At 46.2% G+C, this 57,671-nt stretch carries 50 protein-coding genes and 1 pseudogene (1 of these 51 running past the window's edge); 33 read left to right on the top strand and 18 right to left on the bottom strand.

Translation table 11 applies throughout. The annotated features are described in order from the left end of the window. The 4 genes from secB to R7044_RS21695 all read left to right on the top strand — a co-directional run. Window positions 1-113, top strand: partial view of a protein-export chaperone SecB gene (gene secB / locus R7044_RS21710; protein WP_005386410.1) — the end only. Its footprint begins 352 nt before the window's first position; only the last 113 of its 465 coding nucleotides appear in the window; the start codon falls outside the window, past its left edge; it ends in the stop codon at window positions 111-113. Between the two features lie 195 nt (window positions 114-308). Continuing rightward, window positions 309-1,346, top strand: coding sequence for an NAD(P)H-dependent glycerol-3-phosphate dehydrogenase (gene gpsA / locus R7044_RS21705; RefSeq protein ID WP_005381474.1), 1,038 nt, complete (start codon window positions 309-311; stop codon window positions 1,344-1,346). 78 nt (window positions 1,347-1,424) lie between these two features. Next, window positions 1,425-2,246: a serine O-acetyltransferase gene (cysE, locus tag R7044_RS21700; RefSeq protein WP_005381475.1), complete on the top strand. Its 822-nt coding sequence runs from the start codon at window positions 1,425-1,427 to the stop codon at window positions 2,244-2,246. A gap of 27 nt (window positions 2,247-2,273) precedes the next feature. Beyond that, on the top strand, window positions 2,274-3,419 hold the full coding sequence (locus R7044_RS21695) for a murein hydrolase activator EnvC family protein (RefSeq protein WP_213871905.1): 1,146 nt from the start codon (window positions 2,274-2,276) through the stop codon (window positions 3,417-3,419). Between the two features lie 73 nt (window positions 3,420-3,492). Here R7044_RS21695 and R7044_RS21690 read toward each other — a convergent pair whose 3' ends face one another. The 4 genes from R7044_RS21690 to epmA form a co-directional block, all read right to left on the bottom strand. Further along, entirely contained in the window at window positions 3,493-4,449 is a 957-nt protein-coding gene (locus R7044_RS21690; protein WP_213871906.1) for a DHH family phosphoesterase, read from the bottom strand. Between the two features lie 144 nt (window positions 4,450-4,593). Then, window positions 4,594-5,229 carry a TetR/AcrR family transcriptional regulator gene (locus R7044_RS21685; protein ID WP_225455803.1) on the bottom strand — a complete coding sequence of 212 codons (636 nt, stop codon included), beginning with the start codon at window positions 5,227-5,229 and terminating at the stop codon, window positions 4,594-4,596. A gap of 21 nt (window positions 5,230-5,250) precedes the next feature. Beyond that, the gene (locus R7044_RS21680; protein ID WP_005381482.1) at window positions 5,251-5,625 is read right to left on the bottom strand and encodes a VanZ family protein; all 375 of its coding nucleotides are present in this window, start codon (window positions 5,623-5,625) and stop codon (window positions 5,251-5,253) included. Window positions 5,626-5,634: 9 nt separating this feature from the next. Further along, entirely contained in the window at window positions 5,635-6,606 is a 972-nt protein-coding gene (gene epmA, locus R7044_RS21675) for an elongation factor P--(R)-beta-lysine ligase (RefSeq protein ID WP_005381485.1), read from the bottom strand. A gap of 435 nt (window positions 6,607-7,041) precedes the next feature. On the opposite strand from epmA, the gene frdA reads away from it, so the two are divergent. Genes frdA through frdD form a run of 4 tightly spaced genes read left to right on the top strand, consistent with a single transcriptional unit; the run spans window position 7,042 to window position 10,374 of the window. Further along, complete coding sequence (gene frdA, locus R7044_RS21670) at window positions 7,042-8,841, top strand: fumarate reductase (quinol) flavoprotein subunit (RefSeq protein WP_017821831.1); 1,800 nt, start codon at window positions 7,042-7,044, stop codon at window positions 8,839-8,841. Continuing rightward, window positions 8,841-9,599, top strand: coding sequence for a succinate dehydrogenase/fumarate reductase iron-sulfur subunit (locus R7044_RS21665; RefSeq protein ID WP_005381489.1), 759 nt, complete (start codon window positions 8,841-8,843; stop codon window positions 9,597-9,599). The genes frdA and R7044_RS21665 overlap by 1 nt, the downstream gene beginning before the upstream one ends. Window positions 9,600-9,601: 2 nt before the next feature. Next, window positions 9,602-9,985 carry a fumarate reductase subunit FrdC gene (gene frdC / locus R7044_RS21660; protein WP_005381491.1) on the top strand — a complete coding sequence of 128 codons (384 nt, stop codon included), beginning with the start codon at window positions 9,602-9,604 and terminating at the stop codon, window positions 9,983-9,985. 11 nt (window positions 9,986-9,996) lie between these two features. Continuing rightward, complete coding sequence (gene frdD / locus R7044_RS21655) at window positions 9,997-10,374, top strand: fumarate reductase subunit FrdD (RefSeq protein WP_005381493.1); 378 nt, start codon at window positions 9,997-9,999, stop codon at window positions 10,372-10,374. Between the two features lie 102 nt (window positions 10,375-10,476). On the opposite strand, the gene R7044_RS21650 is transcribed toward frdD, so the two are convergent. Both R7044_RS21650 and efp read right to left on the bottom strand, forming a co-directional pair. Beyond that, window positions 10,477-11,880, bottom strand: coding sequence for an SPFH domain-containing protein (locus tag R7044_RS21650; protein ID WP_042523712.1), 1,404 nt, complete (start codon window positions 11,878-11,880; stop codon window positions 10,477-10,479). A 266-nt stretch (window positions 11,881-12,146) separates the two neighbouring features. Further along, on the bottom strand, window positions 12,147-12,713 hold the full coding sequence (efp, locus tag R7044_RS21645) for an elongation factor P (protein WP_005381500.1): 567 nt from the start codon (window positions 12,711-12,713) through the stop codon (window positions 12,147-12,149). Between the two features lie 32 nt (window positions 12,714-12,745). On the opposite strand from efp, the gene epmB reads away from it, so the two are divergent. Both epmB and R7044_RS21635 read left to right on the top strand, forming a co-directional pair. Then, window positions 12,746-13,768, top strand: a complete 1,023-nt coding sequence (epmB, locus tag R7044_RS21640; protein ID WP_225455802.1) for an EF-P beta-lysylation protein EpmB — start codon at window positions 12,746-12,748, stop codon at window positions 13,766-13,768. A 95-nt stretch (window positions 13,769-13,863) separates the two neighbouring features. Next, window positions 13,864-14,361, top strand: coding sequence for an MgtC/SapB family protein (locus tag R7044_RS21635; protein ID WP_005381504.1), 498 nt, complete (start codon window positions 13,864-13,866; stop codon window positions 14,359-14,361). 100 nt (window positions 14,362-14,461) lie between these two features. On the opposite strand, the gene R7044_RS21630 is transcribed toward R7044_RS21635, so the two are convergent. The 3 genes from R7044_RS21630 to R7044_RS21620 all read right to left on the bottom strand — a co-directional run bounded on the left by R7044_RS21630 (window position 14,462) and on the right by R7044_RS21620 (window position 17,354). Then, entirely contained in the window at window positions 14,462-15,025 is a 564-nt protein-coding gene (locus tag R7044_RS21630) for a VC2662 family protein (protein ID WP_005381507.1), read from the bottom strand. A 314-nt stretch (window positions 15,026-15,339) separates the two neighbouring features. Further along, window positions 15,340-16,986 (bottom strand): chaperonin GroEL, encoded by a 1,647-nt coding sequence (groL, locus tag R7044_RS21625; RefSeq protein WP_053303028.1) that lies wholly within the window; start codon window positions 16,984-16,986, stop codon window positions 15,340-15,342. A 77-nt stretch (window positions 16,987-17,063) separates the two neighbouring features. Next, window positions 17,064-17,354 carry a co-chaperone GroES gene (locus tag R7044_RS21620; RefSeq protein WP_005381516.1) on the bottom strand — a complete coding sequence of 97 codons (291 nt, stop codon included), beginning with the start codon at window positions 17,352-17,354 and terminating at the stop codon, window positions 17,064-17,066. A gap of 240 nt (window positions 17,355-17,594) precedes the next feature. Here R7044_RS21620 and R7044_RS21615 point away from each other — a divergent pair, with 240 nt between their 5' ends. Then, window positions 17,595-18,977 (top strand): MATE family efflux transporter, encoded by a 1,383-nt coding sequence (locus R7044_RS21615; protein WP_225455801.1) that lies wholly within the window; start codon window positions 17,595-17,597, stop codon window positions 18,975-18,977. 90 nt (window positions 18,978-19,067) lie between these two features. Here R7044_RS21615 and pfkA read toward each other — a convergent pair whose 3' ends face one another. From pfkA to R7044_RS21600, 3 genes are all read right to left on the bottom strand, one after another. After that, window positions 19,068-20,030 carry a 6-phosphofructokinase gene (gene pfkA, locus R7044_RS21610; RefSeq protein ID WP_005381521.1) on the bottom strand — a complete coding sequence of 321 codons (963 nt, stop codon included), beginning with the start codon at window positions 20,028-20,030 and terminating at the stop codon, window positions 19,068-19,070. A 283-nt stretch (window positions 20,031-20,313) separates the two neighbouring features. Next, a complete protein-coding gene (gene fieF, locus R7044_RS21605; RefSeq protein WP_025768809.1) occupies window positions 20,314-21,222 on the bottom strand; it encodes a CDF family cation-efflux transporter FieF in 909 nt (302 codons plus the stop codon). A gap of 111 nt (window positions 21,223-21,333) precedes the next feature. After that, window positions 21,334-21,846, bottom strand: a complete 513-nt coding sequence (locus R7044_RS21600; RefSeq protein WP_005386388.1) for a CpxP family protein — start codon at window positions 21,844-21,846, stop codon at window positions 21,334-21,336. Window positions 21,847-22,036: 190 nt separating this feature from the next. Here R7044_RS21600 and R7044_RS21595 point away from each other — a divergent pair, with 190 nt between their 5' ends. From R7044_RS21595 to trmL, 4 genes are all read left to right on the top strand, one after another. Continuing rightward, window positions 22,037-22,726 (top strand): response regulator, encoded by a 690-nt coding sequence (locus R7044_RS21595; protein WP_005382384.1) that lies wholly within the window; start codon window positions 22,037-22,039, stop codon window positions 22,724-22,726. Continuing rightward, window positions 22,726-24,120, top strand: coding sequence for an envelope stress sensor histidine kinase CpxA (gene cpxA / locus R7044_RS21590; protein WP_054579327.1), 1,395 nt, complete (start codon window positions 22,726-22,728; stop codon window positions 24,118-24,120). The genes R7044_RS21595 and cpxA overlap by 1 nt, the downstream gene beginning before the upstream one ends. 174 nt (window positions 24,121-24,294) lie before the next feature. Further along, window positions 24,295-24,903 carry a superoxide dismutase gene (locus R7044_RS21585; protein WP_005382382.1) on the top strand — a complete coding sequence of 203 codons (609 nt, stop codon included), beginning with the start codon at window positions 24,295-24,297 and terminating at the stop codon, window positions 24,901-24,903. A 136-nt stretch (window positions 24,904-25,039) separates the two neighbouring features. Further along, complete coding sequence (gene trmL / locus R7044_RS21580) at window positions 25,040-25,519, top strand: tRNA (uridine(34)/cytosine(34)/5-carboxymethylaminomethyluridine(34)-2'-O)-methyltransferase TrmL (protein WP_005382381.1); 480 nt, start codon at window positions 25,040-25,042, stop codon at window positions 25,517-25,519. A gap of 70 nt (window positions 25,520-25,589) precedes the next feature. Here the strand turns inward: trmL and R7044_RS21575 are convergent, their stop codons facing one another. Beyond that, window positions 25,590-26,108, bottom strand: a complete 519-nt coding sequence (locus R7044_RS21575; RefSeq protein ID WP_005386383.1) for an FxsA family protein — start codon at window positions 26,106-26,108, stop codon at window positions 25,590-25,592. A gap of 431 nt (window positions 26,109-26,539) precedes the next feature. Between R7044_RS21575 and aspA the strand changes: the two genes are divergently transcribed. The 4 genes from aspA to R7044_RS21555 all read left to right on the top strand — a co-directional run bounded on the left by aspA (window position 26,540) and on the right by R7044_RS21555 (window position 32,294). Then, a complete protein-coding gene (gene aspA / locus R7044_RS21570) occupies window positions 26,540-27,991 on the top strand; it encodes an aspartate ammonia-lyase (protein ID WP_005382379.1) in 1,452 nt (483 codons plus the stop codon). Between the two features lie 176 nt (window positions 27,992-28,167). Then, window positions 28,168-29,475 carry an anaerobic C4-dicarboxylate transporter gene (locus tag R7044_RS21565; protein ID WP_005382378.1) on the top strand — a complete coding sequence of 436 codons (1,308 nt, stop codon included), beginning with the start codon at window positions 28,168-28,170 and terminating at the stop codon, window positions 29,473-29,475. Window positions 29,476-29,636: 161 nt separating this feature from the next. Further along, the gene (locus R7044_RS21560) at window positions 29,637-31,469 is read left to right on the top strand and encodes a protein-disulfide reductase DsbD (RefSeq protein ID WP_225455800.1); all 1,833 of its coding nucleotides are present in this window, start codon (window positions 29,637-29,639) and stop codon (window positions 31,467-31,469) included. 195 nt (window positions 31,470-31,664) lie between these two features. After that, window positions 31,665-32,294 carry a response regulator gene (locus R7044_RS21555; RefSeq protein ID WP_005382375.1) on the top strand — a complete coding sequence of 210 codons (630 nt, stop codon included), beginning with the start codon at window positions 31,665-31,667 and terminating at the stop codon, window positions 32,292-32,294. On the opposite strand, the gene R7044_RS21550 is transcribed toward R7044_RS21555, so the two are convergent. Further along, window positions 32,291-34,042: a potassium/proton antiporter gene (locus R7044_RS21550; RefSeq protein ID WP_054577280.1), complete on the bottom strand. Its 1,752-nt coding sequence runs from the start codon at window positions 34,040-34,042 to the stop codon at window positions 32,291-32,293. The two genes, R7044_RS21555 and R7044_RS21550, sit on opposite strands and share 4 nt — an antisense overlap. A gap of 520 nt (window positions 34,043-34,562) precedes the next feature. Between R7044_RS21550 and R7044_RS21545 the strand changes: the two genes are divergently transcribed. The 5 genes from R7044_RS21545 to R7044_RS21525 all read left to right on the top strand — a co-directional run bounded on the left by R7044_RS21545 (window position 34,563) and on the right by R7044_RS21525 (window position 39,137). Next, entirely contained in the window at window positions 34,563-34,826 is a 264-nt protein-coding gene (locus R7044_RS21545; protein ID WP_005382373.1) for a DUF4212 domain-containing protein, read from the top strand. A gap of 12 nt (window positions 34,827-34,838) precedes the next feature. Next, window positions 34,839-36,566: a sodium:solute symporter family protein gene (locus R7044_RS21540; protein WP_005382372.1), complete on the top strand. Its 1,728-nt coding sequence runs from the start codon at window positions 34,839-34,841 to the stop codon at window positions 36,564-36,566. A 108-nt stretch (window positions 36,567-36,674) separates the two neighbouring features. Beyond that, window positions 36,675-37,157: a hypothetical protein gene (locus R7044_RS21535; protein WP_005382371.1), complete on the top strand. Its 483-nt coding sequence runs from the start codon at window positions 36,675-36,677 to the stop codon at window positions 37,155-37,157. A 199-nt stretch (window positions 37,158-37,356) separates the two neighbouring features. Further along, window positions 37,357-37,734: a hypothetical protein gene (locus R7044_RS21530; RefSeq protein ID WP_005382370.1), complete on the top strand. Its 378-nt coding sequence runs from the start codon at window positions 37,357-37,359 to the stop codon at window positions 37,732-37,734. A 17-nt stretch (window positions 37,735-37,751) separates the two neighbouring features. Beyond that, complete coding sequence (locus tag R7044_RS21525; RefSeq protein ID WP_005386369.1) at window positions 37,752-39,137, top strand: class II fumarate hydratase; 1,386 nt, start codon at window positions 37,752-37,754, stop codon at window positions 39,135-39,137. A gap of 90 nt (window positions 39,138-39,227) precedes the next feature. Here the strand turns inward: R7044_RS21525 and R7044_RS21520 are convergent, their stop codons facing one another. After that, the gene (locus R7044_RS21520) at window positions 39,228-42,659 is read right to left on the bottom strand and encodes a PAS-domain containing protein (RefSeq protein WP_031781037.1); all 3,432 of its coding nucleotides are present in this window, start codon (window positions 42,657-42,659) and stop codon (window positions 39,228-39,230) included. A gap of 135 nt (window positions 42,660-42,794) precedes the next feature. Next, the gene (locus tag R7044_RS21515) at window positions 42,795-43,982 is read right to left on the bottom strand and encodes a 3-phenylpropionate MFS transporter (RefSeq protein ID WP_042523701.1); all 1,188 of its coding nucleotides are present in this window, start codon (window positions 43,980-43,982) and stop codon (window positions 42,795-42,797) included. Between the two features lie 233 nt (window positions 43,983-44,215). Here R7044_RS21515 and R7044_RS21510 point away from each other — a divergent pair, with 233 nt between their 5' ends. The 9 genes from R7044_RS21510 (at window position 44,216) to fis (ending at window position 54,011) form a co-directional block, all read left to right on the top strand. Then, the gene (locus R7044_RS21510) at window positions 44,216-46,042 is read left to right on the top strand and encodes a DUF294 nucleotidyltransferase-like domain-containing protein (protein ID WP_206958406.1); all 1,827 of its coding nucleotides are present in this window, start codon (window positions 44,216-44,218) and stop codon (window positions 46,040-46,042) included. A 33-nt stretch (window positions 46,043-46,075) separates the two neighbouring features. Continuing rightward, on the top strand, window positions 46,076-46,705 hold the full coding sequence (locus tag R7044_RS21505) for a 3'-5' exonuclease (protein WP_042523697.1): 630 nt from the start codon (window positions 46,076-46,078) through the stop codon (window positions 46,703-46,705). Between the two features lie 238 nt (window positions 46,706-46,943). Beyond that, complete coding sequence (acs, locus tag R7044_RS21500) at window positions 46,944-48,896, top strand: acetate--CoA ligase (RefSeq protein WP_225455799.1); 1,953 nt, start codon at window positions 46,944-46,946, stop codon at window positions 48,894-48,896. Between the two features lie 303 nt (window positions 48,897-49,199). Next, window positions 49,200-49,649, top strand: a complete 450-nt coding sequence (gene aroQ / locus R7044_RS21495; RefSeq protein WP_005382360.1) for a type II 3-dehydroquinate dehydratase — start codon at window positions 49,200-49,202, stop codon at window positions 49,647-49,649. Between the two features lie 61 nt (window positions 49,650-49,710). Further along, entirely contained in the window at window positions 49,711-50,172 is a 462-nt protein-coding gene (gene accB / locus R7044_RS21490; protein ID WP_005386355.1) for an acetyl-CoA carboxylase biotin carboxyl carrier protein, read from the top strand. 14 nt (window positions 50,173-50,186) lie between these two features. Further along, window positions 50,187-51,530, top strand: a complete 1,344-nt coding sequence (gene accC, locus R7044_RS21485) for an acetyl-CoA carboxylase biotin carboxylase subunit (RefSeq protein ID WP_005382509.1) — start codon at window positions 50,187-50,189, stop codon at window positions 51,528-51,530. A 165-nt stretch (window positions 51,531-51,695) separates the two neighbouring features. Then, window positions 51,696-52,583 (top strand): 50S ribosomal protein L11 methyltransferase, encoded by an 888-nt coding sequence (gene prmA, locus R7044_RS21480; RefSeq protein ID WP_005382507.1) that lies wholly within the window; start codon window positions 51,696-51,698, stop codon window positions 52,581-52,583. 139 nt (window positions 52,584-52,722) lie between these two features. Next, window positions 52,723-53,691, top strand: a complete 969-nt coding sequence (dusB, locus tag R7044_RS21475; protein ID WP_005382505.1) for a tRNA dihydrouridine synthase DusB — start codon at window positions 52,723-52,725, stop codon at window positions 53,689-53,691. Window positions 53,692-53,714: 23 nt separating this feature from the next. After that, the gene (gene fis, locus R7044_RS21470) at window positions 53,715-54,011 is read left to right on the top strand and encodes a DNA-binding transcriptional regulator Fis (RefSeq protein ID WP_000462885.1); all 297 of its coding nucleotides are present in this window, start codon (window positions 53,715-53,717) and stop codon (window positions 54,009-54,011) included. 74 nt (window positions 54,012-54,085) lie between these two features. Here fis and R7044_RS21465 read toward each other — a convergent pair. Then, window positions 54,086-55,230, bottom strand: a pseudogene (locus R7044_RS21465) (MFS transporter). Continuing rightward, entirely contained in the window at window positions 55,227-56,798 is a 1,572-nt protein-coding gene (locus tag R7044_RS21460; protein WP_225455798.1) for an ABC-F family ATP-binding cassette domain-containing protein, read from the bottom strand. The pseudogene R7044_RS21465 and the gene R7044_RS21460 overlap by 4 nt, the downstream one beginning before the upstream one ends. Between the last annotated feature and the right edge of the window lie 873 nt (window positions 56,799-57,671).

The following is a 57,671-nucleotide window of genomic DNA, read 5'->3' as shown; positions in this document are numbered from 1 at the left end:
GCCTAGTCGTTAAAGGTACGTTCCCTCAACTGAACCTAGCGCCAGTAAACTTTGACGCGCTATTCATGAACTACCTACAACAGCAAGCTCAACAAGGCGAAGCTGAAGCGTAATTCACGTTTTATAAGTGACGAATAGCCACAGTGCTGACGTCACCGAATCAAATAAAATGCACAGAGCGTCTACCATCCGATGCAATGTGCATTTTTTATTTCTGACAAAAGTTCCTAGTTCCTAATCGCCAGAAGGCGTAAAATTTGACGATTAGGAACTAGATTCTACTAGTAGCAAGACAATTAGGCGGTAGCATGACACAAGCAAATACAAACAATGCTTACGGTAAAGACATCGCAATGACTGTGATTGGCGCAGGCTCATACGGCACCTCTTTGGCAATCTCACTCGCTCGTAACGGCGCGAACGTTGTCCTTTGGGGACACGAGCCAGAGCACATGGCTCGCCTAGAAGCAGACCGAGCTAACCATGCCTTCTTACCAGGTGTTGATTTCCCTGAAAGCTTGATCATTGAATCGGATTTAGAAAAAGCCGTTCAAGCAAGCCGAGATTTGTTGGTTGTGGTTCCAAGCCATGTCTTTGGCATCGTGCTAAACAGCTGTAAACCATTCTTGCGCGAAGACTCTCGCATCTGTTGGGCAACCAAAGGGCTTGAACCTGAAACGGGGCGCCTACTGAAAGACGTTGCTTATGACATTATCGGTGAAAACTACTCACTAGCAGTATTGTCTGGCCCAACGTTTGCGAAAGAGCTCGCAATGGGTATGCCGACTGCAATCTCTGTTGCGTCTCCAGATTCTGAATTTGTTGCGGATCTACAAGAAAAAATCCACTGTAGCAAAACCTTCCGCGTATACGCCAATAGTGACTTTATTGGTATGCAATTGGGCGGCGCTGTGAAAAACGTTATTGCGATTGGTGCGGGTATGTCTGATGGTATCGGTTTTGGCGCCAATGCTCGTACCGCATTAATTACTCGTGGCTTGGCTGAAATGAGTCGCCTTGGTGCTGCGCTGGGTGCACAGCCAGAAACCTTTATGGGCATGGCGGGTTTAGGCGATCTTGTCCTGACATGTACCGATAACCAATCACGTAACCGACGCTTTGGCTTGGCATTAGGCCAAGGTAAAGACGTTGATACGGCTCAAGAAGAAATTGGTCAAGTGGTTGAAGGTTACCGCAATACAAAAGAAGTATGGCTACTTTCTCAACGTATGGGTGTTGAGATGCCGATAGTTGATCAAATTTATCAAGTATTGTATCAAGGAAAAGATGCGCGCTTAGCAGCGCAAGATTTACTTGCTCGTGACAAAAAAGCCGAAGGAAAGTAGCAATCTACCGCCCTTTGCAGCTCATCTGAGAAAAATTGAAGTTGTCGGGTCACGGAAGAACCACTCTGGATATTGAGAATGAAACACTGCGAAAAACAAAAAGTCTGGAACAAAATTGTCTCAGAAGCCCGTGAAATGTCAGAACAAGAGCCTATGCTGGCAAGCTTCTATCATGCCACCATTATCAAGCATGAAAGTTTGTGTGCCGCTCTGAGTTATATTCTGGCTAACAAATTGAACACCGCTTCCATGCCAGCGATGGCTGTGCGTGAAGTGGTTGAAGAAGCCTTTGCGGCTGATCCAACCATCACTGACGGCGCGGCTTGTGATATTTGTGCCACGGTCAATCGCGACCCTGCTGTTTCAATGTACTCAATGCCATTGCTGTACCTAAAAGGCTATCACGCACTGCAAGGCTACCGAGTAGCAAACTGGCTGTGGAAGCAAGGTCGTCACGCTCTTGCGACTTACCTACAAAATCAGATTTCGGTAGCATGTCAGGTCGATATCCACCCTGCAGCGCGCATTGGTAGTGGTATCATGCTCGACCATGCAACAGGCATCGTGATTGGTGAAACTGCCGTGGTCGAAAACGACGTGTCTATACTGCAAGATGTCACCCTTGGTGGTACTGGTAAAGAATGCGGTGATCGTCACCCGAAAATTCGCGAGGGTGTGATGATCGGAGCTGGTGCAAAGATTCTTGGCAATATCGAAGTTGGTGAAGGCGCGAAAATCGGATCTTGCTCTGTGGTATTGCAAGCCGTGCCTCCTCACACAACGGTGGCTGGCGTGCCTGCAAAAATCGTCGGACGTCCAAAAACGGACAAACCTTCTCTCGATATGGATCAAGGCTTTAACGGTAAATCGCAAAGCTTTATCCATGGGGATGGTATTTAATCGTCAACAAACCTTTTTGACAACAACGTGGTAGGTAACTCTCAAGTGCGAAAACAAAATCACCCTGTTCTACGCTCGGCTATTTTATTAACTTGTGCTTTATCCGCCACTTATCCCACTACCTCCTCTGCTGTAAGCCAGCAAGAGCTCAAAGGCGTATCCAGTGAGATAAGCCGTCAGCGCAAATCGCTCTCTTCCCAAGAAAAGCAGCTCAATGAGTTACAGAAATCACTAAAAGATCAAGAGCTTGGTATTTCTAAGCTTGAGCGTGAAATACGACAAACCAAGTCTAACCTCGCACAAGCAGACAAAAACATAGAAAACCTGGAAGAGAAAATTGCCTTGCAAGAAGCACAGCGTCAAGAGCAAGAAGAAGAACTCAAACAGCTGCTGCAAACGTATTACGTAACCGAGCGAGCGAAGGCCAATGGTCACTTGTTAAATCAAGGTGTGGAAGAAGACCGCATGAGCCAATACTTCCAGCATTTAGCTAAAGCACGTGCTGAAGTGATTGATGCGATCACCAAAATAACCCAAGAATTAGCGCACAACAAAAACCAGCTCGAGCTAGAAAAAGAGCAAATCGAGACTCTGCTCAAGCAGCAATCCGAAAAACGTACAGCGCTAGCGAGTACACAATCCAAGCGTAAGCAAACCCTGAATAAAATTCAGAGCAGTATCAAGAATGACAAACGCTACTTAGCCGAGCTGCAACGCAACGAAACCCGTTTAAAAGCAGAGATCGCCAAAGCAGCGAAGCGTAATGCGGTGCCAATGGACGGACTCGGCAAACAGCGCGGTAAGTTGCCTTGGCCACTCAAAGGCAGTGTGTTACACAACTTTGGTACGCGACAAACTGGGCAGGTAAACTGGAAGGGTATGGTGTTGTCTGCCAACTATGGTCAACAAGTGAAAGCCGTTTATCCTGGTACTGTCGTATTTGCTGAGTATCTGCGCGGATACGGTTTAGTGGTACTGCTCGACCACGGAAAAGGTGACATGACCCTCTATGGTTACAACCAAGCGTTGACGAAAAAAGAAGGCGATCGAGTCACCGCCGGCGAAGTGATTGCTCTCGCGGGTGATACGGGTGGTCAAGACAGGCCATCGCTGTACTTTGAAATTCGTCGTAATAGTGAAGCGCAGAATCCGAAATCTTGGTTAAAACGCTGATTATCTGACTCATCGACTTATAATAAAAAAGGAGCCACTCGGCTCCTTTTTTGCATTCATATTTTGGAAAATGCTATGCGTAGTAGGTTTCTACCGCATCAATAAAAGCATGCACATCATCTTTGCTTAACGCGTTGATTCCTGCCGCCGCCTCTCGCCCCCCACCTGTCGGGAACTGACCACACACGGCCACGGCACCTTGTTTATTGTTTAACGGGGCACGAAGTGAAACCGTATAAGTCCCATCTGCATTTTCAGTAAGTACCGCATGCGCAGAGTCAGGGTTTTGGTTTGCCAGCGAGTTGCCATAAACACCACTGATTCGGCGTGATGCCGCCGTGTTTGGTAACTCAAACAACTTCAGCTTACCACTCTCATGCATGGCAGGCACTGCGAGAGCCGCCTCCATGTCTTGTTGGTAAGCCGATTGCAATTGGTAGTATGGCGAGGCCTTATCTTCAATAGCTTCAAATGGCGACGTGTACTTCAGCAAAGCTCGGTACAGCTCCGCAGGATGAAAGTGTAAATCTTCGACCTTCGATCCGTAGCCGTTGTAGTTAATTAAAGTACCCAGCTCTTTTAGCTGCGCTTTCTGTTGCTGCGACAAGCCCGCGTTATTCGCTAACTCATCGGCTTTAGCAATCATGTTATCGCCATAAGCCGCCGTAATCGCCCAGTCATAAAAACGCCCATCAAGCAACTTATCGACAATCAACGCCGTGCACATGTTGGCATCGAGATCGATGTGCGCATCCAAATTACCATGCTGAGGAATGTCACCCGCTTTGTGATGGTCGGCGTAAAAGACGTGAGCGCCTTGAGCCAAAGCTTGCTCTAGACCTGCCATGTTCTTTTCCATCGAAATGTCTAACACAGTCAGCTCATCACCCGCTTGCACGTCTACTTTTTCCACCAGCTTGATGTCGCGCTTTACACCAGTTATTAACTGGGCATCGACAGGATCAGCCAAACGTAATTGCAGAAGAGCAATGATGCCATCAGCATCACCATTAAAAATGTCGTAATTCATGGGGCGATAGTTCCTTTATCGAGAATCTTATCCCTGCAAGGGTTTTTAGCGTATGGGACTATTGTGCGTGGCATATTTGACAAGTCAACTCGAGCCACGACTCGAAAATGAGAGTGACTCTCGAAATATTAAGCAGTTTGACGTTTAACTGTGTAGATTGCTAACCGCATCTTCTAATAACAGTAGCTGCTCTAAGCCCTGTTCAGTTGCTAATGGCTTAACGACATTAAGCATCTGCAACATCCCTTGCTTCACCATTTGCTCGGTAATGTTGGTTTTTGAAGCCATCGCGGATTGATACGCCAACCAACTACACGCAATCAAGTGCAATGTACATACCAATGACTTCAACTGTTGTTGATCGACATTCAACAGCTTCATCGTTACGAACTCTTGCATAATAGCAATGAGGTTCGCTTGCAGCTTCTCTTGCACATCGATGTACTGTTCGTGTAGCTGTTCATCTCGTGACAAGATTTCTGGTAAGTTTGCGTAGAAAAAGCGGTATTTCCACATCAAGGTAAAAATAGAGTCTAGGTAGCTCTTCAGCATAGTCAGGCTCTCTTGCGAACCTTGAACAGGGGTAAATCTTTCTAAAAGTTCTGCTGAATAAAGCGCAAAGATCTCACGAACGATTTCTTGCTTATTGCGGAAGTGGTAATACAGATTACCAGGGCTAATTTCGATGTGATCGGCAATGTGATTGGTGGTGATGTTGCGCTCACCATGTTGGTTGAACAACTCCAGTGCCGCGTAGACGATTTTGTCGCGCGTTTTCATTGTTATCGTGTTCCCTCTTCATTAACGAATCGAGTATAGCGACTTCACCAACCTAGGTCGATAGAGGCTCCAAATACGGTAACATAACAGACCAGTTAAGATGCCAGTTGAGTTGGCGACAAGGTCTAACCAAGAAGTTTGTCGCCCTACATACCCTTGCAACCACTCAATAACGGCGCTGAATAGCAAAATACCAATCGCCACCGCCCAACGTTGACGCCAACGCCACACGCAAAAGCAACCTAAAAACGCAAAGCCGCTATACGCCATAGCGTGCTGCATTTTGTCGAGATACGCAATATTGCCCCAGTCTTGCAGTTCACCTGAACTCAGAGATAAAAAAGCGATCAATATGGCGTAGCTAAAGATGACGAAACGTGCAGCCGTCAGGTTCATTGGACGTCCTTATGCAATTGGAAATGGAAAGGCCGTCACTTGATCAATGTGGTCACAGCCTAGCGCTAGCATGATCAAACGATCGATACCCAACGCGACCCCAGCACAATCTGGCAACCCTGCTTCCAGTGCAGAGATCAGATGATAATCGATCGGCTGTGGTTTTAAACCCATTTCGATACGCTTTGCGTTATCTTGTTCAAAGCGCGCTAATTGCTCTTTCGGGTTATCCAGTTCATGAAATCCGTTCGCCAGCTCTATCCCCTTAAAGTACACTTCAAAACGATCCGCGACGCGATGATCTTGAGGATTGATTTTCGCAAGCGCCGCCTGTGATGCAGGGAAGTCGTACACAAAAGCCGGCACGTCCTGACCAATTTTGTTTTCTACTCCCACGCTAAATAGTAGTTGCAGCAGCGTATCGCGATCTTCTTCTGGCTCAGCAATGTCACTCAAACCCAGCTTGCTTGCCGCCGCTTTCAGCTCAGTCATCGAGCCTTCCAGTGGACACACACCCAACACATCAATGAAGGCTTGCTGATACGTCATGCGCTGCGCTGCGCCACACTTCAATACCAGCTGCAACAGGTCATCCATTTCATCCATCAATTTATGATGGTCAAAGCCAACGCGATACCACTCCAACATCGTGAATTCAGGGTTGTGGTAGCGACCATTCTCTTCATTACGAAATGCTTTGTTGATTTGATAAATACAACCGCTGCCCGCAGCCAAAAGGCGCTTCATATGGAATTCTGGGCTGGTCATAAAAAACAGCTTACTGCCATCGGCATAGCCTGGGCCAACAAACTCGGTTTGGAAAGTATGCAAATGGATGTCAGTCACGGTTGCGTGACTCATGGCTGGCGTATCGACTTCCATCACCTGTCGGTCAGCGAAGAATTGTCGAATCGACGCGATTAACGTCGCACGTTGACGAAGTTGGTCAATGGAAGCAGTAGGTTGCCAGTTGGTTTGCATAACAAGTCTCTCAAACTTTAATTCAGCGAGGAAAGTCTCATTCTACATGCTTTTTACTCTTCAAGAAGAGAGGAATATCCCTTCTTCTTTTTACTAATGTGCTCGCAAATTTGAGGCAAGCATTACTCGTGCCGCAGAACAAAAAACACTCAGTTAAAATCCTATTATCCATGCGGTTAATGTCACGCAACACGGGTTTAACATCCCTAATGTTAATGCTTGAGGACCAAAACCTCGATGCCGTGATAGCAGTCACATAACCTATAAATTCTATGCCCTTAAGTGCATTACCGAAGCAAAAGCCCAATTACATCAATTTTTCTGCCATGTGGCTCATCTACACTAACCCTACTACTTTTGGGGAGTTCTTTTTAAAGAGCGCCTCGTAATGACAATAACAAGCGGATTTCCGCAATCACACACTGGAGGATAACTGTGCAAATTATCACCACAGATATCGCAGTCATCGGCGCAGGCGGCGCTGGTCTTCGTACTGCTATTGCAGCGGCTGAAGCAAACCCAGACTTAGAAGTCGCTCTGATTTCTAAAGTTTATCCAATGCGCTCCCACACGGTCGCTGCAGAGGGTGGCTCAGCAGCAGTTATCAAGGATGAAGATAGCTTAGACAACCACTTCAACGACACTGTTGGCGGTGGTGACTGGCTATGTGAACAGGATGTTGTTGAATACTTTGTAGAGAACGCGACTCGCGAAATGATCCAAATGGAGCAATGGGGTTGCCCATGGAGTCGTAAAGAGAACGGTGAAGTCAACGTACGCCGCTTTGGTGGTATGAAGGTTGAACGTACTTGGTTCGCTGCAGACAAAACTGGCTTCCACATGCTTCATACGCTATTCCAGACATCAATGAAGTACAGCAACATCAAACGTTTTGATGAGTACTTTGTGGTGGATCTGCTTGTTGATGAAGGCGAAGTTCAAGGTCTGATTGCTATTCACATGTCTGAAGGCGAGCTTGTTACTATCAAAGCAAAATCTGTTGTTCTAGCAACAGGTGGCGCGGGCCGTGTTTACCACTGTAACACCAACGGCGGTATCGTAACGGGCGATGGTATGGCAATGGCTTACCGTCACGGCGTTCCTCTACGTGATATGGAATTCGTTCAATACCACCCAACAGGTCTTCCTGGTACAGGTATCCTGATGACGGAAGGTTGTCGTGGTGAAGGCGGTATCATCGTTAACAAGAATGGCTACCGTTACCTACAAGATTACGGTATGGGCCCTGAAACTCCAGTTGGCCAACCGAAGAACAAATACATGGAACTGGGTCCTCGTGACAAAGTTTCTCAAGCTTTCTGGCACGAACAACAGAAAGGCAACACCATCAAACACCCACTGGGTGACGTGGTGCACCTAGACCTTCGCCACCTTGGTGAAGAGTACCTACAAGAACGTCTGCCGTTCATCTGTGAGCTAGCAAAAGCTTATGTAAACGTGGACCCTGCAAAAGAGCCAATTCCAATTCGTCCAACCGTTCACTACACCATGGGTGGTATTGAAACGGACGGCAGTTGTGAAACTCGCATTAAAGGCCTATTCGCGGTGGGTGAATGTGCGTCTGTTGGTCTTCACGGTGCAAACCGTCTAGGTTCTAACTCACTGGCTGAGTTCGTGGTATTTGGCCGCGTAGCAGGTGAAAACGCCGTGAAACGTGCGGCAGAATTCAAAGGCTGGAACGACGCGGCAATTGACGCGCAAGTAAAAGCGGTTGAAGAACGCATCGCTAACCTAATGAACCAAGAAGGCGACGAAAACTGGGCAGAAATCCGCACAGAAATGGGCCACACCATGGAAGCGGGTTGTGGTATCTACCGCCAAGAAGATTTGATGCAAGCGACTATCGACAAGATCACTGAGTTGAAAGAACGCTACAAACGCATCAGCATCAAAGACAAAGGTAAAGTGTTCAACACTGACCTTCTGTACGCCATTGAAGTAGGCTACGGCCTAGAAGTCGCAGAAGCGATGGTTCACTCTGCGATTCTACGTAAAGAATCTCGCGGTGCGCACCAACGTCTAGACGACGGTTGTACAGAACGTGATGACGTGAACTTCCTAAAACACTCACTTGCTTTCTACAAGCCAGAGTCAGCACCAAGTATCGATTACAGCAATGTGACCATCACTAAGTCACAACCAAAAGCTCGTCTATACGGTGAAGCAGCAGAAAAAGCCGCGGCTGAAGAGAAGAACGCAGAGGAGCAAGCATAATGTCAGCAAATCGCATTCAAAAAGTAGACATCCTGCGTTACGACCCAGAAAAAGATGCAGAACCATACAAGCAAACATTCGAAGTCCCATTCGATGAAACCATGTCTGTACTTGACGCACTTGGTTACATCAAAGACCACCTAGACAAAGATCTGTCTTACCGTTGGTCTTGCCGTATGGCGATCTGTGGCTCTTGCGGCATCATGGTGAACAACGTACCGAAACTTGCTTGTAAGAGCTTCCTACGTGACTACCCAGACGGTGTGACTATCGAGCCTCTAGCGAACTTCCCAATCGAGAAAGACTTGATTGTTGATATGACGCCATTCATCGAGCGCCTAGAAGCAATCAAACCATACATCATTGGTAACGATCGTAAACCAGAAGACGGTACGAACTTGCAAACGCCAGAACAGATGGCGAAATACAAACAGTTTGCTGGCTGTATCAACTGTGGTCTGTGCTATGCAGCATGTCCTCAGTTTGGTCTTAACCCAGAGTTCATCGGTCCTGCTGCACTAACGCTAGCCCACCGCTACAACCTAGACAGTCGTGACAACGGTAAAGATGAGCGCATGAAGCTTATCAACGGTGAAAACGGTGCTTGGGGTTGTACGTTTGTTGGTTACTGTTCTGAAGTTTGTCCGAAGAACGTTGACCCAGCAGCGGCAGTAAACCAAGGCAAAGTGGAGTCTTCTATGGACTTCGTGATTGCTATGTTGAAACCTGATGGTTCACCAAAGAAAGTGGAGGCATAAGGATGAGCAATCGTAAACCTTACGTTCGTGAAGTAAAACGCACTTGGTGGAAGAACCATCCTTTCTACCGCTTCTACATGCTACGTGAAGCGACGGTGCTTCCGTTAATTCTATTCACTCTGTTCCTAACTTTCGGTTTAGGTTGCTTGGTGAAAGGTCCTGAAGCATGGCAAGGTTGGTTAGCGTTCATGGCGAACCCAATCGTAGTCGCAATCAACATTGTTGCACTACTCGGTAGCCTATTCCACGCTCAAACTTTCTTCAGCATGATGCCACAAGTAATGCCAATTCGTTTGAAAGGCAAACCAGTGGACAAGAAGATCATCGTATTGACTCAGTGGGCCGCGGTTGCGTTCATCTCACTGATCGTTCTCATCGTGGTGTAAGGAGCTGAGCAATGAAACCGAATTATAGTGTAAACACATCACCAAAACGTTCTGATGAGCCAATCTGGTGGGGTCTGTTTGGCGCAGGCGGTACTTGGTTCGCGATGATCACGCCAATCACTGTTCTTGTGCTAGGTATCTTGGTACCACTAGGCGTGATTGACGCAGAAGCGATGAGCTACGAGCGTGTCTCTGCATTCGCAACCAGCATCATCGGTGCGCTATTCATCATTGGCACGCTAGCATTGCCAATGTGGCACGCAATGCACCGTGTACACCACGGCATGCACGACCTTAAGTTCCACACTGGTGTGATTGGTAAAATTGCATGCTATGCATTTGCAGGCCTCATCACTGCACTAGCAGTTATCTTTATCTTCATGATTTAAGAGACTAACCAAAAAAAGAAAAAGCTGGCTAAATGCCAGCTTTTTATTGCTTTGGGTTACCTATGATCTTTTTGCTTTTTAAGCTTTTGACCACCCATGATCTTATTGCTGTGCGACCTTCTTTGTCTGGTCCATAAGACCCAGAGCACCAAAGCCAGTAATCACATCTAGGTTTGTTTTCAAGCCCGTTTCGTCACTTCCACCAATGTAATTTTGTGGCATCTGAACTTGGAAGTTTTGCAAATTGTTGTACAGCGAGTTCGCTACGTCTCGATTCAATTCTGCCAAGTAAACTTCACGGTTTGCTCCTAACGCCGCATACTTACCTTTTAGGACTTCAGATTCTGCGCGACCTTTCGCTAATATCGCTTTCGCTTCAAACTCAGCAGAAAGTGCGTTCGCTTTTTGAATCGCTAAGTTAGCCTCTGCGATAGCTAGCTCTTTCTCCTTCTCGACCTCAGCAAGTCGTTTGGTTTTTTCCACTTCAACGATTTCACGCTCTGCAATCTGACGCGCCACTTCCACTTCTTTTTGTTGAGCAATAATTGCGAGTTCTTTACCACGCTGGGCGTCTTGCACCTCACGTGTTCGTTGAATCTCTTTGCGTAACTGCTCGGTCTCTGCCTGTGCTTTCGACGTTTCTTGTTCCTGAATCGCGCGAATACGATCCGCCACTAAACGCTTTTTATCTGCCAATAGCTGATCTAATTGCTTTTCTGGCTGCGGGTCACCAATGGTCACCTGCGTCACTTGAATACCGTATTGTTGTAACGGATTGTCTTGACGAATTGGTTGCCCGGTTTTGTCTACGACTGGCACAGTTTTCCATACCAGTTGATTGGTGCGCTGTAATTGGTTCGGATTAGCTTGATTCACCCCAACAGGCGCAAGATCCAACTCTTCCACTTCAACCTGACGTCGCTCTGTTAGATAAATCCCCTCTCGTAACTGATCGCCAAGTTTCGATTTGAACTGGTTCAAACCACCTTGGAAAAACTCTTCACCCGTGTATTGGGTTGCGGTAATCACCGTTACGTTACGTGCGTTCTTTACAAGCAGCGCATCGATCAAGTTACTGTTGTTGCGGAACTCTTTATGCATCTTCTTCACCGCTTCAGGGTCATTACTGAGCTTAAAGCGGAATGTTACGGGGATCTGACCAATATAGGTGTCGGCAAATCGAACCTGAATCGCATCAAGGCGTTGATAAAAATCTTCGCCCTTGCTGTTACCGAATGACACGGTGATCACTTGGTCATACTTGGTGATTTTGGACAGAAATGGCATACGAAAATGAATGCCAGGTTCAGTAAACACATCCAACTCACCAGTAATATTATTCTGATGCACGTAGCTGTAACCCGCATCGGTCATCAGCACCGAGCTATTAATCGTTAAGCCTATTGCCAACAGCGGTACGCCAAATACGGCTGCTTTTAATCCTTTATGTAGTAACTGACGTCTTTCTTCCACCTTTAAACCCCTTCCTAAACCTCTGCTTTCCATTTTGTTCTCCTTTTTGGATTGTTACTGAGTTAAATCGATAAAAATCAGATTGCTATGCAACTCAGCGACAAGCACTAATGTATCAAAATGTTACATTAAGGAATAATCGACAGATTCATGGAATAAATAAGATTTTTACGAATAATACAAAATCATCAAAAATTTGCGGAGGATATCGATGTTTTACGCAGAGGGATTAAAAGAGAAGAATCACAGGCAATAAAAAAGGCCGCCGAAGCGACCTTTCTAACAATAATATAAAGTGCTTACTTCACACGACCTACGTATTCAGCAGTACGAGTATCTACACGAATCACTTCACCAATTGAGATGAACAGAGGAACACGAACAACAGCGCCAGTTGATAGCGTCGCTGGTTTACCGCCAGTACCTTGAGTATCACCTTTCAGGCCTGGATCTGTGTCTACAACTTCTAGCTCAACGAAGTTTGGTGGAGTAACAGTAATTGGGTTACCGTTCCAAAGAGTGATCATACAAGTGTTGTTTTCTACCAACCACTTAGCGTTTTCACCTACCGCTTTTGCATCCGCTGCGATCTGTTCAAACGTTTCACTGTTCATAAAGTGGTAGAATTCGCCGTCTGAATATAGATAATCTAGGTCGATATCCATTACGTCTGCCACTTCACAAGTGTCACCAGACTTGAATGTTTTCTCTAGCACTTTACCAGAAAGAAGTTTACGAATTTTAACACGGTTGAACGCTTGGCCTTTACCTGGTTTAACGTATTCGTTTTCCAGAATTACACAAGGCTCGTTATCAAGCATTAACTTAAGACCGCCTTTAAATTCATTGGTGCTAACTGTAGCCATTTTTTCCTCTTACATTCTTAGAGCTAAATTCAATGCCGCACATAATAACCCGAAAAGTCGAATCTGTTGAGCAAAACTGGCTCAAACAGTTGGCGAATGGGATCTCTGATCCTGCAAAATTGCTCGAAATACTGGAAATTGATCCTTCACCGTGGCAAGACGGGTTTGCCGCGCGCAAGCTGTTTGCACAGCGTGTACCGCAAAGTTTTGTCGATAGGATGGAGAAAGGCAACCCTAAAGACCCTCTTTTACGTCAGGTTTTACCACTGAGCGACGAATTTGAGGTGCATCCGGGTTACTCCAATGATCCATTGGAAGAGCAAGACAATGAAGTCCCTGGCCTGCTACACAAGTATCGCAACCGCGCCCTGATGATTGTCAAAGGTGGCTGCGCGGTAAATTGCCGTTACTGTTTTCGTCGTCACTTCCCTTATCAAGAGAACAAAAGCGGGAAACAAGCCTGGACCAAGTGCTTAGAGTACATGGCACAACAACCAGAGTTGAACGAAGTCATCTTCTCAGGTGGTGATCCATTAATGGCAAAAGACGATGAGATTCATTGGCTTTTAGAGCACATTGCTCATATTCCTCACATCAAACGTCTGCGTATTCATAGCCGTTTACCTGTGGTGATTCCAGCTCGAGTCACTGATGAACTATGCCAACTTCTGCAAGCATCAAGGTTACAAATCATCCTCGTCACTCACATCAACCATGCCAACGAAATCAATGACGAATTTGCTGAACAGATGTTCAAGCTCAAAAGAGCGGGCGTTACGCTTCTAAACCAAGGCGTTCTGCTGAAAGGCGTGAATGATTCGGTAGAAGCTCAAGTGGCGTTAAGTGAGGCCTTATTTGACGCGGGTATCTTGCCTTATTACCTCCACGTTCTTGATAAGGTGCAAGGCGCAGCGCACTACTTTATTTCGGACGAAGAAGCGAGAGCTATTATGCGCGGACTCATCACGCGTGTATCGGGTTATCTGGTGCCAAAACTCACACGAGAAATTGGTGGCAGGCCAAGTAAAACGCCGTTGGATTTGCATTTAGAATAAGCTCCAACGCTCAATTAAATTTGTCGTCTAGATTGATTATTTTTGTTCGCTTTGCACGGTAAGTCTATGCATACTCCGCACTTTTGGAGGTCAAGATGCATACTGCATTCGAACAAATTTTCGATCTTGGCCCATTCAGTTGGCCTGCCCTACTATGCTGCGCCATTAATGGGCTCATGATCGGTATAGAGCGCCAAACTCGTGGTAAACCGGTTGGCATTCGCACAGCAATACTAATTATTTCAGGCACCTACCTGTTTATGTCGATGGCCGTGTCGTTATCGCCAAATACACTTGATCAAGCACGAGTGCTTGGTCAGATCATTACTGGCGTCGGCTTCTTAGGCGCTGGCGTTATGATGACACTTGATGGAAAAATCCATGGCGTAACATCCGCGGCTGTAATATGGGTGCTAGCAGGTTTAGGTTTGATGATAGGTTTAGGTTATTTAACGCAGTCGGTGGTTATTACTCTCCTGACATTAACCGTGTTGTTAGGTGTGGATAAAGCAGAAAACCACATCAAAGCATTACGCCGCGGTGTTCATCAAAGAATTCAACAACGCAAAACTTCATCACGATTAATTAAATAGTTAACGCTCCGAGAAACTCGCTTCATCCCATCTGTAATTAAAAAGCCCTCGACGAACATCGAGGGCTTTCTGTATATAAAGATTCTGACTTTCTCAGGGATTACTTAGCAAAGTTGATGAGTGGGAAACACTTGAAGAAACCGTTATCCGCACAGTTCAAAAGACCAATTTGCACGCCATCGATTTGATCGGTCATGTTGAAGAAACCAAACTGGAAATTAGACTTCTTAGAGATACTCGCTAAGCCCACATCCGCCATGGTGTAGCCTTCAGAATAGTTCACCGCGCTCCAGTTCAAGCCTTTTACGTTGTTCGTAATGTTAACAGCACCCAAGTTAACACCCGTCGTCTGACCTTGGTTCCAGTTAACTAAGCCTAAAGACGCGCCTTTCATTTCTTGATTTACTTTTGCTGCGCCAAAAAACAGACCGAAGTTCACACCTGTCGTACGATCCGTTTCTGACATACCAAGCAGTGAAAAGTCGACACCTTTAACCTCATTTACCTGCCCATGCAGCACAGCTAAACGAACGCCACCAACTGAAGAATTAGAAGGTGCGTTTGTGTTATCGATAGTAGAGAACATCACAGGTGTACTGTCGGCAAAAGCAACAGGTGATGCGATAGCGGCTGCAACCGCCAATGACGTCATAAGCTTTTTCATTTTCATCTCCATGATGGGAAGCAACAATTTACAACATAGTGTAATGTTCAGATTTTGCTCTGTCCCCGTTCAAAAAGTGTTAGCAATAGGTCAGATTTAACCATCTGACTCAAAAGAAAAAATATTTCTCTTCGATTTTTTGCTTCTGAAATGGCGCTTTTTACGCTCAAAAATCTCATGATAAGCCACTCCAGAACGTCATGTTTCTCGGGTGACACGCATAAAAAAGTCGAGGCATCTGCCTCGACTTTTAAAGGTTTGGTCGGTTATCTTTCCGCTATAAGGGCTTCCATAGAGCGATGAGATAAGCTAGCTTACATCATGCCGCCCATACCGCCCATGCCACCCATGCCGCCCATGTCAGGCATCGCTGGCGCGTCTTTTTGCGGTAGGTCAGTAACCATCGCTTCAGTTGTGATCATCAGACCTGCAACCGATGCTGCGAATTGTAGTGCAGAACGAGTAACTTTAGTTGGATCTAGGATACCCATTTCTAGCATGTCGCCGTATTCTCCTGTTGCCGCGTTGTAGCCGTAGCTACCTTCACCCGCTTTCACGTTGTTCGCAACAACTGAGTCTTCCTCACCTGCGTTCTTCGTGATTTGACGGATTGGCGCTTCCATTGCACGTAGTGCAACGCGAATACCAACGTTTTGTTCTTCGTTGTCACCCGTTAGGTGAGCAATCTTAGATGCCGCGCGGATAAGTGCAACACCACCACCAGCAACAACACCTTCTTCAACCGCTGCGCGAGTTGCGGCTAGCGCATCTTCTACACGATCTTTCTTCTCTTTCATTTCAACTTCAGTCGCTGCACCGACTTTGATTACTGCAACACCGCCAGCCAGTTTAGCTACGCGCTCTTGTAGTTTCTCTTTGTCGTAGTCTGAAGTTGCGTCTTCGATTTGTTGACGAATCTGAGTAACACGGCCAGAGATCATCTCTTCTTCACCGATACCATCGATGATAGTCGTGTTTTCTTTCGTGATAGAAACACGCTTCGCTTGACCTAGATCTTCTAGTGCAACTTTTTCTAGCTCTAGACCGATCTCTTCAGAAATCACAGTACCGCCAGTTAGGATAGCGATGTCTTGTAGCATTGCTTTACGGCGGTCACCGAAGCCAGGTGCTTTCACAGCTGCAACTTTTACGATGCCACGCATGTTGTTCACAACCAATGTTGCTAGCGCTTCGCCTTCTACATCTTCTGCAATGATAAGCAATGGACGAGATGCTTTCGCGACAGCTTCTAGCGTTGGAAGAAGCTCACGAATGTTTGAGATCTTCTTATCAACAAGAAGAATGAATGGGTTTTCTAGATCAACACTGCCTGATTCTTGGTTGTTGATGAAGTAAGGAGACAGGTAACCGCGGTCGAACTGCATACCTTCTACTACGTCTAACTCGTCTTGTAGCGCCTGACCTTCTTCAACCGTGATAACGCCATCACGACCCACACGCTCCATTGCTTCTGCAATGATATTACCTACGCTTGCGTCTGAGTTTGCAGAGATAGTACCAACCTGCGCGATCGCTTTTGTGTCGTTACATTCAACAGAAAGCTCTTTTAGTTGCTCAACTGCCGCGGCAACAGCTTTGTCGATACCACGCTTAAGATCCATTGGGTTCATGCCCGCTGCGACTGCTTTTAGACCTTCGTTAACGATAGATTGCGCTAGTACCGTTGCTGTTGTTGTACCGTCACCCGCTGCGTCGTTTGCTTTAGACGCAACTTCTTTAACCATTTGTGCGCCCATGTTCTGGAATTTATCTTCCAGCTCGATTTCACGCGCTACTGATACACCATCTTTAGTGATAGTTGGTGCACCAAAAGATTTGTCTAGAACGACATTACGTCCTTTAGGACCCAGTGTTACTTTTACTGCGTCAGCCAGAACGTTTACACCTTCCAGCATTTTAACTCGTGCGTCATTACCAAATTTAACGTCTTTAGCAGCCATCTTTGATTTCCTTTCTAAAATTCTTTGTGTGTAATTTCGTAATTGAATCTGAGCAAAAAATTACTCAATGATTGCTATTATTCAACGATCGCCATGATGTCGTTTTCAGACATGACAAGCACTTCTTTACCGTCGATTTTTTCAGTTTTTGTACCGTAACCTTCAGCGAAGATAACGGTATCACCGACTTTAACGTCTAGTGGCAGTACGGTGCCGTTTTCTAGGATGCGGCCTTTACCCACAGCTAGAACAACACCGCGAGTCGATTTTTCTGCAGCAGAACCAGTCAGAACGATGCCACCAGCAGACTTAGATTCAACTTCTTTACGTTCAACGATAACTCGGTCATGTAATGGACGAATGTTCATCGGTCGTCTCTCCTGAAAATTTCCATGTTTATTTGATAATTGTCCTTAGGGACTGTAGCCCCAGACACGTGATCCCTATATAAGGGGTCGAAGCAGCGATCCCAAGGGGGTGGCACAAAATTTTTGTGACTTAGTTAAAATAACGAACAACTAGGCAACGGTTTGCGTTAGAAATGCTCACTCGCTCGGCATCTCGCTTTCTTGTATCCTTGCAGTTTGCTCACCAGATAGTTGTCACACATGCAGGAAAATAACAAGCTGGAACCCCAAGCGACCGATAAGCATGGTTTGTTGACCGCACCCATTCCTGAAACGCTGCGGAAAATGACCGTCCCCATGACTATGGGCATGATCGCAATTTTGATGTTTAACTTGGTGGACACGTTTTTTATCTCGTTGCTTGGCACTCAAGCGCTAGCGGCTATCAGCTATACCTTCCCTGTCACCTTTGCGGTTAACTGCATTACGATGGGGATTGGGATGGGACTATCGACCAATATTGGTCGCTTGCTTGGGCAAGGTCATGCACCACAAGCTGCTCGGTTCACCACCCACGGTTTGTTGTTAGCCGTGTTACTTGTGGCTATCACGTCTTCTATTGGCTTTACCACCATTGCGCCATTGTTTCGTTTTCTTGGTGCGTCTGATGATCTCATCCCTCTTATTGAGCAATATATGCAGGTCTGGTATCTCACCATTCCTCTGCTAGTGATCCCAATGGCGGGCAACAGTGCTATCCGAGCTACTGGCGACACAAAAACACCAGCAAAAGTCATGATGTTGGCTGGTTTGATTAATGGCATGCTCGATCCATTGTTGATTTTCGGTTATGGCCCTTTTCCGGAACTTGGCATTCAAGGCGCAGCCATAGCAAGTGCCTTTAGCTGGTTAGGTGCTTTATGTGGCTCATTCTATGTGCTAGTTAAAAGGGAAAAATTGCTTGCTCAACCCCAATGGGCTTTGCTGAAACAAGACTGGCAACAGACACTAAGAATTGGTACCCCTGCTGCGCTATCAAACGCGATGAATCCGTTGTCCGGTGCCATTCTGATGATGCTGTTATCCAACCATGGTACAGCGGCGGTTGCTGCTTACGGCGCAGCGCAGCGTATTGAGTCTATATTGATTTTAGTATTGATGTCGCTGACCTCTGCCCTCACACCGTTTATGGCACAAAATTTAGGAGCCAAACAACCGCAACGAGCCTTTTCCGGTTTATTTATTAGCATGCGTTTTGCAGTGGTATTCCAAGGGTTTATCTTCTTGATGATGGTGCCACTGAGCATTCCTCTGGCTGCGCTGTTTTCTCAGGAAGATGCGGTGAAAAACCTGCTTTGGCATTATTTACTGGTGGTGCCATTTAGTTATGGCTTCCAAGGCATAGTGATGATGTTAGTCAGTGGTTTGAATGCGATGCACAAGCCATTGCGTGCATTCCAGTGGAGCTTTATGCGGCTGTTCATTTTTACCTTGCCATCGGCGTGGATCGGGAGCCAAATCTACAGTATTGAAGGCTTGTTTATCGGTATCGCGGTTGGGAATACGTTGGGTGGGCTACTGGGCTACTTGTTTGCGCTGCGCGAGCGAAAATTAACGCTCATAGAGCAGAGCAGCGTGTCTTAACACTCGTCTATCGCTAGTTTCTTTTTGTTGATTCTCAAATACAAAAAAACCGCGGAAAGCCGCGGTTTTGTTTATCTATTTCAAACTTGCTTAGAACAACTCTTCAGCAACTTTGTATAGATCGTTGCGTACTGGACGCTTCATGTTCTCGATTGCATCGATGATATCGTGGTGAACAAGTTGCTCTTTCACGATACCTACACAACGACCACCATGACCTTCGATCAATAGGTGAACAGCGTAGTTACCCATACGAGATGCTAGTACGCGGTCAAATGCAGTTGGACGACCACCACGTTGGATGTGACCAAGTACTGTTGCACGAGTTTCACGACCTGTCGCGGCTTCGATGTCACGTGCTAGTTCATTAGCATCCATCATTAGCTCAGTAAGCGCGATGATCGCGTGTTTCTTACCTTTAGCGATACCATCTTGGATGTTGCTGATCAGCTTGTCTTTGTCTAGACCAGTTTCCGGAGTGATGATGTATTCACAACCGCCCGCAATTGCAGACATCAGAGTCAAATCACCACAGTGACGGCCCATGATTTCTACAATTGAAATGCGTTGGTGAGATGAAGAAGTATCACGTAAACGGTCGATTGCATCGATAACGGTGTTTAGTGCACTTAGGTAGCCCACAGTGTAATCCGTACCTGCGATATCGTTGTCGATTGTGCCCGGAAGACCGATACATGGGTAACCCATTTCAGTCAGTTTCTTCGCACCCATGTACGAACCATCACCACCGATTACCACTAGTGCATCGATACCATGTTTTTTCAGGTTCTCAATCGCTTTTTCACGAACTTCCACTTGTTTAAATTCAGGGAAACGTGCAGAACCTAGGAACGTACCACCTTTGTTGATCACATCTGAAACGCTAGAACGATCTAGCTTCTCGATGCGGCCTTCGTATAGGCCTAGGTAGCCGTCGTACACACCGAATACTTCCAATCCTTCGGATAGTGCTGTACGTACTACGCCGCGTATCGCAGCGTTCATACCAGGTGCGTCACCGCCACTTGTTAAAACACCGATCTTCTTAATCATGCTCACCCTCGATCTTTGGCAATCAATTATTTAATTTTCTTTTAGGCCCCTTGTTACCAAGCAACCTGCATAATCCAGAACTGTGCGTTATGTTACATTTCCTCTACAGGATTACCAATGAAAACGCACTTTTTTATGTAACTTTTCTACTTATGTAAGAGTATTACAGTTTCTCTATAAAACTTTGTTGATTCATATCAGGATCACGAATCTTAATAAGTATTGATGGAAAGATAGTCAATAAGTACCTGTTTGTCGTCGGGCACTGATGGATTTTTCAAGCCTACCAATCTTGCGCTTTCTGCTCTTTCTCTGGTCCGAAAACGACAGACAATGGATCTTGATGGATCAGTACGTCCGCATCAGGAAACAGAGCCAATAAATTATCTTCCACTTTATCAGCAATGTAATGCGCCTCAATTAATCGTAAGTTATCGTCTAGCTCTAAATGCAACTGTATAAAGCGCGTCGGTCCGGACATTCGCGTGCGTAACTGATGCACGCCCAATACCCCTTTTACGCTCAAACAAGCTTGGTTAATTTGCTCAAGTTCTTCATCGGGCAACTTTCTATCAAGTAAGGTTTGAATCGCTTCGCTGACCATTTTGAAAGCGCTATAAAGAATGAAGACACCAATACCAATCGCAAACACAGCATCCGCTTGAGTCACTCCAAAATAACTGAGCCCCAGAGCCACCATGATCGCAGCATTCATATACAAGTCAGTCTGATAATGCAGAGAATCCGCCGCTATTGCTTGGCTCCCCGTCACGCGAACCACATGTTTTTGGAACATCACCAAGCCAAGTGTGACCACAATCGCAAACAGCGATACATACACACCTAACTCCGGTGCGTGTAAAGCATGTGGGCGGAAAAATCGGTCAATCCCGTTAAGAATCAAAAATACTGCCGAGCCCGAAATAAACATTGCTTGGGCTAGGGCCGCTAAGGACTCAGCTTTACCATGTCCAAACGTATGTTCGCGGTCTGCCGGTTGTAAGGCGTAACGAACCACCACAAGATTCACAACCGAAGCCGCGATATCTAACATGGAGTCAATCAATGACGCCAATAAGCTCACTGAGCCGGTTACCCACCACGTGATGACTTTTACTATCAGAAGAAGCGTCGCCACAATGGTTGCAGTCCAAGCGGCGGTCGTAACTAAACGTGCGTATTGCTGTTTCATAATCAAAGAGTTAACTAAAACCATACGTTGAGTATATTGAATGACCATGAAATAACCAGATCAAAAAGAGGCAACCAATGGCTGCCTCTTTATATAACATCAATTCATGACTTAATTATTGCGCGACTTTTCCATGCGCTTGTGCATTCTGTCGCCACACTCTTGCATACGTTCATTTTGTAGCTCAACAAACTTCGCTTTCTGCTCAGGTGTTAATACGCTAAGCATTTGGTGCTTTCTTTCTAGCATTTGCACGCGACGTTCCGTTTGGCGCTCAACCATCTCTTTTGCTAATTCGCTAGCTTGAGCTTCATCAAAGTTATCCGCCAGCAAAAGCGATTGTACTTTTGCGTGATGCGCTTGACGCTCAGCCATACGTGCTTCTTTGCCATCAGCGAATTTTGCTTTCATTTCTGCTTTGTTTGCTTCACGCATTTCTTTTAGCTGATCTTTTTGTGCATCAGTCAGGTCTAGTTGACGCATGACACCTCGGTCCATACCCATGCCGCATTCGTCACGAGGACCTTTATGATGGTTTTTACCACCGTAAGCGAATGCGCTTGCGGCGCCAAGAGTAAGAGGTAGAACAACAGCAGCTAACACAAGTTTTTTTGCAGACTTCATAATACGATTCCTTACACAGGTGAGTGGTTCTTCTGAGCTGTTCTCACAGCGCTTGAGTATAGAATACGACCCGCTAGGTAAAGCGACGTATAGGGAGCGTAAAGAATCGTAAAGAGTGATTTTTCTCCTCTTCGTTGCGCATCATTCCAATGTAATATTAGGCTATCGGTAACTTACTATAGGTGCCCCCATGGCAAACATTCTTTTAATCGATGACGATATCGAGCTAACCAGCTTATTAAAAGAAGTACTCAGTTTCGAAGGGTTTGACGTCAGCGAAGCAAATGACGGTGAAGCCGGCTTAGCCGCGATCAATGATAAGATTGATTTGATTTTGTTGGATGTCATGATGCCAAAACTCAATGGCATGGAAACGCTGAAACGCTTACGTGAAAATTGGGAAACTCCCGTCTTGATGCTGACCGCTAAAGGGGAAGAAATTGATCGCGTGATCGGCTTGGAACTGGGCGCGGATGATTATTTACCAAAACCTTTTAGTGACCGAGAGCTGTTGGCGCGTATCCGTGCGATTTTACGCCGCACTAGCAGCACACAAAAAAATACCAAAAACAGCGATTGCATTGAGTATCAAGAAATCCGCCTCTATCCCGGTAAGCAAGAAGCGTATTGTGAGCAACAGCTACTCGACCTCACGGCAACCGAGTTTGCGCTACTCACCCACTTCGTACAAAACCCAGGACAAGTGCTGACCAAAGAGACACTGAGCTTAGATGTGCTTGGTAAACGACTCGCTGCTTTTGATCGCGCTATCGATATGCATGTCTCGAACTTACGTAAAAAATTACCAGATCAAAGCAATGGCAAGCCGCGAATTAAAACCCTGCGTGGTCGTGGCTACATGCTGCTTGAGGAGGATTAATGCACCTATCACGCATCAAACTGCCAAACATCAATAGCCTGTATGGACGCATCTTTGCCATTTTTTGGTTCACCATGTTATTAGTATTGATAGCCGTGCTATCACTGCCACATTTGGACCCACGCAAAGCTCGCGATATTCCAGAAGAACACTACAAACGTATGGTAGAAACGCGTGACTCAATCCAACAAAAATACAGCCAGCAAACTGATTTAGGCCGCATACTTTTTCGTATCGAGGGCAACCGCCACGGCAAGCACGACCCTCGCCCACGAGTCTTTTTTTCTGACTACAGCGGTAATGTTCTTACGACAGAAAAACGCAGCAATTTTCAATTGCGTGCCATGCAAAACTTTGTCACCAGTATCGAAGATTACAATAATCCAAAGCAGAAGCTGTATGGTCGATACATGATTGCGGGCCCAATTCCTATCACTTTGGCAGGTTCCGATATCTTGATGTACGTGGGCTTCAAGTGGAATGAGCCACCACCTCTACTCCTGCGTCTGTTTGATCACCCATTCCAGCTCTTGCTTGCGGTCATGCTGGTTAGTACACCATTGCTGTTATGGCTTGCTTGGGCTTTGAGTCAGCCTGCACGTCGTCTTGAAGCCGCTGCTCAACGTGTGGCGAAAGGTGAATTTGTCACAGACCCAAATTTAGAAAAAGGTACGGCGGAATTTCGTCAAGCAGGCAGCAGCTTCAACCAGATGGTCGAAGCGGTTAATCAAATGATTTCAGGACAACAACGTTTGCTATCCGATATCTCTCACGAGCTGCGCTCACCTTTAACTCGTCTGCGTATGGCAAGCGCATTAGCGACGCGTAAACAAGGCGAAAGCCCAGAACTGACTCGTATCGATACCGAAGCGCAGCGCTTGGAACAGATGATCAGCGAACTATTAGAGCTTTCTCGCATGCAGGCGAACAGTCATATGACTCGCGAAACACAGCCACTAGAAAGTTTATGGGAAGAAATCATTAAAGATGCGCAGTTTGAAGCAGAGCAAATGGGCAAACAGCTACACTATTCAGAATTACCTAAGCGCAATATTTCCGGTAACCCTAAACTGCTGATGAGTGCGGTGGAAAATATCGTTCGTAACGCCATTTACTACGGAAAAGATGAGGTACAAATCGACATCAAAGCCGATGACGATACGCTTCGTATCACGGTTGACGATAATGGAGAAGGTGTACCAGAAGAGGAACTGGCCGCGATTTTTCGCCCGTTCTATCGCGTTTCCACGGCACGCGATCGCCACTCTGGCGGCACAGGTCTCGGCCTAACCATTACCGAAAGTGCCATTCGCCAGCACAGTGGCACGATCGCAGCCAGCCGAAGTCCGTTAGGCGGATTGCGCATGAGTATCACCTTACCGATCAATTGTTAGTCTCAATTTGATGAACTAACAATAATTCGCACCATATTTCTAGAGTGAGTGATTCACAGCCCCACCCTCACTTTAGAAATTGGCGAGGCTTCTTAGAATACCCTTACAAAGATCAAAGTTGATAATAATTATCGTTAGCATTAAAGTAAATTTTCCAATTAAGGAGGATTTACTATGTCACATACATTTCCCGCTCTGCCTTACCCGTACGATTCACTAGAGCCGTACATCGACGCGAAAACCATGGAAGTGCATTACAGCAAACACCACAAGACGTACTTTGATAAGTTTGTAAATGCCGTTGAAGGGAGCGAGCTCGAAACTCAGTCATTAGACGAGATCTTTGACAATATCTCTAAGCTCAGTCCAGCAGTACGTAATAATGGTGGCGGCTATTACAACCACATCATTTATTGGAATTGCATGTCACCAAACGGTGGCGGAGAGCCTCAAGGCGCGCTTGCTCAAGCAATTAACGATAAATTTGGTAGCTTTGCGCAATTTAAAGAGGCGTTTGCCCAAGCTGCCATCAATACCTTTGGGTCTGGCTTTGCATGGCTGATCGTAAAAGATGGTGAGATTCACATTACGTCCACCAGTAATCAAGACAACCCTCTGATGGACGTAGTGGATGTGCGCGGTGAACCAATCCTCGCATTAGACGTGTGGGAGCACGCGTATTACATCAGCTACCAAAACCGTCGCCCAGAATATATTGATGCGTGGTGGAACGTCGTCAACTGGCGAGCAGTTGAAGAAAACTATGCTCACGCTCTCTTATAAAGAGCATCACTACTCACGGTATTAACATCCGCGCTAATGCCTGCTTTCATACCCAGGTCAATCTTGCTGAATCTCGCATATCTCGGTGACTTGGGTATATACTGCCCCTCTCTTTGACCAACTCTATTTCAATACCATGTTTGATATCGCTTTATACGAACCAGAAATCGCGCCGAACACCGGCAACATCATTCGACTATGCGCCAACTGCGGTGCAAACCTTCACTTAATTGAACCTCTGGGTTTCGATCTTGAAGAGAAAAAAGTCCGTCGTGCTGGTTTGGATTACCATGATTTAGCTCGCGTAACACGCCATAAAAACTATCAAGCGTTCTTAGAGTATTTAGAGAAAGAGAAGCAAGGTAACTATCGATTGTTTGCCTGCACCACCAAAACCACAGGTCACCACGTTGATGCACAATACCAAGCGGGTGATGTTTTGATGTTTGGTCCAGAAACTCGTGGCTTGCCTGCTGAAATCATCGATAGCTTGCCAATGGAGCAGCGTATTCGCATTCCAATGATGCCAGATGCGCGCAGCCTAAACCTTTCGAATGCCGTTGCGATCATTGCTTTTGAAGCATGGCGTCAAATGGGCTTTGAAGGCGCATTGTAAGCAGCACGAATTCCAAATACAGAAAAGGGCGCTTGGTGCGCCCTTTTGTTTTCTTTACTGTCTAACTCAATCAGTTGAGCTTGTTGCGATCATCATCGTCTTTACGCTCGTATTCCCCTTCGAAGGTCTTGCCATTATCTGACTGGGAATCAAAAGGGTCACGACGGAACGGGTCTTGCTCAAATGGCCCCTGGTTAGAGAAACCACCTTGGAAGCCACCACCATGCATGGTTTTCACCACCATTTTGCTCATCAAGTATTTAGCTATCGCGGCGCGTGGCGCAGGAAGCAACACCAACATACCAAGGGCATCGGTCATAAAGCCCGGGGTTAACAGTAGCACGCCAGCCACCGCTAGCATTACGCCTTCAAAAATTTGCTGGGCTGGAATTTCACCTTGTTCAAGACGCCCCTGTACTGACATCAGTGTTTGTATACCTTGGCTACGAACCAACGACGCACCAACAAATGCAGTGATTAAGACTAGTGCAATGGTCGGCCATAAACCTAAAAAGCCGCCCACCTGAATAAATAAGCCGATTTCAATGATCGGAACAAAAATAAACGCTAATAATAAGATAGGAAACACACGCCCTCCTTTGTTTAATTCAGTGTAATGGTAAAAGCAGACTAAGCTCAAACGAATCGTTGTAAAAAAGCGTGTTCATACTGGTCTCCTTCTCTTTTAGACAAAGTAGCGGGAACGCGTTTCATTCAATTGCATACCGATTTTTTCGTGCTTTTAAAGTGCTAATTTCGAACTCTAAAAACTCATGTTTGTCGAGGAAAATCGAGTACCTATAAAGGGTTATTAATAACCCGTTCATACTTTGCAAATTATTGACTCATGAAAAACGAAAAAGGTGATCTAGTTACTATTTTTATGCGCTAGGTGCAGTATCATGTGCCACATAAGTCAGGACGGATTTTCCAGCCAAAAATTCTGATGAATGGATTCTAGATTGCAGAAATGGCTAATAAATAACTTTATTATCAGAATTATCATCTAAGGATCCTGCTATGGCTACCCTATCTGATGCTCCAAAAACAGCAAACCCAGCCACTCGTATTGAAGAAGATCTATTAGGTCAACGTCATGTCCCTGCAGATGCGTACTACGGTATTCATACGCTACGTGCGATCGAGAACTTCAACATCTCCAATATGACCATCTCTGACGTACCAGAATTTGTACGCGGCATGGTAATGACCAAAAAAGCAGCAGCGTTAGCAAACAAAGAACTTGGCGCTATTCCAAAAGACGTTGCAAACTACATCATCGAAGCGTGTGATTTGATCCTAGAAACTGGCAAGTGTATGGATCAGTTCCCATCAGACGTATTCCAAGGCGGTGCAGGCACTTCAGTTAACATGAACACGAACGAAGTGATCGCAAACGTTGCGCTTGAGTTGATGGGTAAAGAGAAAGGCCAATACGAATTTGTTAACCCAAATGACCATGTAAACAAGAGCCAATCAACCAACTGTGCGTACCCAACAGGTTTCCGTATTGCGGTATACAACAGCGTACATAAGCTAATGGAAGCAATTGAGTACCTAAAAGGCGCATTCGAACTTAAAGCCGTTGAGTTTAAAGATGTACTGAAAATGGGCCGTACTCAGCTTCAAGACGCAGTACCAATGACAGTAGGTCAAGAGTTCCATGCGTGGGCGGTAACACTAAACGAAGAGATTCGTGCTCTAGATTACACATCTAAACTCCTCCTAGAAATCAACCTAGGCGCAACCGCAATCGGTACTGGTCTAAATACACCAACTGGCTACCAAGCACTTGCAGTAAAACACCTAGCGGAAGTAACAGGCCTTGACGTTGTTGCAGCAGAAGACCTTATCGAAGCAACGTCTGACTGTGGTGCATACGTAATGACTCACGGCGCGCTAAAACGCCTAGCAGTGAAACTATCGAAGATCTGTAACGACCTTCGTCTACTTTCTTCTGGTCCTCGTGCGGGTCTAAATGAATTGAACCTACCTGAAATGCAAGCAGGCTCTTCAATCATGCCAGCTAAAGTAAACCCAGTTATCCCAGAAGTAGTAAACCAAGTTTGCTTCAAAGTTCTCGGTAACGACAACACGGTTTCTTTCGCAGCAGAAGGCGGTCAGCTACAGCTAAACGTAATGGAACCAGTTATCGCACAAAGCGTGTTTGAGTCTATCTCTCTACTACACAATGCGTGTGTGAACCTACGCGATAAATGTATCGACGGCATCACTGTGAACAAAGAAGTTTGCGAAAACTACGTTTACAACTCTATCGGTATCGTCACTTACCTAAACCCATACATCGGCCACCACGAAGGTGACATCGTAGGTAAGATTTGTGCAGAAACTGGTAAGAGTGTTCGTGAAGTCGTGCTAGAGCGCGGTCTGCTTACAGCAGAGGAGCTTGATGAAATCTTGTCAGTAGAAAACTTCATGCATCCTACTTACAAAGCAAAACGTTACGAGTAATAACGAATCCGAAGGGGGCCACTCAGGCCCCTTTTTTAGGCTCTCATACGGTTAACCACATTTTTTATATGCTTTTATTGCCGCTAAACCACTAGGTTCTCATTCTCTGAGCATTTACTCCTGTTCCTGAGTGTTCAAAAAATCAGAATCAAATAAAAAACTAAAGAGGTATCAATATGGTCATGGTCGAACTCTTCGTGGTTCTGCTCTTCATCTATTTGGGGGCAAGAATCGGTGGTATCGGCATTGGTTTTGCCGGTGGTGCTGGGGTCATTGCGTTGTCTTTGATCTTGGGCGTACCAACAAGCCAAGCTTACATTCCCGTTGACGTAATTTTGATCATCATGTCTGTAATCACCGCTATCGCAGCAATGCAGGTAGCGGGTGGTTTAGACTGGATGGTGCAAGTTGCTGAAAACTTTTTGCGCAAGCATCCTGAGCGCATCACCTTTTATGCGCCTATCGTAACTTACCTAATGACATTAATGGCGGGTACTGGCCACACGGCATTCTCTACTTTGCCAGTGATTGCAGAAGTAGCGAAAGGCCAAGGCGTGCGCCCTTCTCGTCCACTGTCTATCGCGGTCGTAGCATCGCAAATCGCTATCACCGCATCACCAATCTCAGCGGCTGTTGTAGCGTTCGCGGCAATGCTGCACCCATTTGGCGTTGACTACCTAACACTACTAGCAATCTGTATCCCAACGACGTTCATCGCGTGCATGATCGGTGCGTTCGTGGCGAACTTCATGGGCTGTGAGCTAAAAGACGATGCTGAATACCAAGAGCGTCTAGAAAAAGGCTTAATCAAGCTAAATACAGAAGCAAAACGCGAAATCCTACCAACAGCGAAGAAAGCAACATTCATCTTCCTAGGCGCAATCGCATTTGTCGTGTGTTACGCAGCAGCAATTTCTGGCTCTGTTGGCCTTATCGAGAACCCTGCTCTAGGTCGTAACGAAGCTATCATGACGGTAATGCTAGCAGCTGCGGCAGCTATCGTAATGAGCTGTAAAATCGATGCTGGCAAAATCCCAGCAGCAGCAACATTCCGCTCTGGTATGACAGCATGTGTGTGTGTTCTTGGTGTGGCATGGCTAGGTTCTACGTTCGTTAACGCGCACGTTGACGGCATCAAAGAAGTTGCGGGTGCGCTACTAGCAGACTACCCATGGATGCTAGCACTCGTTCTATTCTTCGCTTCAATGCTGCTTTACTCACAAGGTGCAACCACTGTTGCGCTGATGCCAGCAGCACTTGCTATCGGTGTGGCACCACTTACCGCAGTTGCATCTTTCGCAGCAGTAAGTGCGCTATTCGTGCTGCCAACTTACCCAACGCTTCTAGCAGCGGTTGAGATGGACGACACGGGTTCAACTCGTATCGGTAAGTACGTATTCAACCACCCATTCTTTGTACCTGGTGTGGTAACCATCGCTTCTGCGGTAGCACTTGGCTTCGCATTCGGTGGTCTACTGATCTAGTAGAAACAGAGTCTTACTCGGGGAGCTTCGGCTCCCTTTTTTATTGCCTGTTGTCTTGATTTATGCTCAATAAATCTTCATTTTCATGAAACTTATTGACTCGCCTCCGGGTCTGATTGAGTTACACTAACGGCAATTATCTAAGATGAATTGACTCTTTTATGCGCGCATTACTTTCCGTTTTACTCTTAGGGCTCATTACCTTTTCCACTCCGTCTTTAGCTTTATTTGGCAAAGACCAGTTTAACAGTAGCCAGAACAACAGTTTTGGTAGCAGCAGCGACAGCTTTGTTCCGGTTGATCAGGCGTTTCCATTTAACTTCTACCAGCAAGATGACAAATTGATGCTCGATTGGCAGGTACGTGACGGGTACTACCTATATCAAGAGCGCTTGTCTGTAGCTGGTGAGAAAGTATCGCTAGGCGAACTGCAAATGGAAGACGGCACACCGCATAAAGATGAATTCTTTGGTGACGTGCATATCTATACGCAACCTCTCTTCGTTAACGTACCAATGTATGATTGGCAAGACGGTGCGCGCGTGGTGGTGCAATACCAAGGTTGTGCGAAAGCAGGCTTCTGTTACCCGCCAGAAACTCGCGTGATTCCTATCAGCGCGTTTACTTCGTCGAACTCAGATTCAACAACGGCGACAACTGCATCAAAAGCAGAACAGGCACCAACAGCAACGCCACCAGCGGTGCAATCATCTACGTCTGGTGACACATCATCAGTGCCAGTAACACAGCAAGATAGCCTTGCTGCCAACCTTGCTGATAACTGGTGGACACCACTTCTGTTCTTGGCGCTTGGTGTGGGCTTGGCGTTTACACCTTGTGTGCTGCCGATGTACCCAATTCTGACCAGCATAGTGCTTGGCAGTGGCAAGCTAAGCCAACGCCGCGCGCTAGGCTTGTCATTCGTCTACGTGCAAGGCATGGCACTGACTTACACCCTACTCGGCCTTGTGGTGGCATCTGCAGGTATGCAGTTCCAAGCGGCAATGCAACACCCTTATGTGCTGATTGGCTTGAGCGTACTGTTCATCGCACTCGCTTTGTCTATGTTTGGTCTGTACTCATTACAGCTACCAAGCAACGTTCAAACGTGGTTAAACAACCTCAGCAACAAACAGCAAGGCGGCAGCAGTGCAGGCGTATTCGCCATGGGGGCGATTTCTGGACTGGTGTGCTCACCATGTACCACGGCACCTCTGTCTGGTGCGCTACTTTACGTGGCACAAAGCGGCGATTTGCTTACCGGTGGTATCGCGTTATACGCGCTGGCGATGGGCATGGGTATTCCGCTGATTCTTGTTGCGGTCTTCGGCAACAAACTGCTACCAAAAGCAGGTGGTTGGATGGACCGAGTGAAAACACTCTTCGGCTTTATTCTGCTTGCCGCACCTATCTTCTTACTAGAACGCATCATGCCAGAAATGTGGTCAACGATTCTGTGGTCAGCACTGGGTATTGCTGCTTTTGGTTGGCTATACCACATCAAAAACAGTCTAGAGTTTGGTGGCTGGAAACAAAGTGCCGTGGGCATAATCGCCGTCTTAGGTTTGCTAGCCTCAGCACAACCTATCTTAAATTACTGGTTTGGCAACAGCACAACACAAACTCAGCAAGCCACTGTTAGCTTTACTCGCATTGCTAACGTGGCGGATCTTGAAGAACAACTGGCACTTGCGAAAGCGGCAGGTAAACCCGTCATGCTCGATTTCTACGCCGATTGGTGTGTAGCATGTAAAGAGTTTGAAAAGTACACCTTCCATGACCCAAGCGTCGAAGCCAAACTGCAAGACTTCGTTCTTCTGCAAGCGGACGTGACCAAAAACCAAGTGCAAGACATCGAACTACTGAAGCACATGAGTGTGCTTGGTTTACCAACAATTGAGTTTTGGGATGCCAGTGGTGAACACGTTTCAAACGCTCGTTTGACGGGCTTTATGCAAGCCGAGCCTTTCTTAGAGCATATCAAGCAGTTCTGATAACCAGATATTTCAAACGCCAGTGATGTCCACTGGCTTTTTTTGTTGCTCAGATTTGAATAAGAACATTGCGTTTATATGCAATTTTCCTAATAAAAGTCGATTTGGTTCAGACTTTTAGCGAATAAATATTGTCCACTCTCTCAAAGCTGGACAATAATAAATTTAACGAAATAGTCAAAAGTGTTTAACGTCATGGATTCGACCTACACCATCATTATTGCAGATGATCACCCACTCTTCCGGAATGCCTTGTTTCAATCTATCCACATGGCTATTAGTGGTGCAAATTTGCTGGAAGCGGACTCACTCGACGCACTTCTGGCTTTGTTGGAGCGAGAGGAAGAGCCAGATTTAGTGCTATTGGATCTCAAAATGCCAGGAGCAAATGGTATGTCTGGCTTGATTCATTTGCGAGCAGAGCATCCAGATTTACCTATCGTCGTCGTTTCAGCGAGTGAAGAGCCGGCGATCGTGACGCAGGTGAAAAGCCATGGTGCATTTGGTTTTATTCCCAAGTCCAGCGACATGCGCGAATTAGTGAACGCGCTCAATCAAGTGCTGAATGGCGACCCATACTTCCCTGAAGGGTTGATCACCAATAACGCGGCATGTAATGACTTAGCGGAAAAGATTGCTGCGCTAACACCGCAGCAATATAAAGTGTTGGGAATGTTGTCCGATGGCTTGCTGAACAAGCAAATCGCTTACGAATTGAATGTTTCAGAAGCCACCATAAAAGCGCACATGACAGCGATTTTCCGTAAGCTCGGTGTAAAGAACCGCACGCAAGCCGTGATTATGCTGACGGAAATGAGCGACTAGATTGACATCTTATCGTCAGACTTACTTTTTTCGTTTGGCAATCGGATACCGACTTTAGTGACCTGCTGATCAACAACATCAGCGACGATCCAATGCAAACCTTGCCACTCGAAATGGTCTCCCAATACTGGCGTGCTACCTAATTGCTCTTCGACAAGGTTTCTCAAACTTTTATCCAGCGGTTCATCCCCCAGATTCAAACCATACATCACGGCAATATCGGCAAGCTTCACTTCAATATCGAGGAAGAAGTCACCGAAGAATCGCGCTAGCGACGCTTTCTCTGGGGCTTCACTAAACAGTAAGCTCAGTGCATCTAAATCCTTTTCTTGTGCTAATACACACAAGGTATCATCTTCCTCAAGACGCGTACTGCCGGATGGGTGCAATAGCTCTTTACTGCGAAATACAGCGGCGATACGCGTTCCTTCCGGCATCGAAAGACTACGTAATGGCTCACCAATGCACCATTTATCTGCTTTAAGTCTATAGATAAACAGCTCCCACTCACTGGTCGGGTAAATCTCTACACCCGTACGCGAAATTGGCTCAGGCTTAGAAGGTAGCTCGACCTTTGCAAGAGACATCGCCTTAGTCAACGTGCCCCCTTGTACTATCAAAGACACCATTACTACAAAGAATGCCAAATTGAAGTACAGTTGAGCATCTGGCAACCCTGCCATCATCGGAAATACCGCGAGGATGATAGGTACAGCACCACGCAGTCCTACCCAAGAGACAAACCACTTTTCACGTGGCGTGAAACTCTTGAATGGCAGTAAACCAATCCAAACTGAGATTGGTCGGGCAAACAAAATCATCCCGAAAGCAAGCGCAAGACCTGGCAACGCAATAGAGAGTAAATTGGATGGCGTAACCAACAAACCAAGCACCAAGAACATACCAATTTGAGCTAGCCACGTCATACCATCTAAAACATGAAGAATAGAGTGGCGGCTGCGTGTTGGACGGTTACCTAATAAAAGACCAACAAGGTAAATCGACAAAATACCACTGCCACCCAAAGTGTTAGATAAAGCGAAAATAAGCAAGCCACCACTGACCGTTAAAATAGAATACAGCCCATCTGGTAATTGATTGCGATTGATAACTTTCCATAAGATCCAGCCACCAGCGAAGCCAAGTAACGCGCCAATACCAAACTGCTTAAGAAAACTGAACGCCAAAAAGCCCGCACTTAAATCTGCGCCAGGGTTCGCTAAAATAGCAATCAGAGTTACGGTCAGAAACACCGCCATTGGGTCATTGGTGCCGGATTCAATTTCCAGCGTTGAACCAACACGTTCGTTCAGGCTACGACCTTTGAGTAGAGAGAAGACCGCGGCAGCATCGGTGGAACCAACAATCGCACCAACCAATATGCCTTGCAATAAATCTAAGTCGAATAACCACGTTGCCATCAGCCCGGTTAAAATGGTGGTGATCGCAACGCCAAATGTCGCCAAAGAGACCGAGGGCCATAACGCAACCCTAAAGCTGGCGACCCGCGTTCTCATCCCACCATCAAGCAAAATGATGGCTAATGCGAGGTTACTAACCAAATAAGCGATCGAAAAGTTATCGAATAAAATGCCGCCTAAGCCGTCTTCCCCCGCTAGCATTCCAACGGCTAAAAATACCAAAAGAATTGGGATTCCCAACTTAGAAGACACTGGGCTTAAAAGAACGCTAAGTGCGATTAACAACGCACCTATTAGAAAAAAACTGTTAATGGTGTCTGCGTCCATTCTCACCCTCCCTTAATGAAAAACGATAATAATTGTGATGAGCAAGGCTACTTCGTTAATGAGGTAATGCCCTAATCTGCCTCCCCTTTACACCGTCTCAAAATGCGAGGTTGTACGAGAATGACTCAGTTATATTACTTTATTGTGCGTTAAAACGGTGATTTGATGCGAAAACTTTATGTAAATAAATTACTTGTGAGCTTTCTTATCTACGCCTTCTCTCTTTAAGAGCCACAAGATCACCACCAATACTTACACAGCATCTCCAAGTTCAATGAAGAAAAGATTAATGGCCCGTCTTAATCATGCCTGTTTATCCAATCAACCTTTAGACCTTTGGCTAACTTAACAGTTTATTAACATAACGTTTTGCCCCTTTGTTCGCTGCAAAAGCCCATAATATGGGGGTTCTTCATTTTTAACACCCCGACTAAAGTTGAAAAGAGTTATTGCCAACACCTTGCTAATGTACATATTGAAACATTTCATTAACAACAATACCAATCGTAAGGAGACGGCAATGGCATTTGAAAGCGAAGAAAGAGCCAAAGCCTATTGGGACAAAAACGTGAAGCTCATGATCGGCCTAATGGTCATCTGGTTCGTCGTGTCTTTCGGCTGCGGCATTTTATTTGTCGACGTACTAAATCAATTTCAACTAGGCGGTTACAAACTCGGTTTCTGGTTTGCTCAACAAGGCTCCATCTATGCGTTCCTAGGAATTATTTTCTATTACGCATGGAAGATGCGCCAAATTGACCGTGAATTCGGCGTGGACGAATAAGGAGTCACTCAGATGGATTTGAAAACTATTACCTACCTGGTCGTTGGCGCCACGTTCATCCTGTACATCGGGATTGCTATTTGGGCTCGCGCCGGATCAACCAAAGAGTTTTACGTTGCTGGTGGCGGTGTAAACCCGATTGCAAACGGTATGGCAACCGCAGCCGATTGGATGTCCGCAGCGTCGTTTATCTCAATGGCAGGCTTAATTGCCTTCATGGGCTATGGCGGCTCAGTATTTCTAATGGGTTGGACTGGTGGCTACGTTCTGCTTGCGCTGTTGCTAGCGCCTTACCTACGCAAATTTGGTAAGTTTACGGTGCCAGAGTTTGTTGGTGAACGCTTTTACTCCAACACAGCACGTATCGTAGCGGTTGTTTGTCTTATCATCGCATCAGTGACTTATGTTATCGGTCAGATGAAAGGCGTGGGCGTTGCGTTTGGTCGCTTCTTAGAAGTGGATTACTCCACCGGCCTATTAATTGGTATGTGTATCGTTTTCATGTACGCGGTTCTTGGCGGCATGAAAGGCATCACTTACACGCAGATTGCTCAATATTGCGTACTCATTCTTGCTTACACTATCCCTGCAATCTTTATCTCTCTGCAACTCACTGGTAACCCAATCCCACAAATTGGTCTGGGGAGTACCATGGCTGGTACCGATGTCTATCTACTCGATCGGCTTGACCAAGTTGTGACCGAACTCGGATTCAGTGAATACACGACCCAAGTACGTGGCGACACACTTAATATGTTTGTCTACACCATGTCACTGATGATTGGTACTGCCGGTCTACCACACGTAATTATCCGTTTCTTTACCGTGCCGAAGGTTCGCGACGCACGTACATCAGCAGGCTGGGCTCTGATCTTCATCGCAATCCTTTACACTACAGCACCAGCGGTATCAGCGATGGCTCGTCTCAACCTAATGAATACGGTAAATCCAGCTCCGGGTCAGCACCTAGCGTATGACGAGCGTCCTGCGTGGTTCAAAAACTGGGAAACAACTGGACTACTCGGTTTTGACGATAAAAATGGCGATGGCAATATCCAATACACTTCAGATGCGTCCACCAACGAACTGCGCGTTGATAACGACATCATGGTATTGGCTAACCCAGAGATCGCTAAACTACCAAACTGGGTGATCGCACTTGTGGCAGCAGGTGGTCTTGCAGCTGCACTATCTACCGCAGCAGGTTTACTACTCGCCATTTCTTCAGCTATTTCCCATGACTTAATCAAAGGGGTTATCAATCCGAACATATCCGAGAAAAAAGAGCTACTTGCTAGTCGAATATCAATGGCAGTAGCGATAGCAGCCGCAGGCTATCTCGGTTTAAATCCGCCTGGATTTGCCGCAGGTACGGTAGCACTCGCCTTTGGTCTTGCCGCTTCATCCATCTTCCCTGCATTGATGATGGGCATCTTCAGCAAGAGCATCAACAAAGAAGGCGCAATCGCCGGTATGATTGCAGGTATCAGTATTACGCTGTTCTACGTATTCCAACACAAAGGCATCCTTTTCGTTGCTGATTGGAAATATCTAGAAAGCTGGGGAACAAACTGGTTCCTGGGTATTGAGCCAAACGCGTTTGGTGCTATTGGCGCACTATTTAACTTCATCGTCGCATTCGCTGTCTCCAAAGTAACAGCAGAAACGCCACAAGAAGTAAAAGACCTAGTCGAACACGTTCGCGTGCCAGTAGGTGCTGGTAGTGCAGTGGATCACTAAAAACTAATCAAAACCACAAAAGCCCCGTTTGGAACCAGCCGTCCGGGGCTTTTTTATTCTCACTTTTCAGTTACCATATTCGCAGTATGTCGTTGCAAGGAAGCCAAGATGTTCAAAAACAAGCACTTTATTCTCGCTCTACTGATTGCGCCAGTTCTCTCTTTGATCGCTTACTTCGGTACCGATATGGCCCTCAGCGAGAAACCCCACGCGGCGCAAGAAGGGGAAACTTACAAACTCGCGAGTAAGTCTAATTGTCGTTACACCAGTGGTCTGTGTGATATGGAAAATGGCGATTTTAAAGTGAAATTTCGCTCTGAAAAACTCACTAAAAATAACTTAGAATTGTCACTCAACGCCGCTTACCCACTCGAAGGGGTTAAAGTTTCTATTGTGAGTGACAAAGAGAAAAACGCTCAACCGATTGATATGAAGCCCGCCGATCAAGCAGGCCAAAGCTGGTACATCACCTTACCAAAGCCTGCATCTGCAGAAAGCTGGTTAAGAGTCGTCATTCAATCAGGCGGCACACTGTATTATGGTGAAACACAAACCGCATTTGTGAAGTACGAAACCTTATTTACTGAATAACGGCGACAAGCTAATTCACCGGTATTCAAACGACAGTGACTTAGTTTCACTCAGCATAAATGAATTCCTACTCAGCCGACGCCTTTGCGTCGGCTTTTGTTTCCGTAAGTCTTTCTTCAACAACCTCTTACTCTAAAAAGGGTTGCCAACCCACAATTTAATTGATAATAATTATCATTACATTTAATGAGAGGTGGTTATGGACAACAAACGGGACATCTTTAACGCATTTTTTAAAGCCCAAGATAGATTCCTTCTCGCCGCACCACATGGCTTTGAGCCAGACGTGATTCATGACTATATTCATTGGGGAATGGTGTTGTCTTCTTGTTATGAACACGATGCCGATGAAGAAAATCTATTGTTGTGTGAGCTGTTTTTACGTCAGGTTTATTTCCATTTACTAGACGCAATTCAAGACTCAACTCGCAGCCGTATCTTCCGTCGTGTCTGTCTCGATTCTATCCATACGCCATTATTCTGCCTCAAACGCTATTACTACCAGTTTGAACAAGGCGACGTGAAATTTCTCGCACTACAACAACAATTACGCCTGATTCAAATCTCACTCGATTAACCAAAAGGATCCCTACCATGAGCACCGAATTCCGCATAGAAACTGACAGTATGGGCGAAGTAACGGTCCCTGCAGATGCTCTCTACCAAGCCCAAACTCAACGCGCCGTCGATAACTTCTCATTCAGTCAACATAAAATGCCATCTGGTTTTATCAAAGCGTTAGCACACATCAAGCAGACTGCGGCACTCACCAACGCACAGCTAGGGCTGCTTGAAGGAGATATTGCCAACGCGATTGCTGACGCAGCTCAAGCAATTATCGAAGGCAATCATATTGAGCAATTCCCAATTGACGTGTTCCAAACAGGATCAGGCACTAGCTCAAATATGAATGCGAATGAAGTAATTGCAACACTGGCCTCCCAGCATCTAGGCGGCACTGTTAGCCCTAATGATCACGTCAACATGGGGCAAAGCAGCAACGATGTGGTACCGACGGCCATTCAAGTTAGCGCAGCATTAGCCATCGAAAAACAGCTCTTCCCGGCCCTGTCACACCTCAGCCAAACACTAGAGTCTAAACAGCAAGCATTGAAAGATGTTGTAAAAACCGGTCGCACCCACTTAATGGACGCGATGCCAATTACCTTTGCTCAAGAACTTGGCGGTTGGCAGTTCCAAATCGAGCATGCAAAACAAGCGATTGAACAAACACTTCCTGCTGTAAAAGCCTTAGCCCAAGGTGGTACGGCGGTTGGAACGGGGATCAATGCCGATCCACGCTTTGCAGACTTATTCGCTAGCAACCTAACCCAATCAACTCGCATTCAGTTCACGGCCAGTGATAACTTCTTTTTCAATTTAAGCAGTCAAGATGCGATCGTCGCTCTGTCGGGACAGCTCAAAACAGCAGCAGTTGCGATCATGAAGATCGCAAATGATCTTCGTTGGATGAATTCAGGCCCATTGGCTGGTTTAGGTGAAATTGAATTACAAGGCTTGCAGCCGGGTTCTTCCATCATGCCTGGCAAAGTAAATCCTGTGATCCCAGAAGCAGCAGCTATGGCATCAGCGCAAGTCATTGGTAATGACACCACCATAACCGTCGCAGGCCAAGCGGGCAACTTCCAGCTTAACGTCATGCTGCCAGTTATTGCTCATAACGTATTGGAGAGCATCGAGTTACTCTCTAACAGCGCAACCGCTTTAGCTGACAAAGCCATTGCGACGTTTGAAGTTCGCCAAGATAACTTGGATGTAGCACTCGCCAAAAACCCAATTTTGGTCACGGCTCTCAACCCGGTCATTGGTTACCTAAAAGCGGCAGAAGTCGCGAAAAAAGCCTACAAACAGGGACGCGCGATTATTGATGTCGCGGAAGAAGAAACTGATTTGGATAGAGCCACACTAGAGCGATTGCTTAATCCAGCCAAACTGACCCAAGGCGGCGTCGCAGAATAAACGGCAAACTCAGCCTATCAACTAAGATTACAAACATCGAGACCTCCATTCGGAGGTCTCTTTTATAGCGATTTTTCAAACACTCCAATCCTAAGCGACTCGATTGAGCACCGAACGCAGCTTAAGCGGCTTAACTGGCTTAGCAATAAAGCTGAACCCATTTGCTTTGATGCCATCAAGCATATCATCGGTACGATCTGCACTGATGATGACGCCTTCAAAGCTGTGGCCTAATCTCAGGCGGCATTGCTGTAACACTTCTAAACCAGTACGACCATCATCAAGTCGGTAATCGGAGAAAATTACATCCGGAATCCAACCATCCTCAAGCGCTTGTAGACTTTCAACTAAATCAATCGCAACTCGTGTATCGCAACCCCATCGGGAAAGTAAGTTTTCCATGCCGACTAGAATGTCAGGCTCATTATCGACACAAAGGATTCTCAGATGACCGAGTTCAGATTGCTTATTCATCGCCACGTGAACTGGATGAGGCTGAACATGATCAGCTTTATCTAGGGTGATGGAAAAAACACTGCCTTTTCCAACCCAAGAGCGCATCGAAATTTCATGCCCAAGTACCTGAGCAATTCCTTTCGAAATCGCCAAACCAAGTCCGAGGCCTTGGTCGGAACGAACTTGAGTTCCGCGATTAAACTCTTCAAAAATCTCTTGCTGCTTCTCTTCTTCAATCCCCACTCCATTATCCCATACATCAATACGCACTCGCCCTTTCACGCGGCGAACACCGAGTGCGACTTTGCCATTCGGGTTATAACGAAACGCATTGGTCAGGAAGTTTTGCACCACACGGCGCAGCAGTTTGGGATCCGACTTAACCATGAGTGAGGACGGAATCATCGTGAACTCTATACCTTGCTGTTTGGCTAACGCACTAAACTCAGCATTCAAATTCGATAACACATCATTTAACGCAAAGCCATGCACGTTGACTTCCAACTTGCCCGATTCCAAACGCGAGATATCCAGCAAATCTCCAATTAAGTCTTCGGCAGCCTCTAAAGCACTTTCAATGTGTGCTGACAGCTTTTTGGCTTCGCTGTCTTTGGCGACTTCCGATAGTGAAGATGCAAATAGACGCGCCGCGTTGAGCGGTTGCATCAAGTCATGGCTTACTGCCGCCAAGAACCGTGATTTGGACTTCGATTCCAAATCCGAGCGCTGCGTCGCTTCCACCAGCTGCTTGTTAAGTTGTTCTAATTCTCGAGTCCGCAGACGTACCCTTTCTTCCAATGTCTCGTTGGCGTCTTTCAGTGCTTGCTCTGCATCACGGAATACGGTGATGTCGGTAAAGCTCATCACAAAGCCACCACCTGGCATTGGGTTACCTTGCACCTCTATCACGCGACCATCGGGACGAACCCGAGAAGAGGTGTGCCGAGTCCCTTGCTCAAGGTGATAAACACGGCGACGGACGTGGTCATCAGGGTCACCAGGGCCACACAACCCCTGCTCTGCATTGTGCCGAATCACATCCGCAATCGGTCGACCTACTTGAATCAGGCCTGGCGGAAATTCAAAGAGTTCTAAATAGCGTTGGTTCCACGCTACCAAGCGTAGTTGCTTATCGACGACCGCAATACCTTGTCCAATATGCTCAATCGCGCCTTGGAGTAAACCCCGACTAAAATCGTACAGTTCAGAGGCTTCATCGACGATAGTCGCCACCTCTTCAAGCTGCATGTTTCTTCCTTGCAGAGCGGAAGTAAGTACTAACTTAGCAGAAGATGCACCAAATACCCCTGCTAGCACACGCTCCGTATGCCGAATCAGAGAAGATGGCGCTTGCTGATTCGGCATTAACTCTTCTCGTTGCTGGCTCCAGTAGGCTTGAAACGCCGCTTTAACTCGCGTTCGTCCGACAAATCTGGACGCTAGCATTTCCAGTTCCGCAACCGTAACGCGGCTCTGGTACAGGCTCATATTTTCGCTTTCAGGCAGCGGTGTACCAACGAATGATGCCGATTGTAAGCGCTCACTTAGGCTTGGTCGGGTAGCCATAGAAACCACAACAAAACACACTGCATTAGCGACCACACTGAGGATCATCCCCCAATCTGAAATCGCGATATCAAAACTAGCCAATACCTCTGGTGGCGTAATCAACCAGATCAGGAAGTTATTACTGGCGTCTCCGGCAAGCATGTCTGTTTGGCTCATTAACGTAATCAACCAGGTAGCAAAACCCACCGCGAGGCCAACATACACACCTTTCTTATTCCCTTGACGCCAATACATACCGCCAACCAGCGCAGGAGCAAATTGCGTGATAGCCGCGAACGAGAGAAAGCCGATAGCAGAAAGTGAATGAATGGTGTCCAACGCTTGATAGAAACACCACGCGCCAATCAACAAAACTAAAATCAAACCACGGCGGATCCGCAGTAATAATTCAGAAAAATGGTGGTGGTTACGCTGCGTCAGTCGCATGCGACGCAATAGCAATGGCATAACCAAGTCATTCGAGACCATGATCGCTAAGGCAATCGTCGATACGATAACCATGCCGCTTGCCGCTGAAGTACCGCCTAGAAACGCAAGCAAGGCGATTTCACTCGCCCCGACCGACATCGGCACACTGATGACATAAGTATCAGGCGAAGCGCCACTCAAGAGGCCTTGCCCTACCCACGCAATAGGTAAAACAAAAATCCCCATTAAGATCAGATAAATGGGGAACAACCAACGAGCCACGTGCAAATCTTGAGCACGTTCATTTTCCACCACCATCGTATGGAATTGTCGCGGAAGGCAAACGATCGCCAGCATGGTCAGTACAGTATGAATCAATATAGTCGGGATATTTGGTGACTGATACGTCTGCGCGGCAACATCAAGTAAGCTCAAACTCTCGGTGTTCATCGCCAACCAAACAATGAAGACACCGACCACTAAAAAAGCCAGCAGTTTGATAATGGATTCGAAGGCAATTGCCATCATCATCCCACGATGGTGTTCCGTGTTATCAATGTGGCGGGTACCGAATAGCATCGTAAAAATCGCCAATGCGACCACAACAAACCACGACACGCTATCGTTTTGATAACCAAAATCAGTAGCCAGCTCCGGAGCAATAATTTCAAGCCCCATAGTGATACCACGCAGCTGTAAAGCGATGTACGGCAAAATTCCCGCAACCGCTATGAGCGTAACAACCACGGCCAAACCTTGGGATTTACCGTAGCGTGCTCCGATAAAGTCAGCAATCGACGTGATGTGTTCCCGTTTAGCAATCAAAATAAGCCGAGCTAAAACGCGCCATCCGATGGTAAACACTAAAATGGGAGCAATATAGATAGGCAAGAAAGACCAAGGATTACTGCTGGCCTGCCCGACCGTGCCGTAGAAGGTCCACGATGTACAGTACACCGCAATGGAAAGGCTATAAATCCAAGGCCGCCAGCGCGCTAGCCACCTTTTCTGAATGTCGCCGTACCACGCGATGATAAATAAAGCTCCCAAATACGCTAAAGAAACGGGAACCACCAGCCATCCTTGCATCCGATATCCTTTCTTGCCTTTCTTGCTACTTTTAAAGCAAGAGAATAAAAAAACCTCTCCATGAGGGAGAGGTTTCATTTAACACTGCTTTGATAACGGAGACAAAGCTTAGTTTTTAACCTTTGTTACATAAGTCTAATTCTGTGTTTCAAGTGGCTTGTCTGATACATCAACCACCTGATGTGGGTCTTGCGAATCAAGCTTGATGAACAGAGCCAATAACCCCATCGCGGCCATGCCCCAGAACACAAGCGATCCCCAGTGCTCATAACCCCAGCCACTCAATACGGTCATTAACGCGATAAATGCGCCCAACGGAATCGCGTTATACAACGCTTGCAACGCTACGATCTTATTTTCTTCGGAGTTTTGGATATATTGGATCGCGGCAATGTGTGCGGTAGCGAAAGTCACACCATGCAATAGTTGAACAACCACCAAAGCAATAATTGATGTTGTCGACGCCGTAATACCCCAACGCATCATTACACCAACGGCAGCAGCAATAAACAGCGCGCGTATTGACCAACCTACGAATAAGCGCTTACTCAATGCAAACACTGCCACTTCTGCGGCCACTCCTAAGCTCCACAAGTAGCCAATGACATCTTCCGAGTGACCAGCGGCCTTCCAGTGAATCGCACTAAAGCCGTAGTAAGCCGCATGACTGCCCTGAATTAGTGACACCAACACTAAGAATTTTAGTATCGGCTTGTCGGTCAAAAGAGCGGTCAGCTTTGGACGTTCTGCGCTTTGCCCACCGTGCGTTACAGGCATTGGGTTAGTCGGTCGCATAGCAAACAGCAACGAGATAAACACGCCGAACATCGCAGTGTACAAGATCATATCGGAGCCAAATTCAGCCACCAGGTAGCCCACTGCCGTCGAGCCTGCGATAAAGGCGATCGAACCCCATAGCCGCGTGCGGCCATAATCGAGCATTTTCAGGCGAGCGTAGTAATTTGCCATCGCGTCCGACAACGGAATAATCGGTCCACAACAAAGATTGAACAACACTGTCGCTAGTGCCATTAACCAAAAGCTACCACCCGTAAAAAAGTGAAATCCAACAAAAAGGAGGGCAGCGAAACTCAACCAACGTAAAGCAGGCATAAGATGTTCGACTTTGTGTACTCGTGGGGTGATCACGATATTGGCAACACAACGTGTCGCAAGGCCTAACCCGACCAGCAAACCGATATCTGTCGAAGATACGCCCTGATCCTTAAACCAAAGTGACCAAAATGGCAGATACACGCCATACGCAAAGAAGAATCCGAGAAAGTACTGGGAAATCCAGCCATACGGAGAAGGTTTCAACATTACTAATATCCTAAAACGGGAACACCAACGTTCGAGCCGGGAATTATGGATCGCCATGCGTATTATAAAAAGGGAAGAATAAGAAACTTATCGTTTCCTCGATGGAATACTAACTTTGCGACATTTGGCATCTTCAAGCGAAAACATCGTAATTTAGACCAAAGTCGTCTGGCTTCCGGTAAGAAATTTGTCAGACTTAGAGAGTGTTCCTTCCATCATTATTGGGTGTTCTCATGCCTGACAAATTTAACATGCAATCTCCACCGTTCGATCGCTTAACTGAAGCACAACAAACGCGACTGCGATCGTCTCTGGACGTCGCCTACTATCGAGCTCGAGATGTTATTTTATCCTGCGGACAGAAGAACCCCCACTTACATATTCTGATCAAAGGCGCGGTAGAAGAGCGATCCAACGATCAACAGGAAGTGTTCGCACATTATGCCAACGACGATATGTTCGATGTACGCTCGTTACTTGAAGACAAGGTACGTCATCACTACATCGCGCTTGAGGACACGCTCTCTTACCTACTGCCGAAAGAAATTTTCCTTGCCCTTTACAACGAAAATGGCCAGTTTGCAGCCTATTTCGATAACAATTTATCGAAACGGCAAGAGCTCATCGAAGCGGCCCATCAACAGCAAAACTTAGCGGAGTTTATTCTCACTAAAGTTGACCGCAGCATTTATCACCCACCGATGATCCTTGAACCAAATACACCAATTAACGAGGTAACACGTTCCTTAAAAGAAAATGGGATTGACGCTGCATTGGTTCAACTCCATGGCGATGATCCACGATTGGAAAAATGGCCATCAGCCCACCCGTACGCAATAGTGACTCGTACTAATATGCTGCATTCTGTGATGATAGATGGTTGCGCGCTCGACACACCAGTAGGTGAGATCGCGAGCTTTCCTGTTTATCACGTTGATGATGGTGACTTTCTATTCAACGCCATGATCACAATGACCAGAAATAGAATGAAACGCCTCATGGTATGTGAAGGCAACCGAGCCGTCGGCATGCTGGATATGACCCAAATTCTCAGCGCGTTTTCAACCCACTCTCACGTGTTAACGCTCAGTATTGCTCGAGCAAGCAGCGTGGAAGAGCTCGCTTTGGCCTCAAACCGCCAACGTCAATTGGTCGAGAGCTTATTGAAAAACGGCATCCGCACTCGCTTCATCATGGAGCTGATCTCAGCCGTAAACGAACAAATTATCGAGAAAGCGTTCGAGTTAGTGATACCACCAGCCTTGCACGACCATTGTTGCTTGATCGTACTCGGCTCTGAAGGCCGAGGAGAGCAAATTCTCAAAACCGATCAAGACAATGCCCTGATTATTCAAGATGGTTTGGAATGGCCTCATTGCGAACAAGTGATGCGATCCTTCACACACACCCTACAACAGCTCGGTTATCCACTTTGCCCTGGTAAAGTGATGGTTAACAACCCGAAATGGGTCAAAACACAGCAAGAATGGATAAGTACCCTAAACCACTGGATAGCTAAAGCCGAACCAGAACAAATCATGGACTTAGCCATTTTCAGTGACGCCCATGCTGTTGCTGGGAATTGCGAGCTGCTGGCTCCAATTGCGGCGCATCTTCGTAACACAATGAAAGATCGCATGTTGATATTGTCTGACTTTACTCGCCCTGCCTTGCAGTTTTCTGTGCCCCTAACTCTGTTTGGCAACGTAAAAAGTGCTAAAGACGGATTGGACATTAAACGCGGCGGTATTTTCCCAATTGTACACGGCATTCGCACCTTGTCTTTGGAATATGCCATTGAAGAGAAGAACACGTTTGAGCGCATTGAAGCTCTGAGAAATAAGCGCATCTTAGAATCCGAAACGGCAGATAATCTCAACGAAGCACTGAAATTGTTCTTTAAACTTCGCCTTAATCAGCAACTCAAAAAGCAAGAAGCGTTGAATAACATTGATATTAAACAACTGGATAGAACTGAGCGTGATTTGCTTCGCCACAGCTTACATGTGGTGAAGAAATTTAAGCAATTTTTAGGCTTCCATTATCAAATTCGTGATTAACCCTGATTTTCATAAATCACAGAGGCGTAGGCAATGAACTGGTTACAACGCAAATACTGGCACTACAAACTGAAAGGTTCGCCTTATCAGTCGCTGTTTTGCACGCCAGATAAAACAGAATACGTCTCTCTTGACTGCGAAACCACCAGCCTTGACCCAAATCGCGCCGAGCTGGTGACTATTGCAGCCACCAAGATCATCGACAACCGCATCATCACCAGTCAACCATTTGAAGTCCGCTTACGCGCGCCGCAATCGCTCGACTCAGGCTCGGTCAAGATCCATCGAATTCGCCACCAAGACTTAGTCGATGGCATCAGTGAAAAAGAGGCTCTGCTCGAGCTGCTCGACTTTATCGGCAACCGACCACTTGTGGGCTATCACATTCGTTACGATAAAAAGATCTTAGACCTTGCTTGTCTGCGGCAACTTGGCTTCCCACTTCCTAACCCACTTATCGAGGTCAGTCAGATTTATCACGATAAGTTGGAACGACATTTGCCGAATGCCTATTTCGACTTAAGTCTGGATGCCATTTGTAAACACCTCGAACTTCCTATCCAAGACAAACACGACGCCTTGCAAGACGCGATTTCTGCCGCTTTGGTCTTTGTCCGCTTAACGAAAGGCGATTTACCCAACCTAACCACACCGTATACATAAAAATCAGTTGACCTAGCTCCCAGAAATACTTTTGTTTCAGCGATTTCCCCGGCGCCTCTATCACTCTCATCCTAAAGTCTAATTGTGGAAATACGCGCGGTGACTGACAGTTATAAGCACAACGTCGTCATTACCACGACCAAGTTATTTAGAACCAAAAAACAGCCCTACAAAAATATATTCAAAATCTTATCTAGATTGGTGTAAGGCCGAGAAATAAGGCACAAGGAGAGAAGCCATGAGCGAAGCCCACGTTTATCCGGTAAAAGAAAATATTAAAACTCATACACACGCGGATAATGATACTTACTTAGCCATGTATCAGCAGTCGGTAACCGATCCAGAGGGCTTCTGGAGCGAGCACGGCAACATCGTTGATTGGATCAAACCTTTCACCAAAGTAAAAAGCACTTCTTTCGACACTGGCCATGTTGATATTCGCTGGTTTGAAGATGGCACACTGAACGTCTCGGCTAACTGTATTGACCGTCATCTTGCAGAACACGGGGACGACGTCGCCATCATTTGGGAAGGCGATGATCCAGCCGACGACAAAACACTCACTTTCAACGAACTGCACAAAGAAGTGTGTAAATTCTCCAACGCATTGAAAGAGCAAGGCGTACGCAAGGGCGACGTGGTGTGTCTATACATGCCAATGGTGCCAGAAGCCGCAGTGGCGATGCTCGCTTGTACCCGTATTGGTGCGGTTCACACCGTAGTATTTGGCGGTTTCTCACCAGAAGCGCTATCCGGCCGTATCATCGACTCTGACGCTAAAGTCGTGATCACCGCAGACGAAGGCGTACGTGGCGGACGCGCTGTTCCACTGAAAAAGAACGTGGATGAAGCACTAACCAACCCAGACGTAAAAACCATCAATAAAGTCGTCGTGCTTAAACGTACAGGTGGTGATGTTGAATGGCATGAACACCGTGATGTTTGGTGGCACGAAGCAACAGCCAACGTTTCTGACGTTTGCCCACCAGAAGAGATGAAAGCCGAAGACCCGCTGTTCATCCTCTACACATCAGGCTCGACAGGTAAACCTAAAGGCGTACTACATACTACAGGCGGTTACCTCGTCTACGCGGCAATGACCTTTAAATATGTCTTCGATTATCAACCAGGTGAAACCTTCTGGTGTACCGCGGATGTGGGCTGGATTACAGGCCATACTTACCTAATTTATGGTCCACTAGCGAACGGGGCCAAAACCATTCTGTTTGAAGGTGTTCCAAACTACCCAAGCACGGCTCGTATGAGTGAAGTGGTTGATAAGCACCAAGTGAACATTCTCTACACTGCGCCAACCGCTATTCGTGCACTAATGGCAAAAGGTAACGAAGCGGTAGCAGGGACATCTCGTTCAAGCTTACGTGTGATGGGTTCAGTAGGTGAGCCTATCAACCCTGAAGCGTGGGAGTGGTACTACAAAACGATTGGTAACGAGAGCTCGCCTATCGTTGATACTTGGTGGCAAACAGAGACCGGCGGTATCTTAATTGCACCACTACCAGGTGCAACAGACTTAAAACCAGGCTCAGCAACTCGACCATTCTTCGGAGTCCAACCTGCACTGGTTGACAACATGGGCAACATCATTGAAGAAACCGCAGCAGAAGGTAACTTGGTGATCCTTGATTCATGGCCAGGTCAGATGCGCACTGTTTATGGCGACCACGAGCGCTTTGAACAGACCTACTTCTCAACCTTCAAGGGAATGTACTTTACTAGTGATGGAGCTCGTCGTGACGAAGACGGTTACTACTGGATCACGGGCCGTGTTGATGACGTACTAAACGTGTCGGGTCACCGCATGGGTACCGCTGAAATAGAATCGGCTCTTGTCGCACATCATAAAATTGCTGAGGCCGCTATTGTGGGCATTCCGCATGATATCAAAGGCCAAGCTATCTACGCTTACATTACCTTGAACGATGGTGAATTCCCGTCAGCAGAGCTACACAAAGAAGTGAAAGATTGGGTGCGTAAAGAAATTGGTCCAATTGCAACACCAGATGTACTGCACTGGACGGATTCCTTACCGAAGACTCGTTCTGGTAAGATCATGCGTCGAATCCTGCGTAAAATTGCAACGGGTGATACTAGCAACCTCGGAGACACATCAACGCTTGCCGATCCGAGCGTTGTAGATAAACTTATCGCAGAGAAAGCAGAATTGGCATAAATTCAACCAACTGTTTTAAAAGCACTTTAAAAACCGCCATCACTCATGGCGGTTTTTTGCTTTAGTGCACAAATTGGCCACACAAAAAATATGGCAATTATGTTGTTTTTGTTAACTTGGTTACAGAAACGAGAGTGGCTATTAGGAGATTAGACCAGTAAATTGCTGCTAATTGCTATGAATTAGCTATAATCTTGGTCGATTTTTTAAAATTTGCTCGGTTTTAACAAAAAAATCGTGCTGAACTATCGTATATTTGGGAATATAAACGTTCCACTCACGATAAGGGAAGATAGCAACACAATGTCTGCAAAGTCACGGATTCTTGTTCTAAACGGACCAAATCTTAATCTATTGGGTCTGCGCGAACCGACACACTATGGTCACAGTACCTTAGCTCAAGTTGTGGATACTCTTACAGAGCAAGCCCATAATGCTGGGGTAGAACTGGAACACCTACAATCAAATCGTGAGTACGAACTGATTGAAGCCATTCACGCTGCCTATGGCAAGATTGACTTCATCATCATCAATCCAGCGGCTTTCACTCATACTAGTGTGGCGCTGCGAGATGCATTACTTGGCGTCGCCATCCCATTTATTGAGGTGCACTTATCAAATGTGCACGCACGTGAACCATTCCGTCATCACTCTTACCTGTCAGATAAAGCAGAGGGTGTGATTTGCGGTTTAGGCGCACAAGGTTATGAATTTGCTCTGTCTGCAGCGATCAATAAGCTACAGGCAAAGTAACCCTAACACTCTGCAACCCTACGAGGGTTGTCTTAATCACAAGATAAAAGAGAAAGAAAAGATGGATATTCGTAAAATCAAGAAGCTAATTGAGTTAGTTGAAGAGTCTGGCATTGCTGAGCTAGAGATCTCTGAAGGTGAAGAGTCAGTGCGCATCAGCCGTCATGGCACTGCAGCCCCTCAAGCACCAATTCACTACGCAGCAGCTCCAGCGGCGGCACCTGCTCCAGTAGCAGCGGCACCAGTAGCGGAAGCGCCAGCAGCAGAAGCTCCAGCAGCAACACCTGCAGGTCACCAAGTTCTTTCTCCAATGGTTGGTACTTTCTACCGCTCTCCAAGCCCAGACTCTAAAGCATTCGTAGAAGTGGGTCAGAAAGTAAATGCTGGCGATACTCTATGTATTGTTGAAGCAATGAAAATGATGAACCAAATCGAAGCGGACAAATCTGGCGTTGTTACAGCAATCCTAGCTGAAGACGGCCAACCAGTTGAATTCGACCAACCTCTTGTTGTAATCGAATAAGCGGGGCTTGCCTTATGCTAGACAAAGTAGTCATCGCGAACCGAGGTGAAATTGCACTTCGTATTCTTCGCGCTTGTAAAGAATTAGGTATTAAGACCGTCGCTGTTCACTCAACAGCGGACCGCGATCTTAAGCACGTACTACTCGCAGACGAAACCGTATGTATCGGCCCTGCTCGTGGTATCGACAGCTACCTAAACATTCCACGCATCATTTCTGCAGCAGAAGTGACTGGTGCTGTGGCTATCCACCCAGGTTACGGCTTCCTGTCTGAGAACGCAGACTTCGCAGAGCAAGTTGAGCGCAGTGGTTTCATCTTCGTTGGTCCAAAGGCAGACACTATCCGCCTAATGGGCGATAAAGTATCTGCTATCAATGCAATGAAGAAAGCAGGCGTTCCTTGTGTACCGGGTTCTGACGGCCCTCTAGACAATGACGAAGAGAAAAACAAAGCATTTGCTAAGCGCATTGGTTACCCAGTAATCATCAAAGCATCTGGCGGCGGCGGCGGTCGTGGTATGCGTGTTGTTCGCGCAGAGAAAGACCTTATCCAAGCCATTGCAATGACACGTGCTGAAGCAAAAGCGGCGTTCAACAATGACATGGTTTACATGGAGAAATTCCTAGAAAACCCTCGTCACGTTGAAGTTCAGGTTATTGCTGACGGTCAAGGCGGCGCAATCCACCTTGGTGAGCGTGACTGTTCAATGCAACGTCGTCACCAAAAAGTAGTGGAAGAAGCTCCAGCACCTGGTATCACCGAAGAAATGCGTAAGTACATCGGTGAACGCTGTACTCGTGCATGTATCGAGATCGGTTACCGCGGCGCAGGTACGTTTGAATTCCTATACGAGAACGGTGAGTTCTACTTCATCGAAATGAACACTCGTATTCAGGTAGAGCACCCAGTAACAGAGATGGTTACTGGCATCGACCTAATCAAAGAACAGCTTCGTGTTGCAGCGGGTCAGCCTCTGTCATTCACTCAAGATGATATTAAGATCCGTGGCCATGCGATTGAGTGTCGTATCAACGCAGAAGACCCTGAGCGCTTCCTACCATCTCCGGGTAAGATCGAGCGTTTCCACGCTCCTGGCGGTATGGGTGTACGTTGGGAATCTCATATCTACACAGGCTACACAGTACCACCTCATTACGATTCAATGATTGGTAAACTGATCACTTACGGTGAGAACCGTGATGTAGCGATTGCACGTATGAAAAACGCACTGGGTGAGATGATCATCGAAGGCATCAAAACTAACGTGCCACTGCAATTCTCCATTATGAATGACGAAAACTTCCAACACGGTGGTGCAAACATCCACTACCTAGAGAAGAAGCTTGGCTTACAATAAGCCTAAGCAAACGTCTTAAAAAATGCCCACTCCCGTGGGCATTTTTGTTTTATATGTACGCAAAGGGCTCAACATATAAATCGGCTTATTTGGGTATATACTCAAACAAATCGTAGAGTTCTGGTAAACTCTGCGCCACTTCATTCACTTTAAGAGCAAAAACCAATGCCTTGGATTCAAATCAAACTCAACGCGACCAATGAAAACGCTGAGCAAATCGGCGATATGCTAATGGAAGAGACTGGCGCGCTGTCTGTTACATTCTTAGACGCGCAGGATACACCTGTATTCGAACCTCTACCTGGCGAAACTCGCTTATGGGGCGATACTGATATTCTGGCACTGTATGATGCAGAAGCAGACACTAACTTCATCATCGACCAAATTAAAGCGAGCAATATGCTGGCTGACAATTTTGCTTACAAAGTAGAACAGCTTGAAGATAAAGACTGGGAACGCGAATGGATGGAAAACTTCCACCCAATGAAATTTGGTGAACGCTTATGGATTTGTCCAAGCTGGCGCGACATTCCAGATCCTGACGCTGTTAATGTTATGTTGGATCCAGGCCTTGCATTCGGTACGGGTACTCACCCTACAACAGCACTTTGTCTTGAGTGGCTAGAAAGCATGGACTTAAGCGGTAAGACCGTTATCGACTTCGGTTGTGGCTCAGGTATTCTTGCGATCGCAGCGATCAAACTGGGCGCTGAAAAAGTGATAGGGATCGACATTGATCCTCAAGCCCTGCTTGCTTCAAAAGACAATGCTGAGCGTAATGGCGTTGCAGACAAACTAGAAGTTTACTTACCGCAAAATCAACCAGAAGGTCTCGTCGCTGACGTCGTTGTGGCCAACATCCTTGCGGGACCTTTACGTGAACTTGCACCTATCATCAAAGGACTAGTTAAGCCAAATGGCGACCTCGCTATGTCCGGCGTATTAGACACTCAAGCTGAAGATGTTGCGAACTATTACCGTGACGAGCTTCACATTGACCCGATTGTTGAGCAAAGTGAATGGTGTCGCATCTCTGGTCGTAAGCAAGGCTAGACAAGGTTTTCAGAGCTAATTGTTTGAAATTCATACAATTTACAAAAACAATTTGTAAATGCTCAAATATTAGTCTTTTCACGCAGTGAAAAAATGCGTAAAATGCGCGCCCTTGCTGGTACAGAACTGTGATGACGTTTTGAAAATCGGAAACTATCAACTTAAGAACAATCTAATCGTAGCCCCTATGGCTGGTGTAACGGATAGACCGTTTCGCGAGTTGTGTCTTCGCTATGGTGCGGGAATGGCCGTCAGTGAAATGATGTCTGCTAACCCAAAACTATGGGGAACGTCAAAGTCGAAACAGCGCATGGTACACGAGGGCGAATCGGGCATTCGCTCTGTACAGATTGCGGGTTCCGATCCACAGCTTATGGCGGACGCAGCTCAATTCAGTGTTGAGAACGGTGCACAAATCATCGACATCAACATGGGCTGCCCGGCAAAAAAAGTGAATAAGAAGCTAGCGGGCTCTGCTCTGCTTCAATACCCAAACATTATCGAAGAGATTTTGAAAGCGGTCGTGAATGCAGTGGACGTTCCTGTAACGTTAAAGACTCGAACTGGCTGGGATACAGACAACAAGAACTGTGTCCAGATCGCTAAATTAGCCGAAAACTGCGGCATACAAGCTCTTGCTCTGCATGGCAGAACGAAAGCATGTATGTACAAAGGTGAGGCCGAATATGACAGCATTAAAGCGGTAAAAGAGGCGATTTCAATTCCGGTTATCGCGAACGGTGATATCGATAGCCCGGAGAAAGCCAAATTTGTACTGGAGTACACCGGTGCGGACGCTTTAATGATTGGACGCCCTGCCCAGGGTCGTCCTTGGATTTTCCAGGAAATCCATCACTATTTGGAAAACGGCACCACAATGGAGGAACTTCCAACTGAGGAAGTGAAAACCATTATGCTTGGTCATGTAAATGCTCTGCATGAATTTTATGGGGAGTTCTTAGGTCCACGTATCGCGCGCAAGCACGTTGGGTGGTACCTGAAAGAGCATGAACAGGCAAGTGAGTTTCGCCGTACCTTCAACGCTATCGACGCAGCTCCGCTGCAAATTGAGGCGTTAGAAGGTTATTTTGATAACGTTGCATCATAATTAAGAGAAGAGCTAGACCGAATATGTTCGAACAAAATCTGACTTCAGAAGCATTAACAGTAACTACAGTAACGTCACAAGACCAGATTACTCAGAAGCCTTTACGTGACTCTGTTAAAGCGTCTCTTAAAAACTACCTTGCTCAACTAAACGGCCAGGAAGTAACAGAACTATACGAATTAGTTCTAGCTGAAGTTGAACAGCCACTATTAGATACTATCATGCAGTACACTCGCGGTAACCAAACTCGCGCAGCAACTATGATGGGTATCAACCGCGGTACTCTTCGCAAGAAACTTAAGAAATACGGCATGAACTAAGACCGGCTTTCAAAAAGTATTTGGAACAAGCCGTTACCTTTTTAGATAACGGCTTTTCTTTATCTACTAAAACACTACGAATAACGCTCACTTTGTTCAGCATTACCAACTGGCTTTAATATAACTACCGCTGAGCCAAACAATAACAAAGCCACGACAGCGACCCATTCACTACCTACAGAATAAGCAAAGCCCGCCAAGGCAGACCAAATCGCGACACCAAAGTGCATCATACTCATTCCAGAAGACATCAGCACACCTCGATGTTCATCAGATAAGCTTGCTATATGTGCTTGTAACGCCGGAGAGCCTACCCCTCCAGCAAGAGACCAGAGCACTAGAGCTGGAAGATAAGCGGTCACCGTACTCATCTCATTTGAGAACACCCATGCACTGCAAGGTATGCACACCATTAAAGCCACTCGCATAACGGCTCGAGAGCTACCAAGCCAGCGAGAAGCTCTCGCCACGCACATATTTCCAACCACACTCACGATCCCTAGAGCTGCATAAATAGCGCCCACCCAACCGAGCGCCAAATCACTGGTATCTCGAATATGAAGGCCTATCAGGTTAAATACACCAATACCTCCCCCTAGGCCTAAACACATCGCTAGAATCGCCCTCAACGCGCCTGGAAGATGAATGACGTCTGTGATAGGTGGCAGAGTATCTGACTTCTTGGACTCATTATGCTTGTTGTTCATGGACACTACGCTCATGGCACCGACAAAAAGAGCCGCAACGCCCAAAATAATAAAAGCGGCACGCCATGATAAAAGCTGGGTCAACAATGCTCCGATCGCCGGGCTAGTTATCATACCTAGCGTTAATCCCGCCTGAACCATCACAATTTGACGCATCGCTCTTCTCCCGCTAACGCGAATGCAATTGGTAACATGCCTGCACTTGCAATACCAGTGATCACTCGAGTTGCAATAGCAAGTTCAAAATCATGAACTATGCCCGTCGTAATAGACGCAACCCCAAATACAAAGCAAGCAGGCACCATGATACGAATACGCCCAACTCGGTCTGATAAACGGCCCAAGTAAGGAGCGCAAATTGCTATGGCTAAACTATATGCTGTAATAAATAAGGTCACCTGACTCGGTTGAACACTTAAATCATTTCCGATAGGTTCAAGAATAGATCCAAGCATCAACTCATCAGCACCAACAAGAAAAGCAACGAGAAATAGGATCATGGACTGCATCATAGCTCCACCTCCTGTTCTGTTTCCGATTCAGCACAAGTGAGCAACGAAATATCTAAAACTCTATCAGGCCAAGATTGCAAAAATGCCTTCTCATGAGATACTACAATCACGCTACCGGAAAAGCGCAGGAGAGCCTCTTTAAGCGCATTTTTACTGCTGCTATCCAAATGTGTTGTTGGTTCGTCCAACAGCAAAACATTGCATTTCTGAACCGATAAACAACACAGTTTCACCCGAGTTTGCTCACCACCGCTCAATGTATCTAAGTGGCGCTGCGTCTTATCCCCCGTAATCCCAAAGCGAGCTAATAGCTTGCGTGGCTCTTTGCTTGAGATTGTTGGCGCACAAGAGCACAGCTCCTGTTCAGGCGTGTTCTGAGGATGGCGCCAAGACAAATCTTGAGAAAAATAACCAATTATTGCACCTTTTGCCAATACCACCTCACCAGAGAGTGGCTCGATCTCCCCCATCAGGGTTTTAAGTAAGGTCGACTTACCCACGCCGTTAAAGCCAGCAACAACCAACTTTTCCCCGCGCGCTAACGTGATATCAAACACTGGAAGCAGAGGCTGCTGATAACCGATCATCAACGCTTTTGCGTCAATCACATTCGGTTGCCCAATGGGCTGGTAAGCAAAGTCAAACATCGATACTTTCTCTACATTATTCAGTTGAATACGTTCGATTTTATCCAGTTTTTTCTTACGCCCTTTAGCAAGACTCGCGTTAACTCCAGCGCCATTTTTGGCAATAAATTGCTCTAACTTTCGAATTTCATTTTGCTGAGCCTTATATTGCTTTTCTATCAAAGCACCATCGTGATGCTTTTGCTGCATTGCTTTGACATAAGTGCCGCTGTATTTTCGAACCGTTTGATAATCAATATCACAAATACTGGTCGCTACTTGATTAAGGAAATCAACATCATGAGAAACCAGTAAAACGGTGCCAATGTAATCATTGAGAAACGTGACTAGCCATTCAATGTGCGGAGCATCAAGATAGTTTGTCGGCTCATCAAGAATTAACACATCGGGGTTGCGAAGTAACAACCTGCCTAAAAGGACTTTGTGTCTTTGACCGCCACTTAGCGAGACAAGCGGTGTATCTAAGCCAAATTGATAAATGCCAAGACCTACAGCAACTTGTTCAATTTTGGTATTAATTGCATAGAAGTTTTCATCTTCTAAATATGCCTGTAGCCGAGCGACTTGGCTTAAAAGAGATGTAGAGTGAGACTCGGTCATCGCATGATACAAAGTCCAAAGCTTTTGCTCTGCAGCGTATAAACTCTCAAAAGAGCCCTTTAAACACTCATGAACTGTCAGCACATTATCGATCTTAAAATGTTGTTCTAAATACCCTACCTCAAGGCTTGGTAACCATTCAATGCGGCCCTTATCTGCAGATAATTCACCGAAAAGCAGTTTCAATAAGGTGCTTTTTCCAACACCATTCGCTCCGGTGATACCTACTTTCTCTCCCACGTTAATACGAAAGGTCACGTTGTTGTATAATGTCTTATCGGCTATCTGATAAGACAAATTTTTAACTTGTAAAATACTCATGTTTTCAACCAAATAAAAAAGGGCCGGTGATCAATACCGGCCCTTATTTCAATACTGGGAAATGCTTTGTAGCTGCTTAACAGATACAAAAAGGCCGATGATGAAATATCACCGGCCATCTCTTCTCTTTTATCAGGTGTACAAGCACCTGCGTATAACTTCAGCGAAGCTACCCACACATAAAACACCTGATGAAGATTAATTTAAGACTCCGAGCAACACTTCATCGCGTTTTTTGCACGGAGTTCAGCCTTCTTACAAAGCTTTTAAACAAGAGATATAACATGATTTACTGTCGAAAAAATATTCGATGTGAAGCGTACACCTTTAGAATAAAAAGTACCAGATAATTATTAAAAACTATCGTGACTTAGACGAAGATCCACTGAAAGAAGACCTTTCCTCAGTCAATGTGCTAGGTGAACGACTTACTCAGCAAACACAGCTATGAAAGCACCTATACCGCTCACGTTATACGTACGTAGTGGTGGCTTTGAAGGTTGGAGAGGGTTAGAGGGAAGAAGTAGCGAATATACTTTAAGACACTGGCTTAAATAGATCGACAAAACAAAATCCATGTTTGGAAAGTTTTAAATGCGCTGAGTTTATATTAATAAGCGCCTATGGCTAAATCAAAACATCTAAAGCAGAGAAATCTCCCCCGAAAATAACATAACCTATTGAATAAATTTTCCAGGTAATAATAAAGGAAGCTTTGGTAAGTTAAGCACAGGGGCTCAAAACTAGCGCTCGAGACTGCAGAAACCACACAAAACTGCGTTCCACTTCACTCATAACAGGGCTTAGAAAGCATCGCCAGAGGGAAGCCGGCCTCTCGATGCAAGGTTTCAATATGAAAGTGGGTTTAAGGTA

Source organism: Vibrio sp. 1402 (genome assembly GCF_033340275.1).
Note: the sequence above shows the minus strand (reverse complement) of the source record. Positions and strands in the feature narration are given on the sequence as shown.

Excerpts from the sequence above, each read along its gene's own strand:
- gpsA (WP_005381474.1), top strand. The coding sequence starts at position 309 with ATGACACAAGCAAATACAAACAATGCTTACGGTAAAGACATCGCAATG.
- cysE (WP_005381475.1), top strand. The coding sequence starts at position 1,425 with ATGAAACACTGCGAAAAACAAAAAGTCTGGAACAAAATTGTCTCAGAA.
- R7044_RS21690 (WP_213871906.1), bottom strand. The coding sequence starts at position 4,449 with ATGAATTACGACATTTTTAATGGTGATGCTGATGGCATCATTGCTCTT.
- R7044_RS21685 (WP_225455803.1), bottom strand. The coding sequence starts at position 5,229 with ATGAAAACGCGCGACAAAATCGTCTACGCGGCACTGGAGTTGTTCAAC.
- R7044_RS21680 (WP_005381482.1), bottom strand. The coding sequence starts at position 5,625 with ATGAACCTGACGGCTGCACGTTTCGTCATCTTTAGCTACGCCATATTG.
- epmA (WP_005381485.1), bottom strand. The coding sequence starts at position 6,606 with ATGCAAACCAACTGGCAACCTACTGCTTCCATTGACCAACTTCGTCAA.
- R7044_RS21665 (WP_005381489.1), top strand. The coding sequence starts at position 8,841 with ATGTCAGCAAATCGCATTCAAAAAGTAGACATCCTGCGTTACGACCCA.
- frdC (WP_005381491.1), top strand. The coding sequence starts at position 9,602 with ATGAGCAATCGTAAACCTTACGTTCGTGAAGTAAAACGCACTTGGTGG.
- frdD (WP_005381493.1), top strand. The coding sequence starts at position 9,997 with ATGAAACCGAATTATAGTGTAAACACATCACCAAAACGTTCTGATGAG.
- R7044_RS21650 (WP_042523712.1), bottom strand. The coding sequence starts at position 11,880 with ATGGAAAGCAGAGGTTTAGGAAGGGGTTTAAAGGTGGAAGAAAGACGT.
- efp (WP_005381500.1), bottom strand. The coding sequence starts at position 12,713 with ATGGCTACAGTTAGCACCAATGAATTTAAAGGCGGTCTTAAGTTAATG.
- epmB (WP_225455802.1), top strand. The coding sequence starts at position 12,746 with ATGCCGCACATAATAACCCGAAAAGTCGAATCTGTTGAGCAAAACTGG.
- R7044_RS21635 (WP_005381504.1), top strand. The coding sequence starts at position 13,864 with ATGCATACTGCATTCGAACAAATTTTCGATCTTGGCCCATTCAGTTGG.
- R7044_RS21630 (WP_005381507.1), bottom strand. The coding sequence starts at position 15,025 with ATGAAAAAGCTTATGACGTCATTGGCGGTTGCAGCCGCTATCGCATCA.
- groL (WP_053303028.1), bottom strand. The coding sequence starts at position 16,986 with ATGGCTGCTAAAGACGTTAAATTTGGTAATGACGCACGAGTTAAAATG.
- R7044_RS21620 (WP_005381516.1), bottom strand. The coding sequence starts at position 17,354 with ATGAACATTCGTCCATTACATGACCGAGTTATCGTTGAACGTAAAGAA.
- R7044_RS21615 (WP_225455801.1), top strand. The coding sequence starts at position 17,595 with ATGCAGGAAAATAACAAGCTGGAACCCCAAGCGACCGATAAGCATGGT.
- pfkA (WP_005381521.1), bottom strand. The coding sequence starts at position 20,030 with ATGATTAAGAAGATCGGTGTTTTAACAAGTGGCGGTGACGCACCTGGT.
- fieF (WP_025768809.1), bottom strand. The coding sequence starts at position 21,222 with ATGAAACAGCAATACGCACGTTTAGTTACGACCGCCGCTTGGACTGCA.
- R7044_RS21600 (WP_005386388.1), bottom strand. The coding sequence starts at position 21,846 with ATGAAGTCTGCAAAAAAACTTGTGTTAGCTGCTGTTGTTCTACCTCTT.
- R7044_RS21595 (WP_005382384.1), top strand. The coding sequence starts at position 22,037 with ATGGCAAACATTCTTTTAATCGATGACGATATCGAGCTAACCAGCTTA.
- cpxA (WP_054579327.1), top strand. The coding sequence starts at position 22,726 with ATGCACCTATCACGCATCAAACTGCCAAACATCAATAGCCTGTATGGA.
- R7044_RS21585 (WP_005382382.1), top strand. The coding sequence starts at position 24,295 with ATGTCACATACATTTCCCGCTCTGCCTTACCCGTACGATTCACTAGAG.
- trmL (WP_005382381.1), top strand. The coding sequence starts at position 25,040 with ATGTTTGATATCGCTTTATACGAACCAGAAATCGCGCCGAACACCGGC.
- aspA (WP_005382379.1), top strand. The coding sequence starts at position 26,540 with ATGGCTACCCTATCTGATGCTCCAAAAACAGCAAACCCAGCCACTCGT.
- R7044_RS21565 (WP_005382378.1), top strand. The coding sequence starts at position 28,168 with ATGGTCATGGTCGAACTCTTCGTGGTTCTGCTCTTCATCTATTTGGGG.
- R7044_RS21560 (WP_225455800.1), top strand. The coding sequence starts at position 29,637 with ATGCGCGCATTACTTTCCGTTTTACTCTTAGGGCTCATTACCTTTTCC.
- R7044_RS21555 (WP_005382375.1), top strand. The coding sequence starts at position 31,665 with ATGGATTCGACCTACACCATCATTATTGCAGATGATCACCCACTCTTC.
- R7044_RS21550 (WP_054577280.1), bottom strand. The coding sequence starts at position 34,042 with ATGGACGCAGACACCATTAACAGTTTTTTTCTAATAGGTGCGTTGTTA.
- R7044_RS21545 (WP_005382373.1), top strand. The coding sequence starts at position 34,563 with ATGGCATTTGAAAGCGAAGAAAGAGCCAAAGCCTATTGGGACAAAAAC.
- R7044_RS21540 (WP_005382372.1), top strand. The coding sequence starts at position 34,839 with ATGGATTTGAAAACTATTACCTACCTGGTCGTTGGCGCCACGTTCATC.
- R7044_RS21535 (WP_005382371.1), top strand. The coding sequence starts at position 36,675 with ATGTTCAAAAACAAGCACTTTATTCTCGCTCTACTGATTGCGCCAGTT.
- R7044_RS21530 (WP_005382370.1), top strand. The coding sequence starts at position 37,357 with ATGGACAACAAACGGGACATCTTTAACGCATTTTTTAAAGCCCAAGAT.
- R7044_RS21525 (WP_005386369.1), top strand. The coding sequence starts at position 37,752 with ATGAGCACCGAATTCCGCATAGAAACTGACAGTATGGGCGAAGTAACG.
- R7044_RS21520 (WP_031781037.1), bottom strand. The coding sequence starts at position 42,659 with ATGCAAGGATGGCTGGTGGTTCCCGTTTCTTTAGCGTATTTGGGAGCT.
- R7044_RS21515 (WP_042523701.1), bottom strand. The coding sequence starts at position 43,982 with ATGTTGAAACCTTCTCCGTATGGCTGGATTTCCCAGTACTTTCTCGGA.
- R7044_RS21510 (WP_206958406.1), top strand. The coding sequence starts at position 44,216 with ATGCCTGACAAATTTAACATGCAATCTCCACCGTTCGATCGCTTAACT.
- R7044_RS21505 (WP_042523697.1), top strand. The coding sequence starts at position 46,076 with ATGAACTGGTTACAACGCAAATACTGGCACTACAAACTGAAAGGTTCG.
- acs (WP_225455799.1), top strand. The coding sequence starts at position 46,944 with ATGAGCGAAGCCCACGTTTATCCGGTAAAAGAAAATATTAAAACTCAT.
- aroQ (WP_005382360.1), top strand. The coding sequence starts at position 49,200 with ATGTCTGCAAAGTCACGGATTCTTGTTCTAAACGGACCAAATCTTAAT.
- accB (WP_005386355.1), top strand. The coding sequence starts at position 49,711 with ATGGATATTCGTAAAATCAAGAAGCTAATTGAGTTAGTTGAAGAGTCT.
- accC (WP_005382509.1), top strand. The coding sequence starts at position 50,187 with ATGCTAGACAAAGTAGTCATCGCGAACCGAGGTGAAATTGCACTTCGT.
- prmA (WP_005382507.1), top strand. The coding sequence starts at position 51,696 with ATGCCTTGGATTCAAATCAAACTCAACGCGACCAATGAAAACGCTGAG.
- fis (WP_000462885.1), top strand. The coding sequence starts at position 53,715 with ATGTTCGAACAAAATCTGACTTCAGAAGCATTAACAGTAACTACAGTA.
- R7044_RS21460 (WP_225455798.1), bottom strand. The coding sequence starts at position 56,798 with ATGAGTATTTTACAAGTTAAAAATTTGTCTTATCAGATAGCCGATAAG.